This window comes from Duganella hordei (genome assembly GCF_040369125.1).
Lineage (GTDB): Bacteria > Pseudomonadota > Gammaproteobacteria > Burkholderiales > Burkholderiaceae_D > Rugamonas > Rugamonas hordei.
Genome location: NZ_BPWI01000003.1, coordinates 509,461 through 567,131 on the forward strand (window position 1 = coordinate 509,461; position 57,671 = coordinate 567,131).

General features: G+C 64.6%; 44 protein-coding genes (2 of these 44 only partly in view). 19 read left to right on the plus strand and 25 right to left on the minus strand.

Going from position 1 to position 57,671, the window contains the following annotated elements:
• Both ABWW33_RS10425 and ABWW33_RS10430 read left to right on the plus strand, forming a co-directional pair.
• Positions 1-2,698, plus strand: the 3' portion of a protein-coding gene (locus tag ABWW33_RS10425; protein WP_353401316.1) for a transglutaminase family protein. The gene continues 647 nt to the left of window position 1, outside the view; the window shows 2,698 of its 3,345 coding nt (coding positions 648-3,345); its start codon lies off the left edge, out of view; its stop codon occupies positions 2,696-2,698.
• A 49-nt stretch (positions 2,699-2,747) separates the two neighbouring features.
• Entirely contained in the window at positions 2,748-5,300 is a 2,553-nt protein-coding gene (locus ABWW33_RS10430) for a circularly permuted type 2 ATP-grasp protein (protein WP_353401318.1), read from the plus strand.
• Positions 5,301-5,327: 27 nt separating this feature from the next.
• On the opposite strand, the gene ABWW33_RS10435 is transcribed toward ABWW33_RS10430, so the two are convergent.
• The 5 genes from ABWW33_RS10435 to ABWW33_RS10455 form a co-directional block, all read right to left on the minus strand.
• The gene (locus ABWW33_RS10435; RefSeq protein ID WP_176652211.1) at positions 5,328-6,647 is read right to left on the minus strand and encodes a TolC family outer membrane protein; all 1,320 of its coding nucleotides are present in this window, start codon (positions 6,645-6,647) and stop codon (positions 5,328-5,330) included.
• 84 nt (positions 6,648-6,731) lie between these two features.
• Complete coding sequence (locus tag ABWW33_RS10440; protein WP_353401320.1) at positions 6,732-7,055, minus strand: rhodanese-like domain-containing protein; 324 nt, start codon at positions 7,053-7,055, stop codon at positions 6,732-6,734.
• An 11-nt stretch (positions 7,056-7,066) separates the two neighbouring features.
• A complete protein-coding gene (locus tag ABWW33_RS10445) occupies positions 7,067-7,720 on the minus strand; it encodes a protein-L-isoaspartate O-methyltransferase family protein (protein WP_176652209.1) in 654 nt (217 codons plus the stop codon).
• 169 nt (positions 7,721-7,889) lie between these two features.
• Entirely contained in the window at positions 7,890-8,534 is a 645-nt protein-coding gene (locus ABWW33_RS10450) for a TetR/AcrR family transcriptional regulator (RefSeq protein ID WP_176652208.1), read from the minus strand.
• An 88-nt stretch (positions 8,535-8,622) separates the two neighbouring features.
• Complete coding sequence (locus ABWW33_RS10455) at positions 8,623-9,411, minus strand: hypothetical protein (protein ID WP_176652207.1); 789 nt, start codon at positions 9,409-9,411, stop codon at positions 8,623-8,625.
• Between the two features lie 157 nt (positions 9,412-9,568).
• Between ABWW33_RS10455 and ABWW33_RS10460 the strand changes: the two genes are divergently transcribed.
• Positions 9,569-10,840 carry an SGNH/GDSL hydrolase family protein gene (locus tag ABWW33_RS10460; RefSeq protein WP_353401323.1) on the plus strand — a complete coding sequence of 424 codons (1,272 nt, stop codon included), beginning with the start codon at positions 9,569-9,571 and terminating at the stop codon, positions 10,838-10,840.
• Positions 10,841-10,846: 6 nt separating this feature from the next.
• Here ABWW33_RS10460 and ABWW33_RS10465 read toward each other — a convergent pair whose 3' ends face one another.
• The 11 genes from ABWW33_RS10465 to ABWW33_RS10520 all read right to left on the minus strand — a co-directional run bounded on the left by ABWW33_RS10465 (position 10,847) and on the right by ABWW33_RS10520 (position 26,083).
• Positions 10,847-11,542, minus strand: coding sequence for a substrate-binding periplasmic protein (locus ABWW33_RS10465; protein ID WP_353401325.1), 696 nt, complete (start codon positions 11,540-11,542; stop codon positions 10,847-10,849).
• Between the two features lie 226 nt (positions 11,543-11,768).
• Complete coding sequence (locus ABWW33_RS10470) at positions 11,769-14,597, minus strand: TonB-dependent receptor (RefSeq protein WP_353401327.1); 2,829 nt, start codon at positions 14,595-14,597, stop codon at positions 11,769-11,771.
• 88 nt (positions 14,598-14,685) lie between these two features.
• A complete protein-coding gene (locus ABWW33_RS10475; protein WP_353401329.1) occupies positions 14,686-15,624 on the minus strand; it encodes a carbohydrate kinase family protein in 939 nt (312 codons plus the stop codon).
• Positions 15,621-16,733: an ABC transporter ATP-binding protein gene (locus ABWW33_RS10480; RefSeq protein WP_353401331.1), complete on the minus strand. Its 1,113-nt coding sequence runs from the start codon at positions 16,731-16,733 to the stop codon at positions 15,621-15,623. The genes ABWW33_RS10475 and ABWW33_RS10480 overlap by 4 nt, the downstream gene beginning before the upstream one ends.
• Position 16,734: 1 nt before the next feature.
• Positions 16,735-19,050 (minus strand): GH32 C-terminal domain-containing protein, encoded by a 2,316-nt coding sequence (locus tag ABWW33_RS10485; RefSeq protein WP_353401333.1) that lies wholly within the window; start codon positions 19,048-19,050, stop codon positions 16,735-16,737.
• A 45-nt stretch (positions 19,051-19,095) separates the two neighbouring features.
• The gene (locus ABWW33_RS10490; RefSeq protein ID WP_353401335.1) at positions 19,096-20,073 is read right to left on the minus strand and encodes a family 43 glycosylhydrolase; all 978 of its coding nucleotides are present in this window, start codon (positions 20,071-20,073) and stop codon (positions 19,096-19,098) included.
• Positions 20,074-20,086: 13 nt separating this feature from the next.
• Entirely contained in the window at positions 20,087-20,986 is a 900-nt protein-coding gene (locus ABWW33_RS10495; RefSeq protein WP_353401337.1) for a carbohydrate ABC transporter permease, read from the minus strand.
• Positions 20,983-22,059 (minus strand): carbohydrate ABC transporter permease, encoded by a 1,077-nt coding sequence (locus ABWW33_RS10500; protein WP_353401339.1) that lies wholly within the window; start codon positions 22,057-22,059, stop codon positions 20,983-20,985. Before ABWW33_RS10500 ends, ABWW33_RS10495 begins: the two co-directional genes overlap by 4 nt.
• A complete protein-coding gene (locus tag ABWW33_RS10505) occupies positions 22,056-23,390 on the minus strand; it encodes a sugar ABC transporter substrate-binding protein (RefSeq protein WP_353401341.1) in 1,335 nt (444 codons plus the stop codon). Before ABWW33_RS10505 ends, ABWW33_RS10500 begins: the two co-directional genes overlap by 4 nt.
• Entirely contained in the window at positions 23,330-24,358 is a 1,029-nt protein-coding gene (locus ABWW33_RS10510) for a LacI family DNA-binding transcriptional regulator (RefSeq protein ID WP_353401343.1), read from the minus strand. The genes ABWW33_RS10505 and ABWW33_RS10510 overlap by 61 nt, the downstream gene beginning before the upstream one ends.
• A 771-nt stretch (positions 24,359-25,129) precedes the next feature.
• Entirely contained in the window at positions 25,130-26,083 is a 954-nt protein-coding gene (locus ABWW33_RS10520) for a LacI family DNA-binding transcriptional regulator (RefSeq protein ID WP_353401432.1), read from the minus strand.
• Positions 26,084-26,547: 464 nt separating this feature from the next.
• Between ABWW33_RS10520 and ABWW33_RS10525 the strand changes: the two genes are divergently transcribed.
• The 4 genes from ABWW33_RS10525 (at position 26,548) to ABWW33_RS10540 (ending at position 34,464) form a co-directional block, all read left to right on the plus strand.
• On the plus strand, positions 26,548-28,566 hold the full coding sequence (locus tag ABWW33_RS10525) for a kojibiose hydrolase (protein ID WP_353401345.1): 2,019 nt from the start codon (positions 26,548-26,550) through the stop codon (positions 28,564-28,566).
• A 17-nt stretch (positions 28,567-28,583) separates the two neighbouring features.
• Positions 28,584-30,038 carry a glycoside hydrolase family 30 protein gene (locus ABWW33_RS10530; protein ID WP_353401347.1) on the plus strand — a complete coding sequence of 485 codons (1,455 nt, stop codon included), beginning with the start codon at positions 28,584-28,586 and terminating at the stop codon, positions 30,036-30,038.
• 84 nt (positions 30,039-30,122) lie between these two features.
• On the plus strand, positions 30,123-32,879 hold the full coding sequence (locus ABWW33_RS10535; protein WP_353401349.1) for a TonB-dependent receptor: 2,757 nt from the start codon (positions 30,123-30,125) through the stop codon (positions 32,877-32,879).
• A gap of 76 nt (positions 32,880-32,955) precedes the next feature.
• Entirely contained in the window at positions 32,956-34,464 is a 1,509-nt protein-coding gene (locus tag ABWW33_RS10540) for a tryptophan halogenase family protein (protein ID WP_353401351.1), read from the plus strand.
• A 109-nt stretch (positions 34,465-34,573) separates the two neighbouring features.
• Here the strand turns inward: ABWW33_RS10540 and ABWW33_RS10545 are convergent, their stop codons facing one another.
• Positions 34,574-35,878: a sugar MFS transporter gene (locus tag ABWW33_RS10545; protein ID WP_444550989.1), complete on the minus strand. Its 1,305-nt coding sequence runs from the start codon at positions 35,876-35,878 to the stop codon at positions 34,574-34,576.
• A 286-nt stretch (positions 35,879-36,164) separates the two neighbouring features.
• On the opposite strand from ABWW33_RS10545, the gene ABWW33_RS10550 reads away from it, so the two are divergent.
• The 5 genes from ABWW33_RS10550 to ABWW33_RS10570 are packed head-to-tail and all read left to right on the plus strand — an operon-like array spanning position 36,165 to position 42,251.
• Positions 36,165-38,159 (plus strand): hypothetical protein, encoded by a 1,995-nt coding sequence (locus ABWW33_RS10550; protein ID WP_353401353.1) that lies wholly within the window; start codon positions 36,165-36,167, stop codon positions 38,157-38,159.
• A 1-nt stretch (position 38,160) separates the two neighbouring features.
• A complete protein-coding gene (locus tag ABWW33_RS10555; protein WP_353401355.1) occupies positions 38,161-39,390 on the plus strand; it encodes an extracellular solute-binding protein in 1,230 nt (409 codons plus the stop codon).
• Positions 39,387-40,286 (plus strand): carbohydrate ABC transporter permease, encoded by a 900-nt coding sequence (locus tag ABWW33_RS10560; RefSeq protein ID WP_353401356.1) that lies wholly within the window; start codon positions 39,387-39,389, stop codon positions 40,284-40,286. The genes ABWW33_RS10555 and ABWW33_RS10560 overlap by 4 nt, the downstream gene beginning before the upstream one ends.
• Positions 40,283-41,119, plus strand: a complete 837-nt coding sequence (locus tag ABWW33_RS10565) for a carbohydrate ABC transporter permease (RefSeq protein ID WP_353401358.1) — start codon at positions 40,283-40,285, stop codon at positions 41,117-41,119. Before ABWW33_RS10560 ends, ABWW33_RS10565 begins: the two co-directional genes overlap by 4 nt.
• 22 nt (positions 41,120-41,141) lie before the next feature.
• Positions 41,142-42,251, plus strand: coding sequence for an ABC transporter ATP-binding protein (locus tag ABWW33_RS10570; protein WP_353401360.1), 1,110 nt, complete (start codon positions 41,142-41,144; stop codon positions 42,249-42,251).
• A 197-nt stretch (positions 42,252-42,448) separates the two neighbouring features.
• Here the strand turns inward: ABWW33_RS10570 and ABWW33_RS10575 are convergent, their stop codons facing one another.
• A complete protein-coding gene (locus ABWW33_RS10575) occupies positions 42,449-43,678 on the minus strand; it encodes a glycosyltransferase family 4 protein (protein ID WP_353401362.1) in 1,230 nt (409 codons plus the stop codon).
• 101 nt (positions 43,679-43,779) lie between these two features.
• Positions 43,780-44,772 (minus strand): zinc-dependent alcohol dehydrogenase family protein, encoded by a 993-nt coding sequence (locus ABWW33_RS10580; protein WP_353401364.1) that lies wholly within the window; start codon positions 44,770-44,772, stop codon positions 43,780-43,782.
• Between the two features lie 102 nt (positions 44,773-44,874).
• Between ABWW33_RS10580 and ABWW33_RS10585 the strand changes: the two genes are divergently transcribed.
• On the plus strand, positions 44,875-45,789 hold the full coding sequence (locus ABWW33_RS10585; protein ID WP_353401366.1) for a LysR substrate-binding domain-containing protein: 915 nt from the start codon (positions 44,875-44,877) through the stop codon (positions 45,787-45,789).
• Positions 45,790-45,798: 9 nt separating this feature from the next.
• Here ABWW33_RS10585 and ABWW33_RS10590 read toward each other — a convergent pair whose 3' ends face one another.
• Positions 45,799-46,239, minus strand: a complete 441-nt coding sequence (locus tag ABWW33_RS10590; RefSeq protein WP_176652186.1) for an ester cyclase — start codon at positions 46,237-46,239, stop codon at positions 45,799-45,801.
• 96 nt (positions 46,240-46,335) lie between these two features.
• On the opposite strand from ABWW33_RS10590, the gene ABWW33_RS10595 reads away from it, so the two are divergent.
• The 6 genes from ABWW33_RS10595 (at position 46,336) to ABWW33_RS10620 (ending at position 51,319) form a co-directional block, all read left to right on the plus strand.
• The gene (locus ABWW33_RS10595) at positions 46,336-47,253 is read left to right on the plus strand and encodes a LysR family transcriptional regulator (RefSeq protein WP_353401368.1); all 918 of its coding nucleotides are present in this window, start codon (positions 46,336-46,338) and stop codon (positions 47,251-47,253) included.
• 44 nt (positions 47,254-47,297) lie between these two features.
• Positions 47,298-48,314 carry a M14 family zinc carboxypeptidase gene (locus ABWW33_RS10600; protein WP_353401369.1) on the plus strand — a complete coding sequence of 339 codons (1,017 nt, stop codon included), beginning with the start codon at positions 47,298-47,300 and terminating at the stop codon, positions 48,312-48,314.
• Positions 48,311-49,075, plus strand: a complete 765-nt coding sequence (locus ABWW33_RS10605; protein ID WP_353401371.1) for an alpha/beta fold hydrolase — start codon at positions 48,311-48,313, stop codon at positions 49,073-49,075. The genes ABWW33_RS10600 and ABWW33_RS10605 overlap by 4 nt, the downstream gene beginning before the upstream one ends.
• A gap of 12 nt (positions 49,076-49,087) precedes the next feature.
• Positions 49,088-49,363, plus strand: a complete 276-nt coding sequence (locus ABWW33_RS10610) for a YkgJ family cysteine cluster protein (protein WP_176652182.1) — start codon at positions 49,088-49,090, stop codon at positions 49,361-49,363.
• A gap of 274 nt (positions 49,364-49,637) precedes the next feature.
• Positions 49,638-50,534, plus strand: coding sequence for a LysR substrate-binding domain-containing protein (locus ABWW33_RS10615; RefSeq protein ID WP_176652181.1), 897 nt, complete (start codon positions 49,638-49,640; stop codon positions 50,532-50,534).
• A gap of 50 nt (positions 50,535-50,584) precedes the next feature.
• Positions 50,585-51,319, plus strand: coding sequence for a substrate-binding periplasmic protein (locus ABWW33_RS10620; protein WP_353401374.1), 735 nt, complete (start codon positions 50,585-50,587; stop codon positions 51,317-51,319).
• On the opposite strand, the gene gudD is transcribed toward ABWW33_RS10620, so the two are convergent.
• The 5 genes in view from gudD to ABWW33_RS10645 are tightly spaced (at most 23 nt apart) and all read right to left on the minus strand, a layout consistent with a single transcriptional unit that may run on beyond the window.
• The gene (gene gudD, locus ABWW33_RS10625; RefSeq protein WP_353401376.1) at positions 51,320-52,663 is read right to left on the minus strand and encodes a glucarate dehydratase; all 1,344 of its coding nucleotides are present in this window, start codon (positions 52,661-52,663) and stop codon (positions 51,320-51,322) included.
• Between the two features lie 23 nt (positions 52,664-52,686).
• Positions 52,687-54,906 carry a glycoside hydrolase family 3 N-terminal domain-containing protein gene (locus tag ABWW33_RS10630; RefSeq protein WP_353401377.1) on the minus strand — a complete coding sequence of 740 codons (2,220 nt, stop codon included), beginning with the start codon at positions 54,904-54,906 and terminating at the stop codon, positions 52,687-52,689.
• Between the two features lie 2 nt (positions 54,907-54,908).
• A complete protein-coding gene (locus tag ABWW33_RS10635) occupies positions 54,909-56,819 on the minus strand; it encodes a glycoside hydrolase family 2 protein (RefSeq protein WP_353401379.1) in 1,911 nt (636 codons plus the stop codon).
• A 17-nt stretch (positions 56,820-56,836) separates the two neighbouring features.
• Positions 56,837-57,217 carry a 5-carboxymethyl-2-hydroxymuconate isomerase gene (locus ABWW33_RS10640; protein WP_353401381.1) on the minus strand — a complete coding sequence of 127 codons (381 nt, stop codon included), beginning with the start codon at positions 57,215-57,217 and terminating at the stop codon, positions 56,837-56,839.
• Between the two features lie 7 nt (positions 57,218-57,224).
• Positions 57,225-57,671 carry the 3' end of a hypothetical protein gene (locus ABWW33_RS10645; RefSeq protein ID WP_353401383.1) on the minus strand. It continues 1,452 nt past the right edge of the window, so only the last 447 of its 1,899 coding nucleotides appear in the window; the start codon falls outside the window, past its right edge; the stop codon is at positions 57,225-57,227.

A 57,671-nucleotide genomic window follows, 5' to 3' on the forward strand; every position in this document is an offset into this window, starting at 1 on the left:
GCAGGCGCTCGACGGCCCCAGCGGCACCAGCGTCGACTTCACCGACCTGCACGCCTGGGCCGAGGTGTATGTGCCGGGCGCGGGCTGGATCGGGCTCGACCCGACCTCGGGCATGCTGGCCAGCGAAGGCCACATCCCGCTGGCCTGCACCGCGCAGCCATCGTCGGCGGCGCCGGTCACCGGCTTCACCGACAAGGCCGAGGTCACCTTCCATCACGAGATGACGATCACCCGCATCCACGAAGACCCGCGCGTGACCAAGCCGTATTCGGAGGACGACTGGCGCAAGATCGACCAGCTCGGCCAGCAGGTGGACGCCGACCTCAAGCAGCAGGACGTGCGCCTGACGCAGGGCGGCGAGCCGACCTTCGTGTCGATCGACGACATGGACGGCGCGCAGTGGAACACCGAGGCGCACGGCGCCGACAAGCGCAGGCTGGCCGGCGAGCTGATGCATCGTCTGAAGAACCATTTCGCGCCGGGCGGCATGCTGCACTACGGCCAGGGCAAATGGTATCCGGGCGAACCGCTGCCGCGCTGGGCGCTGAACATCTACTGGCGCGTCGACGGCCAGCCGATGTGGCTGGACGCCACCCTGTTCTCCGACGAAAACGTCGACGACGGCTACGGCCCCGACGAGGCCGAGCGCTTTTGCGCGGCGCTGGCGCGGGCGCTGCGCCTGCCGGCCGGCAGCGCGATTCCCGCCTACGAGGACGTGGCGCAGCAGGCGCAGCGCGAGCAGGGCATGCCGGTCAACCTGGATCCGCTGAAGGCCGACCTGGACTCGGCCGACGAGCGGCGCCGCCTGGCGCGCCTGCTGCAGACGGGACTGGGCGCGGTGGTCGGCTATGTGCTGCCGCTGAAGGCCGGGGAGCCGGCCGCCGGCGCGATCGGCATCGGCGGCACCGTCTGGCGCACCTCGCCCTGGCCGCTGCGGCGCGAACACCTGTACCTGATCGACGGCGATTCGCCGATGGGCTTGCGGCTGCCGCTGAACACGCTGCCGTGGGTGATGCCGGAAGACGAGGAGCCGCAGTTCGAGGTCGATCCCTTCGCCCCGCGCGAACCGCTGGCGGTGCCCAAGCGCGACCGCCGGCCGGTGCTGGGCCTCGGCACCGGGAACGGCAGCGGCAAAAACGCCGGCGCGGCGCCGGTCACGCCGGCGCCGCGCGACGTCATCCACACGGCGCTGTGCGTGCAGGTGCGCGCGGGCCGGCTGCATGTCTTCATGCCGCCGATGCAACGCATCGAGGACTACCTGGCGCTGGTGGCCGCCGTCGAGAACACCGCCGCGCTGCTCAAGCTCAAGCTGTGGATGGAAGGCTATCCGCCGCCGCGCGATCCGCGCATCAAGCTGCTCAGCGTGACGCCCGATCCCGGCGTCATCGAGGTCAACATCCATCCGGCCGCCAGCTGGAAGGAGCTGGTCTACAACATGTCGACCCTGTACGAGGAGGCGCGCCTGACCCGCCTCGGCACCGAGAAATTCATGGTCGACGGCCGCCACACCGGCACCGGCGGCGGCAACCACGCGACCCTGGGCGGCGCCACGGCGGAGGACAGCCCGATGCTGCGCCGCCCCGACCTGCTGAAAAGCCTGATCACCTACTGGCAAAACCACCCGTCGCTGTCGTATCTGTTTTCCGGCACCTTCATCGGCCCGACCAGCCAGGCGCCGCGCGTTGACGAGGCGCGCGACGACAACCTGTACGAGCTGGCGATCGCCTTCCAGCAGATGGACCAGCAACTGCCCACCATGCATCCGGGCGACCGGCCATGGATGGTCGACCGCCTGCTGCGCAACCTGCTGGTCGACCTGACCGGCAATACTCACCGCTCGGAATTTTCGATCGACAAGCTGTATTCACCGGACGGCCCCACCGGCCGCCTCGGCCTGGTCGAGTTCCGCGCCTTCGAGATGCCGCCGCACGAGCGTATGAGCCTGCTGCAGATGCTGTTGTTGCGGGCGCTGGTGGCGCGCTTCTGGCGCCAGCCCTACCAGGCCAAGCTGGTGCACTGGGGCACGGCGCTGCACGACCGCTGGATGCTGCCGCATTTCGTGGCCCAGGATATCCGCGGCGTCGCCCGCGATTTGCGCGACGCCGGCTATGCCTTCGAGGATCACTGGTTCGATCCCTTCATCGAATTCCGTTTCCCGCGTTTCGGCACCGTGGTGTACGAGGGCGTCGAAATGGAATTGCGCCAGGCCATAGAACCGTGGCACGTGCTGGGCGAGGAAATGAGCGGCGGCGGCACCGCGCGCTATGTCGATTCGTCGGTCGAGCGGATGCAGCTGCTGGTGCGCGGCCTGACCGACGGCCGCCATGTGGTGTCCTGCAACGGCCGCATGCTGCCGCTGCATCCGACCGGCGTGCCGGGCGAGTATGTGGCGGGCGTGCGCTTCCGCGCGTGGAGCCCGTGGTCGGCGCTGCATCCGACGATACGGGTGCAGGCGCCGCTGACGTTCGACCTGATCGACACCTGGAGCAACCGCGCCATCGGCGGCTGCACCTACCACGTGGTGCATCCGGGCGGCCGCGCCGAGAGCGGTTCGCCGGTCAACGCCAACGCCGCCGAGGCGCGCCGTTTCGCCCGCTTCTGGGCGCACGGCCATACGCCGGGGCCGATGACGGTGTACAAGGAGGCGCTGAACCCCAGCTTCCCGATGACCCTGGATTTGCGCTGGCAACCGACGTAGGCGTGCGCCCGCTATCGGACGCCGGAAGCCATATGGCAGAATGGGCACCATGTTAGATCAATTACTCGCGGGCTATCCCGCCGCCGCCGGCACCTACGACGAAATGCTCGACGCCAGCGGGCAGCCGCGCCCGCACTGGCGCGCGCTGCTCGGCGGGCTGAGGGGCGAAGCGCCGGCCGTGATGCGCGAGCGCATCGCGGCGGTGGCGCGCCAGGTGCGCGAGAACGGCGTCACCTACAACGTCTACACCGACGCCAAGGGCGTGCAGCGCCCGTGGGACTTGAACGTGCTGCCGCTGATCCTGCCGCACGAGGAATGGGCCGAGATCGAGGCCGCCGTGGCGCAGCGCGCCACCTTGCTCAACCGCATACTGCTCGACGTCTACGGCGAGCAGCGCCTGCTGGCCGAGGGCTTGCTGCCGCCGGCCCTGATCCACGGCCACGCCGGCTTCCTGCGGCCCTGCCAGGGCATACGCCACCAGGGCGACATCGCCCTGCACTTCTATGCGCTGGACCTGGCGCGCGCGCCCAACGGCCGCTGGTGGGTGGTCGGCGACCGCACGCAGGCGCCGTCGGGCGCCGGCTACGCGCTGGAAAACCGCTCGGTGATTTCGCGCATCTTTCCCGACCTGCAGCGCGACCTCAAGGTGCGCAGCCTGGGCGGCTTTTTCGACACCATGCGCGCCAGCCTGGCGACCTGGGGCCGCAACTGCGCCGCCAACGGCGGCGGCCCGCCGCTGCGCGCCGGCGAACCGCCGCTGATGGTGCTGCTCACGCCAGGCCCCTACAACGAAACCTATTACGAGCACGCCTACCTGGCGCGCTACCTGGGCTTGCCGCTGGTCGAGGGCGGCGACCTGACGGTGCGCAACAACATGGTGTGGATGAAGACCCTGTCCGGCATGCAGCGCGTGCACGTGATCGTGCGCCGCGTCGACGACGACTTTTGCGATCCGCTGGAATTGCGCTCCGACTCCGCGCTGGGCGTGGCCGGCCTGACCGAGGCGGTGCGCCGTGGCAATGTGCTGGTCACCAACAGCCTCGGTTCAAGCCTGCTGGAATCGGGCGCGCTGCTCGGCTTCCTGCCGTCGCTGTGCCAGCGCCTGCTGGGCACGCCGCTGAAGATGCCGTCGGTGGCGACCTGGTGGTGCGGCGAGCCCAGCGCGCTGGAACAGGTGGTCGCCAAGCTCGACACGCTGGTCGTCAAGCCCAGCTTCCCGCAGATGCGCCAGGCCTCGGTGTTCGGCGCCGACCTGGCGGGCGCCGCGCGCGAGGCGCTGATCGCGCAGCTGCGCGCCACTCCCAACCAGTACGTGGCCCAGGAACTGGTGCGCCTGTCGCAGGCTCCCGTGTGGAAGTCCGGCGCGCCCGACGGCCTCTACCCCTGCGCCACCGGCCTGCGGGTGTTTGCCTGCGCCACGCCCAAGGGCTATGTGGTGATGCCGGGCGGCCTGACGCGGGTGGCCACCGGCCCCGACGCCCGCGTCATCACCATGCAGCACGGCGGCGGCAGCAAGGACACCTGGGTGCAGGCGCGCGCGCAGACCGGCGCGCCCTTGCACCCGGAACGGGCCGCCGGCGTGCGCCGCGACCTGGTGCGCGACGACACCCACCTGTCGAGCCGGGTGGCGGAAAACCTGCACTGGTTCGGCCGCCACGCCGAGCGCTGCGACGATATCGCCCGCCTGCTGCGGGTCACGCTGACCTATCTGTTCGACGTGCCGCCGGACGACCGCGGCCGCGAGTGGCAGGCGATGACGGCCTTGTGCACGTGGTTCGGGCTGCTCCAACGGCCGGAGACGGAGCCGTTGCAACCGTCCACGGCACCGGCGCCGGCCGCAGCCGCGCCGCCGCCGAGCGACGCCGAGATCGAATCGGCCCTGCTGCGCGCGGTGGTCTCGGCCGACGTGCCCGGACTGGCGCGGCAACAGCAGCAGCTGTATCAGTCGGCCAGCCTGCTGCGCGAACGCATGTCGCTCGACAACTGGCGTGCGCTCAACAAGATGGCGCAGCGCGCCGACGAAGAGCGGCAGCCGACCCAGGCCGAAGCGATGAGCCTGCTCGACGACGCGGCGGAAAAATCGATGCTGATGAGCGGCTATGCGCTGGACGGCATGAACCGCGATCGCGGCTGGCGCTTCCTGTCGCTGGGACGCCGTCTCGAACGGCTGCAGTTCCAGTGCAAGGTGCTGCGGCACGGCCTGGAAATGGATGTGGACGCGGACGACGACAGCAAGCTGGAATGGCTGCTGGAGCTATCGGACAGCATCATCACCTACCGCTCTCGCTACCAGGCGCAGCCGGAATGGCTGCCGCTGCTCGACCTGCTGCTGCTCGACGAGAGCAATCCGCGCGCCATCGCGTTCCAGGTGCAGGGCGTCCTGAAAACACTGACCCAGCTGGGGGAGGCGAGCGGCGATTGCGGCGCGGACAAGCTGGCGCCGCTCAACGAGGAATTGCTGGCGCTCACGCCGGAGAGCGATCTGTACGGCGGCAACGCCTATCTGCTGGACTTGCTGCAACGCCTGGACCTGGCCAGCCAGGCCCTGTCGGAACAGATAGGCGTGCGCTTCTTCAGCCACACGGGCAAGCCGGCCGCCTGAACGGCGCCAGCCCGCGTGGACTGGTTCTTAATGGACCAGCAGCGCGTTGACCGGCGCCAGGTCGTCTTCCTTCAGCGAACCGGCCGCCGACTTCAGGCGCAGGCCGTTCATGATGGTGTCGTAGCGTGCCTTCGACAGGTCCTTCTGGGTCGAGTACAGCAGCTTCTGGGCATTCAGCACGTCGATGTTGATGCGCACGCCGACCTGGTAGCCCAGCTTATTCGAATCCAGCGACGACTTGCTCGACACTTCCGCCGCTTCCAGCGCCTTGACCTGCGCCAGGCCGCTGTTCATGCCCAGGTAGGCCGAACGGGCGTTTTGCGAGGCGGCGCGCTTGGTCGCTTCCAGATCGTTGCGGGCCTTGTCTTCCAGCGCGATGGTTTCGCGCACCTTGCTGGTGACGGCGAAGCCGCTGAAGATGGGCACGTTCCAGCTGACGCCGATGGCGTTGTTGTTGATCGCCTGGCCGGCGGTCTGGGCGTTGTGCGAGGAGCTGGCGACCAGGTTCAGCGTCGGCATGTGGTTGGCGCGGTTGCGCTCGATTTCGCGCTTGGCGATTTCCACGTTCAGCTTGGCGGCGACCACCGCGTAGTTCTGGTCTTCAGCCGAGCTGACCCATGGATCGACCGCCGCCGGCGACGGCGGGTTGATCGTCACGCCGGTGCGCAGCGGCGCCAGTTCGCCCGGCTCCTGGCCGATGATCACGCGTAGCGCGGTGCGCTTGTTGTCCAGGTCGTTGATGGCGGCAAACTCCTGCGCCACCACCAGGTCGTACGCCGCTTGCGCTTCGTGGGTGTCGGTGATGGTCTGGGTGCCCACTTCGAAGTTGCGCTTGGCCGAGGCCAGCTGTTCGGTGGTCGCCACTTTCTGCGCCTGGGTCGAGGTCAGGTTGTCCTGCGCCGTCAGCACGTCGAAATAGGCTTGCGCCACGCGGGTGATCAGGTCCTGCTGGGCCTGGGCAAAGGTGGCTTCGGCGGTGGCCTGCGCCAGCTTGCTCTGCTGGTAGGTCTGCCAGTTGGCCCAGTTGAACAGCGGCTGGGACAGCTGCACCGTGTAGGCGTTGGTGTGGTACCTGGTGTCGGATTTGGTGACGATGCCGAAGACCGGATCGGGGCCGGTGATGTCGCCGGAGTTGCGCAGATTGCTGCCGCTGGCCGAAATGCTCGGCAGCAGGCCGGAGCGCCCCTGGGTGATCCGTTCCTGGCCCGCGGTCAGCGACGAGCGGGCGCTGGCGTACGTAGCGTCATTGGCCAGCGCTTGCTGATAAACCTGGATCAGGTCGGCCGCCTGTGCGTTGAGCGTCAAGAAGGCGCTGGCGATCAGCACGGCGATAAGGGGTCTCTGCATTGCATTCTCCGTTGGAGTCATCAAAAAAGTTGATCAAATCAAAAACACTGCTACCTTTGCGCCGCGCCGTTTCAACGCGGCATCTCAATACTTGGCCATCGTGCCATCGACTTGCAGCGCCCAGGCGTGGATGCCGCCGGTCAGGTTGACCATCTGGCCGAAGCCGTTACGCTCCAGGAAGGCGGCCACCTGCATGCTGCGCGCACCGTGGTGGCAGATGCAGACGATCGCCGCATCCTCATCCAGGTCGTCGATGCGCGCCGGTATGGTATTCATCGGGATCTGCACCGAGCCGGCGATGCGGCAGGTCTCGAATTCCCAATTTTCCCGCACGTCCAGCAACATCGGGCTGGGCCGCGCATCGTCTGCCAGCCAGTCGGCCAGTTCCAGGGCGGTGATCTGCTGCATACGCCGCCCGCTTAAAACACGAAGGCCGGGGCCGCCGTCGCCAGCTGCAGCGGCTTGACGCTGGTTTCAAACAGCGTGCGCGTGTCGTAGCCGGCTTCGCCGGTACGGGTGATCAGCTGTGCCTTCATCGCCGGCGCCTGGCCGATGATGACCGCCAGCCGGCCGCCCACGTTCAGTTGCTGCAGCAGCGCTTCCGGCAGCACCGGCAGCGAGCCCGATACCACGATGACGTCGAACGGCGCGCCCTTGGACCAGCCCTGGGCGCCGTTGCCCAGTTCCACGGTCACGTTGGTGACGCCGTTGTCGGCCAAATTCTTTTCCGCCAGCGCCTTCAGCTCCGGCGAGATTTCCACGGTCGTCACATGACGGGCCTTGTACGCCAGCAGCGCGGCCATGTAACCGGAGCCGGCGCCGATTTCCAGCACGTTCTCATGCTTCTTCAGCTTGACGTCCTGCAGCAGGCGCGCCTCCACCTTCGGCATCAGCATGTTCTCGCCGCCCGGCAGCGGGATTTCCGCGTCGACAAACGCCAGCGCCTTGTGCGCGGCCGGCACGAAATTCTCGCGTTTCACTACCAGCAGCAACTCCAGAACCTCCGGATCCAGGACGTCCCAGGGACGGATTTGCTGTTCGATCATGTTGAAGCGGGCTTGTTCGATATTCATCTTAATACTCAGTCGGGATTAAATAATCCGTCATTTTATCGTTGAACTGGCATCGAGGCACATATTAACGATATGACGGTCTGGTTCGCGGGAAATTGCGACAGTCTGCAGTTTAAGGGGGTTGAACCTACCAAAATGGCAAGTTGGGCGGTGATGGCGGCGCGCTGGCTCACGCCGGAGCCACTTCCAGGCCGCGCAGGGTGACGTCGATCAGCGTCGCCATGAAGGCTTGCGGATCGATAGCCGGCATCGCGCAGGTCGGCATGAAGGAATGGGTCCACATCATCAGCATCAGCACCGGCGCCACCAGCACCGGCGTCATCACGGCCGGATCGACCGGGCGGAACTCGCCGCGGGAGATGCCGCGCACCAGCACGCTGGCGATCAGGCCGTTGCCGCGGGCGACCACGTCTTCGTTGTAGAACTGCGCCAGCTCGGGGAAGTTGTTGCCTTCGGCAAGCATCAGCTTGGTGATGCCGGCCAGATGGGTGGCGCAGATCTGGTTCCACCACTTCATCAGGATGGCGCGCAGCAGCTCGCCGCTGGGGCCTTCGAACACGGCCGCCGCCTGCTCGGCCTCGCCGATCGCGTGGACGATGTTCTCGCGCACCACGGCCTTGAACAATTCTTCCTTGTTGGCGAAATACAGGTACAGCGTGCCCTTGGACACGCCGGCGCGCTTGGCCACGTCTTCCAGCCGGGTGCCGGCATAGCCGCGCTCGACGAACTGCTCCAGCGCCGCCGCCAGCAATTCCTGCGGCCGCGCATCCTTGCGCCGCTCCCAGCGTGGCTTGGTATCTTGAGGGGCTTGCATGGGTGGTTTTAATTTTAACTTACTTATAAGTCATTAATATAAGCGCAAGGGGGGGCAGCGTCAAGGGAGGGTGTGGCGGCCAGCGGCTTTACATCGCCATGGGAACCGGGAAATGAGGCGTATTCCGGTTGGGCGTGTTACAGGCAGGGCACAGCGGGCGCAGGTTAATAATGTGATTCATGCACGCCATGTCGAGTTCGTGATTTCCGGTTAATAGGCCGCACCAATCCGCCACAGTCAGATAAATTTCCCCGATATTATTCAGCGTGTATTTGGCAGCGGTTGCCGCCCCCGCCGCCCCCACCACGCCACCGACATTGGCGCGATGAATTCCGGCGAAGTGCGCCCCTTTGGGACCGGCCGCCGCGCCCACGGTCAATCCGATGGAGCGGAAAACCTTGCATACCGCTTCGGTATTATTGCCTTCCACGGGACGCTGGTGATCGATTTGGATATTCCGGGTAGGCAGTACCAGCCCGCAGTCATAGCAGGCAACGGAAGGCTCGGCAGGATTTGCCACCGCTGCGTTGGCATGATTGGTATAGGCAAGGGCTCTGTTTGCCAAATGATAAAAACCTTGCCAGGCAGCGTTGTTAAGCACTCCTCTGTGATTTCCTGGCAAAAAGGAGTTCTGAGTGAGGAAATTAACAAAATGGGTCATCTGCGGCAGCGTCACCGAGGCCAGCGGGATGTCGGTCCAAGGCGTCCCGAGGGGTGCTCCCAAAGGCCGGCCCTGCAGCGTTACCGTGGTGGTACCGGCCCTGATTTTGATGCGTCTCCCGCTGGCCGCTTCGACGCCGGCGTTGATCGTTACAGCATCCCGGACGCGATCATTGTGATTTACAGCCAGCCGATTGACCATATCTATCAACGCCATCTTTCCTCCGCCCGTGTATAAGTTGCATACATCATAATCTTTTTCAGTCCCGGCCGCACCTTCGGGCGACCGCCATGCATATCCTCGATGTTTCCAGAAAACCATATCGGAAATACATTAAAATAGATTCACCTTTTTCACGCCCAGCGAGCGTCCCATGCCCAGTCCCATGTTGATGGAGAGTGTCATCGTATTCGGCGACAGCCTGTCGGACATCGGCCGCAAGTGGACCACCAAGGCGGGCAAGGCGGCCCTCGCCTTCAACGAGATGTACGTCAGCCCGAGCGGGCGCTACAGCGATTGCCGCAACTGGACCGACTTCATGATCGAGGAGGCGACCGGCGGGCAATCGCTGGTGGCGAACACGGCGGAGTCGACCATCGCCCTCAGCAAACGGCACATCAATCTGGGCATGAAAAGCATGCTGGACTGCGCCCATCCCTTCCAGTACGCGAACTACGCCGAAGGTGGCGCCTGCGGCGACACGCCCGCCTCCAAGGCCGCCTTCCTGGGCACGTTCAAGGAGCAGATCGACTGGTTCGAGGCGGACCTGCGCACCACCGAACTACAGCTGGGCAACACGCTGTTCTTCGTCTGGTTCGGCGCCAACGATTTGTACACCGCCGGACGCCCGCCCGCGCAGATGCACCAGGTGGCCGACGCGGTCGCCAACGTGCAGCGCAACCGGCTGGTGGAAATCGTCCGCGCGCGCCGCGGAAAATGCCGCTTCATGTTCGTCAACCTGGCGCGCGCCCTCACCTCGGTCCGCTACACCAAGCAGCTGGCCGAGGCCGAGACCGCCCTGACGACGGCGCTGAAGATCCAGCGGGCCGCGCCCGCCCACGGCCGCGCCAGCAACCTGTGGCACGCGCAGCAGGCGCTCAACACGGCCGCCGCCAGGAACGTGACGTCGGGCCGCTTCAGCGCCGGCGCCCGCGCGGTGAAGAACCTGCAGGAAAAAGTGACGCTCATCAAAGGCTTCGAGACGGGCGTGATGAACTACAACACTCACCTGTCGCTGATCGCGCGCGGCAACGGCGACTCGGTCGCCGAGGTCGGCAATATCATCAGCGAGGAAACGCTGAACCGCCTGTTCGAAGGCAACTATCACCTGATGGCCGGCGCCATGACCGGGCGGGCCGCGCAGGTGAGCGCGGCGCAGTACGACACGACGGCCGTGCGCCCGATCACCACCATCGACGAGGTGCATCCCACCGATCAGATGTACAAGATCATCTGGGCGGAAATCTACGAGGAACTCAAACGGTCGAACTCCTCGTTCGGCGAGCTGACGGGCGCGCAGGTCGCCTCGACGCTGGCGACGCTGGCCGGGCCGTCGGCGGCCGTGCGCGGCGACTACAACTCCGTCATGGAACAGATACGCGCCGGCGGCTTCAAGCTGAAGCCGCCGCCTCCCAAAGCCGTGTAGGCCAGGCTAGAACCATTTTTTCTGCAGCGCCGCGAACGTGCCGTTTGCCTTGACGGCTTCAAGGCCCTTGCGGAACCGCTCGACCAGAAGATCGTCGGTCTTCGGCCCGAACGCCATATAGCTGCCGCCGCTGCCCAGTTCGGTCAACTGCAGCGCCCGAATCAACACCTGGGACGGGTCGCTCCCCTCGCGCCGCACAATATCCGTGGCCACGATGTCGCTCATCGCCCACAGGTCGACACGCCCCAGCTTCAGTTTCTCGTAGTTGGTCTTGGGCTGGGCGTTGCCATGCAGCTGGCGGCCCTTGACGAAGCCCTTCGACTCCAGGTATTGCTCGCGCGCGTCGCCGTTGATGGTGGCGATGTTGTAGTTGAGCGCGTCGCCAAGATTGTCGAGCTTGAGTTTGCGTCCGCGCAGCGCGAACAGATAGGAGCTGTCGGGCGGCGAGACCACGCCGACCCACTTGAACAAGTGTTCGCGCTCGGGCGTGCGCATGATCGAGAAGATCAGCACGTTTTCCCCGTGCAGGGCGGTCGCGTAGGCGCGTGCCCAAGGCATCATCTGGATGTCGGCCCGCACATCGATTTCCTTGAGGACGGCCTCGACGACCTCGGCGCTGAAGCCGGTGACCTTGCCGTTTTCCCAAAAATTGACGGGCCGGTTTTCCTCCGTAACGCAGGTGACCGTGGGGGCCGCGTTCACGGTGGTCGCCAAGCATATCAACCCCACCCAAAGCAGCAAGCGAAGCTTCTTCATTCCCACGTAATCCTCTGGCATGGCGTCAAGAAATGTTCGCCTGCGGCCATTATACGCGTGTTTGCTTCGGTTTTTTAAGCCCGGGACGGCGCCGATCGCAGCAAGAGAAACTGGCTGTGAGGTTCACAACCAGCCCCCCCGTGGCGCCAAGCCCGGGCAACCGCCAGGCGGTTTAGAACATATAACTCAGGCTAAACCGTACTGTGCGGCCGAACAGTGGACGCGCGACACCACGGTTGCGCGTGCCGTCCGGCGACAGCAAGTCGCTGAACAGCGGGTCGCCCTCCGTAAACGACAGCTGGTTGGTCAGGTTGGCCACATGCAGATGCGCACTCAGCCGTTCCGTGATCTGGTATTGCGCACCGGCGTTGATGATGTGGTAAGCCGGATACAGCGTCACGTTGTTGTCGGTCGCTTCCGAAAAGCGTGAGCCGTAGTACTGGTACTGCGCATACAAGCTGAGCGGCACGTTGGTCAGCGGCTTCAGGTCGTACGAGGGCATGAGGTTGACCATCACCTTCGGCAGGCGGCGCGGACGGCGGCCGTCTTCGCTGATCTGCACGTAGTGGTAGCCGGAGATCACGCCCTGCGCATCCTTGTCTTCCTGCGTGATGGTGTAGTTGGCGCCATTCACCTTGGGGTTCTGCATCACCACGCTGCCCTTCAGTTCCAGGCCATCCAGCGCCGACGGGCGCCAGCTCAGTTCCACTTCGGTACCGATGTTCTGCACGCCGCGTTTATAGAGCTGGGCAACGTCCGGGCAGGAGTTAATCTGCGTCACGCCGCCTTGCGTCGCGCACGAGGCGGACTGGATATCCTTGTAGACATTGACCGCGCTGCGTGGCGAGAAATTGTTGTAGAACACGGCCACCGAGGCGCCGAAGCCGCGTGTCAGATAACGCAGCCCCATCTCGTACTGGCGGATATGTTCGACCGCGCTGACGTCGACCGGCTTGCCGTTGACTACCGTGGCCGAGGCCACGCTGAGATCATTCAAGTCCTGCAGGCTGGGCAGGCGGAACGAGTTTGACGCCAGGCCATACACGGCCAACGCCTTGCTGACGCTGTAGTTGCCGCCCAACGACCAGCCGACGCCATGGTAGGTCTTGTTCAGCGTGGCCGGATTGCCGGGGAAGCTGATCTCGTTGTCCGCCGCCGTATCCTGGGTGGAGCCGACCACCGTGCCGGCCGGAGTCAGGTCGACCGTGGTATTGCGGTCGCGCCGCACCGCGTCCGCCTTCAGATCCTGCCAGCGCACGCCGGCATCGATCTTCAGCTTGTTGCCCATGGTTTCCCAGTGGTCGAGCAGATAGGCCGCGTTGCCGTCGCCATGGATCTGGCTGACGAAGCCGAACCAGCCCGGCAGGATCGCGCTGCCGGTCGTCAGGCCGGGACCAACCTGCCGGCCCTGCGCATCGACCACGGTCAGCTCCACCGGGCGCGATTGCGCCGCCACGTCGGTGACCAGCAGGCCGGCCTGGAAGTTGGGCGCGTAGCTGTAACGGCTCTTGTAGACGCCGAAGGTCAGGTCGTGCGAGCCCTTCAGCTCGAACGACTTCTGCGCCTTGAGGTCGAGCGAGGTGCTGGTGGCATCGACGTCGGCGATGAACGGCACCGCGAAGTTCAGCGTGGCCGACGCCGGCACCAGCGAGCCGTCGTTCAGGTAGTGGCCCACCACGCCGGTGGCCTTGGCGTACTTGCGGATGAAGTCGTCGCGGCTGATGTTGGCGAAGGCCGCGCACGGATTGCTGGCGGGGACGTTGAAGTAGCCGATCAGCTTGGCATTGTTCAGATTGCAGCCCAGCGCCGCCCCATGGGCCGGCGAGATCACGTCGTTCTGGTAGCGCGCATTGAGGAAGTTGGCCGCCGTGGCCGTGTCGTTGCCGGTAAACACGGCATTGAAGCCGTTGCTGCCGCCGGTATGGCGCAGGCCCGAGGACAGCTTCCAGCCGTTGTCGAATTCATGCGATCCGCTCAGCGTGAACATCTTGAAATCCGGATGGATGCCGTCGGCCTGGTCGATGGTGCGGGTGCCATATTCGCCCAGCATGGTGAAGGTGCGGTTGTAGGGCGAGGCGGTGGTGCCGTGCGCGAAGTCGATGCCCAGCGGCTGGATGGTGCCCTGGCTGATGACGGTCGGGTTGGCCGGCGTGCCGCTGTTGGTGAAGCGCGGCACCGAGATCGGCAGGTTCTGGTAGAACGCGGTACGGTCGTTGAGCACGGTGGCGTCGACCCGCGCCGTGGTCTTGCGGTCGTTGCTGGTGTAGACCACGTTGCCGCGCACCTGGCCGCCGCGGTCGGCGGTGTAGCCGGTGTCGCGGATGCCGTCGCTGCGGCGGTAGAAGCCGCCCACCGCGCCGGTCAGGTTGGGGCCGAGCGGGCCGGAAATGAAGGCGTCCTGGCGCAGGAAGCCGTAATCGGCGTATTCGATCTTGTAGCCGCCCGCCAGATGGTCGCCGCCGGTGCGGGTGATGTGGTTGACCGTCGCGCCCAGGCCGTTCGAATACAGGATGCCGCCCGGGCCGCCCTTGACCACTTCCACGCTGTCGGTCATCAGGTCGTCGCGGATGAACACGTCGTTGTTCATGAATGGCGCTTCCGGTTCCTCGTAGGCGGGCAGGCCGTCCACCAGTTGCGGCGCGAAGCGGTAGCCGCCGGTGACCGGCAGGCCGCGTACCGTGATGTTGTTACTGGCCTCGCCTGCGGTGCTGCCCTCCGAATAGATGCCCGGGAAATTGGACAGCAGGTCGGCGGTGCTCATCGGCGCCAGGCGCTGGATCTCTTCGCCGCTCAGGGTGTTGATCGAGAAGGTGGCGTTCTTCTTGGTGGTGGTCTTGGTCACGCCGGTGACGATGACCACCGCAGCCGGGTCGGCGGCGCCCGCCTCCGCACTGGACGGGGCAGCCGCGGCGCCTTGCTGCTGGGCGTACACCAGCGCCGGCGCCAGGCAAATGGCCAGGGCTGCCGAGCGGGTGAGGTAACGCGTGATCGAATAAGTCATGGTGCATCTCCTTTTATGATTATCAGCGGCTTGCCGCCATTTGGGTAAATCTGATGATGTCCAACGTTGTCATGTCTGCTACAGCTACTCAATCGCTTGCGAGCACCTCCTCCAGCCGGGGTAGATCGGCGCCGCGCCGGGAACAGGTGATCGCTGCCGCCCTGGCCGCAAAACTCAGCGCGGCCAGCAGCGCCGGCCGGTCCAGCGCTTCCAGCGCGGTGCGCGTCAGCAGGGCGTGGCGGGCCAGGTAGGACAGCAGCGCGGCCTGGAAGGTGTCACCGGCGCCCACGGTGTCGACCACCGCCACCTGCAGCGCCGGCAGTTCCAGCGGCGCCAGCGCCGCGGTCGCGGCCAGTACGCCCGCGCCGCCGCGCGTGACCACCACCAGCGCCACGCCGCTGCGCAACGCCAGCGTCATGAAGGCCTGCGGCGTCATGTCCGGGTAGAGCTGGGCGATGTCCTCGTCGCTGATCTTGAGCAGATCCGTCGCCGGCAGCATCCAGGCGACGGCGTCGGTCCAGCGCTGCCGGTCCGGCTCGATGGTCAGGCGCACGTTGGGATCGAAGGCGATCAGGCTGCGCCCATGCTGGCGCGTGACCAGCGCCCGCAACGCCGACGCCACCGGTTCCACCACCATGCAATAGGAGCCGACATGGATGGCGGCGGCGTCGGACGGCAGCCCGGCCAGGTCGGCGACCGTCAACGCGCGCTCGGCGGTCGCCGCGCCGTACAGGGTATAAGCCGGCACGCCTTCGCGATCCAGTTCCACCATGACCAGCGCGGTCGGCGCGGCGGGACGGGGGGCGGCGCCGATGTCCACGCCTTCGCGCGTCAACGTGGCGGCCAGCTTGCGGCCGAACTGATCGGACGACAGGCCGCCGAAGAACAGCGGCCGCGCGTCCAGCCGCGCCAGGCCGACCGCCAGGTTGAACGGAGATCCGCCGATCCGGGCCGACAGCGCGAAACCGGTCGCGGTATCGCCGTCGGAAAACACATCAAACAAAGCCTCGCCACAAACGATGATCATGCTGCCTCCGATATGCCGGCCGTGCCGGCGTTGCTGATTCCTGCTTCGATGCGCAAGCCTTGTTGATCGAACACGTGCAGCCTGCCGGCCGCTGGGCTGACGCGCCAGCGGCTGTTGGCCGGTGGCGGCTCGCCTTGCACCACCACCATCAGCGGCTTGTCCAGCCCCGCCACGTCCAGGTGCACATAGGATTCCGCGCCCAGCCGTTCGACCAGCAGCACCTCGCCCTGGATCGCGCCATCGGGATCGGCCACCAGATGCTCCGGACGGATGCCGACCGTGACGGCCGCCGGCGCCATGCCGGTATCGGCCGCTTGCCATGGCAGGCAAGCGGCGCCGATGCGCAGCCGGCCCGGCGCTTCCAGCGTGCCGGCCACCAGGTTCATCCGGGGACTGCCGATGAAACCGGCCACGAAGACATTGGCGGGCCGGTCGTACAGGTGCATCGGCGCGCCGATCTGCTGCACGCCGGCCGGTCCCAGCACGACGATGCGGTCGGCCAGCGTCATCGCCTCGACCTGGTCGTGGGTGACGTAGACCATGGTGGCGCCCAGCTGCTTGTGCAGGCGGGCGATCTCCACGCGCATGTCGGCGCGCAGCGCGGCATCCAGGTTGGACAGGGGCTCGTCGAACAGGAAGGCGCGCGGCTTGCGCACGATGGCGCGGCCGATGGCGACCCGCTGGCGCTGGCCGCCGGACAGCTGCGGCGGGCGGCGCTGCAGCAGGTGCTCCATCTGCAGCATCCTGGCCACCTCCTGCACCGCCGCCTTGATCTCGGCCTTGGGCACGCGGGCCAGCTTCAGGCCGAAGGCGATGTTTTCGTACACGCTCATGTGCGCATACAAGGCATAGCTCTGGAACACCATCGACAGGCCGCGCCTGGCCGGCGGCACGTCGTTGACACGTTCGCCGGCGATGCTGATCTCGCCCGCGCTGATCTCTTCCAGCCCGGCGATCATGCGCAGCAGCGTCGACTTGCCGCAACCCGACGGCCCCACCAGGACCACGAATTCGCCGTCCGCGATGGTGAATTCGACGTCGCGCAAAATGTACTGCGCTTCCTTGCCGGGGTAGGTCTTGCCGACGCCCCGCAATGCGATAGATGCCATGTCAGTTCTCCTTTTCTGCCGCCGCCATCGCCCATACCTTCAGCGAGACGATGCGGTCGCCGGCAGCCGCCAGCAGCGCCAGTCCGTCGGCATCGGCACGGACCGGGTAGATCCGGCTGGTCAGGCTCTTGCGCTCGTTGACGTAGGCCTCGACCATCGAGCGGTCGAGGAATATCCGCATGCGCAGCGGCTCGCCCGACAGCGCGAAGGCGCCACCCTGCACGCCGTAAGCGTGGTCGGCCGAGGTCCGCGTGCGGTCGATCTCCAGCCGGCCGCGCGCGGCATCCACATACAGGTCGGTCAGCTCGGCCCGGCCCGGAGCGACGCGCACGCTCATGCCGCGCTTGCCCGCCACGGCGGAGGGCACCAGTTCCAGTTCGATTTCCAGCGCGTCGCCGTGAACGGCGGCCAGCGCTTCGACAGCATCGGCCACGCTGGCGTCGCGCAGCTCGACCAGCAGCTTGCGGCGCAGGCTGGCCACCTCGCCGATCGGCGCCAGGCGCAGGTCGCCGTCGGCGCCCAGCGACAGCGTGATCGGCAGGCCGCCGTTGTGCGCCCAGCCGGCATTCCATTCATCCTGCGGCGAGCGCTCGCCCTGGGCGATGGAAAATACGATGGTGCGGCCGGTCTTCGGATCGACAAAGCCGCTCGGTCCGGAGAAATGGCCCAGGCCGACGTCGAACACGCGCGGCGCCTCGACGTCCGGCGTGAAGCGCGCGGTGGCGGCGTCGAACACGCCGGTCCAGTAGTAGGCCTGGCCGCGCACGTCGTTGAGGAAGACGTGGCGTTCGCGCCCGTCCACGCCCTTACCCACCGGCAGCAGCACCGGCAACTCCCACGTCGCCTCGAAGCCGGCATAGCGGCTGGCGTCGATCGAGAACAGCGGTCCGCGCGGCGTCCAGTTTCGCAGGTCGGTCGATTCATATACCAGCGCGGTGCCGCTGCGTCCCGGCAGCGACGAACCCACCAGCTGGAACCAGCGCTGCCGCGCGCCGTCGCGGAACACGAAGGGATCGCGGAACTCGCCGTAGCTTCCCAGGCCTTCCGTCTGCAGCGTGACCGGCGTCGGATATTTAGTCCAGCGCACCAGGTCAGGATCGCGCAAGTCGGCCGGAGTGGCCATGCCGGTGCGCTGGTTCGGCTTCGCGGCATCGTTCCCGGCCGTGAAGAACAGCACCGGCGAGCCGTCCGCCGCGTATGTGGCGCTGCCGGACCAGACGCCGTCGGTCGCCAGCCCGTCGTCTTCCGGCGCCAGCGCGATCGGCAGTTCGCGCCAGTGCGTCATGTCCCGACTGGCCCAGTGGCCCCAGTGGATCTGATGCCAGAAAGGCCCGAATGGATTCTTCTGAAAGAACAGGTGGTACTGCCCTGCGTAGTAGAACGGCGCATGCGGTTCGTTCATCCAGCCGGAATCTGGTATCAGGTGATACTGCGGGCGGTGACGGTCGCCGTCGAAGGTCGATGGCGAAATGCGCATATCCGCCTGCGTCAATAGCGGCGCCTTGCCGCCGCGCTGCGCCAGATCGGCGGCGATGGTGCGTGCGACGGCTGCCGCATCCGATGGCCCGGCGCTGACGCGCACCTCGTCCATCAGGCCGAGGAAGGTGTTCAGCTTGAACGCATCATGGAACGGCTCCGGCTGCGAGTGACGGCCTATCGTCAGTGGCGTTGGCGGCATGGCGAACTTGCCGTCCACCGGCGCGGCGATGTTGACCAGCCGCTCGCCGTTGAGGAACAGCGCCACCCGACGCAGGACCGGATCGTAGCTGGCCGCCACATGCGACCACGCATCACGCGGCAGCTTGCGGTCCTTGACGCGCACGTCGACGATGGCGCTGCCGAAGCCAAGCTGCATGCCCCAGGTGCCGAAGCGGTAGACGCCGAACGAAAAGCCCTGCTTGGCGCCGGCGTCGAACTGGCTCAGGAAAGCGGAATAATGGCCGCCATCGCCCCATTCGAAGGCGTGCGGCGCGACCCAGGCGCTGAGCGTGAAGCCACGCGCCAGCTGGGCCGAAGTCAATCCCGGCGCCACGATGTCGGTCGAGTAGCCGTCGAACAGCAGGCAGCCGTGCTTGACGCAAGCGGCATCCGCGCGCCACAGCGGCGCCGAGGCGGGCTTGAAGCGCGCGCGGTTGAACACGTAGTTAACCTGGTCGCGGCGTCCGGATACGGACTCCACGGCCTGATTGCCGGCCTGTTCGTCCAGCCCCCAGCGCGCCAGCGCCGGTGCGCTGTCGCCCGCTGCCGCACCTGCCGCCGCCAGCCAGCCGGCCAGCAACAAGCCTGCGACAGTCCAGCCTGGATATTTATGACTCATCGTGTCTCCTCCATTTTTATGATTACGTGACGATGTCCACCGTTGTCATTTTTCAGCCAAAATATCGTCGATGAGATACAGGCCCTGTTCCATCCGCAGCGCTATCGGATTGCCGATGCGGCCGGCGAACTGGCCGTCGGCGCCGGTATCTTCAAACGCCATCAGGCTGTCCTTGCCGGTGACCGGATCGCGCAGTATCTTGCCGGCGTAGCGGCGGCATGGAAGGTCGCCGTCGAGGAAGCCGGGGGCTGGCTGCCATGGTCCCAGCGGATGGTCGGCCACCAGGTAATGTGTGCCGGAGACGCCGCCGTTATGCTTTGCACGCATCTCCTCCGACCAGTGCGCCGCGACATTACAGAACACGCAGTACCAGCGGCCATCGCGCTCGAACACCTGCGGCACCTCCAGCTGGCCATAGTGGCCGCCTGCGTACACCGGCGCGGTTGCCTCCCAGTGCACCAGGTCCGACGACACTGCGTGGCCGATCACGCCGCGCTCGTAGAGCGGGCCGTCGTTGCGGCGCGCGGTGTAGAACATGTGATACATGCCGTCGATCTTTTCGGGCAGCACCCACGGGTCGCGCAACGCGCGGTCGTGCCAGCGCCCTTCTTCGTATTCCTCGTAGTAACGCTGGTCGAGGTCCAGCGCCAGGCCGCTGCCGACGCGCTTCCACGGACCGTCGATGCTGTCCGACTCCGCATGGCCGATGCGCTGGCGCATGCCGTTCTCGGCGCGGCAGGTGCCGGTATAGAACAGGTGATAGCGGCCTTCCACCTTGATGACGGAGCCGGTCCAGGTGGTGTAGTCGTCCCACGCCGTGCCTGCGGACGGGCCGAAGGCGGTACCCAGCGGGGTCCAGTTGCGCAGGTCCGGCGATACCGCGTGGCCGATCGAGACGTTCCAGTGTCGAAGGTCGGGATTGCCGATGGCGCGGTCGGCCTGCAGGAAGAACAGGTGCTGGGCGCCGTCCTCTTCGAAATGCCAGAAGTCCCAGATGAATTTGTCGCTGATTTGAAGTGTCATGATGCTTCCAAAGTTAACCCTTGACGCCGGTGCCGGCCACCGAGGCGACAAACTGCCGCTGGAAAGCCAGGAACACCGCCAGCACGGGTAGAGTAATCACCGATGCGTAGGCCATGATCTGGCCCCACGAATTGGTGCGTCCGAAGAACTGCTGTATGCCCGGCTGCACCGGCCGGAACGCCTGGCCCTGGATCACCATGATCGGCCACAGGTACTGGTTCCAAGCGGAGATGAACAGGACGATGGCGGCGGTGGCGATCACCGGGCCGCTGTTGGGCATGATGATCCTGGCGTAGACGGTCCATGGGCCCGCGCCGTCCATCTTGGCCGCTTCGTCCAGCTCCGGTGGAATGTCGCGGAAGAACTGGTAGAACAGGAATACGCAGAAGGCGTTGGCCAGGAACGGGATCACCTGCACGTGCAGGCTGTTGAACCAGCCGGTGTGCATCACCAGCTGGCCGTGCTCGAAGCCCGGCCACGGCAGCCGCGCCACCAGCGACAGCAACGGGATCGCGATCACCTCGAACGGCACGATCACCATCGCCACCACCAAGGCCAGCACCACTTGCCGTCCGCGCCAGCGCATGCGGGCGATCGAGAAGGCCAGCATGCTGTTGACGAGGATGCCGCCAACCACGATCAGCGCGGCGATCAGCGTGGAGTTGAGCAGGAACGATGGCAGCTCGCTCTTCTCGAACACCGCGCTGTAATTGCGCATCGACCAGTCGGACGAGGGCAGGTAGGCGGACCAGCTATCGAGGTTGGCGAAGATCGCGGCATCGTTCTTGAACGACGAAATAAACATGAACAGCAGCGGCGCGATGAACACGATGCCGATCGCGCTCATGGCGAGGAACAGCGCTGCGTCGCGCAAGTTCCTGCGCCAGCCGGGGTGGCGTAATGCCGGATTCATTTGGACTCTCCTTTCGATACCAGCATCCGCTGCAGCATCGACAGCACCAGCACGATGACGAAGAACACCAGCGTAATAGTCGAGCCGTAGCCGACATCCTGCTCCTTGAAGCCGCTGCGCACCGCATGATAGACAACAGTCGACGTCGAATCCAACGGACCGCCAGAGGTCATCACGTCGACCTGCGTGAACAGGCCGAAGGCCAGCAAGGTTGTCGACACCAGCACGAAGATGATGGTGTTGCGCAGGCCCGGCAAGGTGACGTGCACGAAGCGCTGCCAGGCATTGGCGCCCATCAGCGTGGCCGCCTCGTACAACTCGGGCGAGATCGACTGCAGGCCGGCCAGGAACACCAGCATCTGGAAGCCCGCGCCCTGCCAGGCGGACATCAGCGCGATGGCCGGCAAGGCGTAGTGGCTGTCGCCCAGCCAGTCCGGGCCGGCATTGGGGTCATGCAGCAGACCGCGCAGGAGCTCGTTGAGCATGCCGCGGTCAGTATTGAGCATGAAAGCCCACACGATCGACGCCACCACCATGGAGGTGACGACCGGCGCGAAATACACGGTACGGAAGAAGATCCGGCCGCGCATCTTCTGATTGACCAGCAGCGCAAGACCAAGCGCGGCGCCGCATTGCAACGGCAGTACGAGAGCGGCGAACAGGAAGGTGTTGAGCAACGAACGGTAGAACAGCGGATCGCTGGCAGCCAGCACAATGCGGGAGCCACCGGCGTCGAGATGGAAAGCTTCGCGGTAGCCCTCTAGTTCCGGATGCTGCTTGCGCACTTGGCGCCAGGTCGGATAACGCGCCTCCGCTCCATCCTCTTCGCGCACCACCTCGCCACGCGCGTCGCGCACCGGTTCGACCACGACCAGGTCCAGCGCCAGCAGCCGCCGGTAGTTATCGAGGCCGATGTATTGCGTCGGCTCCGGCGACATCAGACGGTGGTTGGTCAGCGTTGCACCGGCGGCGAGCAGCATCGGCAGCGCCACGAACAGCAGGAACAGCAGCAGCGCCGGGGACGCAAACAGCGCCACCGAGAACGGGCCGTCCTGGCCAAGTGTGCGTTTCATAAGCCGCCTCCGATTTTGGGCGCGGTAAAACCGTAGCCGTTGTTGCGCGAGATATTGTGTTCCATCGCCTCGACCGCCTCGTCCAGCGCCTCGGCGGCGTCCTTGCCGCTGCGGATGTCGGCCATGGCTTTCTCGAAGACCGACGACAGCGCCGGGTAGGCCGGGCTGGCAGGCCGCGCCACCGCGTAGCGCTTGGCGAATTCAAAATAGACGCGCCAGTCGCCGTCGGGCCGGTAGTGCTCCGTCAGCGCCGCACCCTCGACGCTGACCGGCACCAGGCCGGTGGCGCGCGAAGCGGCCGCGATTTCCTGGGGGGAGATCAGATGCGCGAGAAAAGCCGCCGCCCCCTCCGGCTGCGGGCAACTGCGCGTGATACCCCATTGCCAGGAGGCGGCGCCGATCTTCGGCCCTTGACCGAAATCGGGCGGCGGCATCGCCACCAGGTCGTCGCCGAAACGCTCGCTGTACTCGCGCGCCTTCCACGAACCGGTGTAGTGGAACAGCGAGCGACCCTGCTCGAACGCCTTGTCGTCGGCGGGATGGCGTTCAACCAGCTTGTCCTTGAACAGGCGGCCGTAGTAGCGGCCGACGCTGACAGCCGCCTCGCTATTGAGCACGCCGTCGACGCGCACATAGCTGGCGCGGTCGATCAGGTCCGTTCCCGCGCTCTGCAGCCACGGCGAGAACGCATAGCTGTACCATTCGCCCTTGAAGCCGCCGTTCAGGTCCAGCGGAAAACGGAAACGGCCGCTGCGCTTTGCCTGCGCCAGGATGTCATGGAATTCAGCCGCCGTGTAGGGCTGCGCCATCGTCGCCACGCGCACGCCGAGCGCGGCCAGCTGCGAGCGGCGCGCAAACAGCGCCAGCACCACGTCCAGCTGGCCGACACTGTACAGCTGTCCCTTGTAGGTGCCGCGCCCGCCTTCCAGCAGCCGGGCCACGGCATCGGCCGGCAGCAGCGCGTCCAGCGGGCGCACATGGCCGGTCCAGGCGAAGTTGGGCACGGTCGGCTGGTCCATCGCGATGATGCACGGCAGCTGGCCGACCATCGACGCGGCGGTGATGGACTCGGTGTAAGAGCCCTGGGGAATCGCCTCGACCGTGACCTTCCAGCGCGACTGCGAACGGTTGAAGCGCTCGACCGCCGCCCTGCCCGCCGTCATTTCCAGGTCGCCGGTGTCGTGGCGCCACAGCCGGATCTCTACCGGCGCCGCCAGCACCGGCGCGGCCAGCATCGCCAGCAAGGCCGGCATGATGATCGATGCGCGCTTCATCGCATGGCCTTCGTGGCGGAAGGCGCCGCAACCGTGCCGCGCATCACCGGCAGGCACGGCACCCGGATGGTGCCGGCGGGTGCGTCGCCCGGCTCCAGCACATAGCGCCCGGACAGCTCGCCGATCTCGCGGTATGGCAGCGCCACCGTGGTCAGGCCGGGATCGAGCGCTTCGGAAATCAGCCGGAAATCGTCGAAGCCGACGACGGAAACATCGGCCGGCACCCGCAAGCCACGCCGCTGCAGGATGAAGATCACGCGCATCGCCATCTTGTCGTTGCCGCACAGGATGGCGGTCGGGCGCTTGGCGCCGGAGAACAGCCGCTCGACCGCCCCGGACAAGTGCGAGAACTCATCGGCCTCGCCCGCCTCGGCACCATGGATCACCCATTCCGCTTGCGGGGTCACGCCGTGTTCGCGCATCGCCCGGTGAAAACCGCGCAGGCGCAGATCGGTCGCCACCATGCCGGGGATCAGCTGCAGGAAAGCGATCTTGCGGTGGCCTTCCTGCAGCACGATCTGCGCCGCCGCGTAGCCGCCGCCTTCGTCGTCGGGGACCACCTGCATGTAGCGGCCGGGCGTTTCGAAGCAGTTGGCCAGCGCGGTGGGCGTGCTGCCCAGCAGCGGCTCCACCGCCACCTCGCGGTGGAACGGCGTTGCGAACAGGATGGCCTCGACGCGCCGTTCGCGCATGTCCGCCACCAGGCGGCTGGCGACGTCGGCATGGCCGCCGGTCTCGCCGATCAGCAGCACCTTGCCCATCTGCTCGCACACCTGCTGGATGCCCTTGATGATCTCGGAGGAATCAGGCGTCGTGGTCAGCTTCTCGGCGATGACCGCCACCAGCCCGGTCGGCCTGCCGCGCAGCATGCGCGCCGCCGCCGACGGCGTGAATTCAAGCGTGCGCATCGCCTGCTCGATACGTTTGCGGGTCTTTTCGGACACCTCGGTGCCGCCGTTGAGCACGCGCGACACTGTCTTGATCGACACGCCAGCCTTCTCGGCCACATCATGAATCGTTGCCACACTGTCTCCTCACACTGTTTTCTTATGTTGGCAAGCGCGGAGCACCAGAAATGTCCAACGTTGTCATTTTTTGAAATGATAGGCAGTATGGATGGTTCCGTCAACCAAAAAATACAACGGGCTGTTCGTTTGCTGGCAGGATTGTCCCGGTCAGATTGACCCGCCCTACATACCCTCGCGAACGCCGCGCCCCTATCGTAAGACCCCTCGCCCCCCGTTCCTTTAGGTCCTCATGAATCTGTTTTAGCGTGCGCCGTTGCTGGCGTGTCCGCGCTGCTTCAGTCTTTAGTAGTGCGGAAAGCTGAAACGCGTATTTGTGGATGGCGCGAGTGGAACGCCGTTCGGCGTATGCCGGCTCTATGGCTTCTGAGCGCGGATAGCGTCGGACGGTGTTTCTGGAGATGCCCAAACGCCTGGCAATCTCTCTCAATGGAACCTTGTCACGAATGTGCCAGCGTCGAATAGTGCCTAGTAGTGCCACGTCGATCACTCCAATTCCCCACTCAATGTCGTGAGTAGGATTGTGTCTTATACGTGGGTCAGTTCGGTTTGCAAATTATGCGATGAAATGGCTCAGATTTCGCTGCAAATCGACATCATGCTGGCGTATTCCGGTTTTGACATTGCTAAACGGATATACCGTGCGCCGAATGTCAACGGCTTTACAGGCAGTATTGCAACCTGAAACATCAGCGGTCTGGGAGAAGACATCCGGCTACACCTCCCAGTCTGTCGAACGGACCTCAGTCCTTAGCCGTTTTCGCGGCTACGCTACAGGCGGCGCGGCGGGGCCGTGGTGCTGCCTTCACGTAAGGCCACTGGCACCACGATGCCGCGCTTGTGCCCGCCATCGATGAGTATCTCGGCAAGGTCGATCGCCTCCATCGCAACGCGCTCGATGTCCTGGACCACCGTGCTCAGGTCGTAGGGCATGCCTGGCAAACCGTCGAAACCGACCACTGACACGTCGGCCGGCACTCGCAGGCCCAGGTCATGCAGCGCGCCGATGGCGCCCACAGCCATATCGTCACTGGCGCAGAACAGTGCCGTGAAGCGCAGCCCCCCCTCCCATGCACGGCGTACGCAACGGTAACCGTCTAGTACCTCGAAGCGGCCCTCTAGCTCGAACTGCGGACGCGGGCGGATGCCGGCTGCGGCCATGGCCTCGCGATAGCCCGCGCGCCGGTCCAGGTCCGACTGCTGACCGCCTGGCCCGCCAACATAGGCGATCTCGCGGTGACCCAACGCCAGCAGGTGGGCGGTGGCCACGCGTCCGCCATAGACGTCGTCGGGAACCACGAAAGCGGTGTCAGGCTGGTGGCCCAACACGACGGCAGGCACGCCCCGCCGCGCCAACAATGCCAGGCGCTCGTGCACCTCGATGGTGCTATGCAATAGCACCGCATCCGGCAGACGGGCGTAACTGTCGAGCGGTTCGTTCATTTCGATGAAGCGGGTGCCGCGCTCGCTGGTCACTTGCACCAGGGCGCGCCAGAATAGCGCGAAATATGGCCGGATGGCTCCCGCGCTGAGCGAGATGCCGATGCTGTGACGGGAACGCTTGCTCAACTCTTGCGCCGTCGGGTCGGGCGTGTAGCCCGCCTCGTCCATTGCCGCCAGAATACGCTTGCGCGTTTCCTCGGCCATGCGGCCCTTGCCGTTCATGGCGCGACTGACCGTCCCCTTGGACAGTCCCAGATTCAGCGCCAGCTGATCCAATGTCATCTTCAATTGACTCTTCTCCCCTGCGGCGCCGCCAAAGCGGTCCGCCTTGTTAATACCGCATCATACCGTCAATCGCGCGGCACGCGCCGGCCACATGGCAACGACGCGATACGGCTTTGCATGCCGCCCCTTTTCATGCAAAACGCAACATGGTGCGGCGCAGCGACAAGAATGGTTGCTTTTAGCCGCAATCACGGTTCATAATTCAGTCATTGCGCAACCGGTTGCTCACAAATGAGCAACCGGTTTATCATATACCACTAGTCATAAATGGAGCGTTCATGAAACATCTCAGGATCCTTGGTCGTGCTTTCCTCGGCCGCAATACGCAGGCCAGTTCGCTTGCGTCGATCTAAATGCCTCCTCCTTTGCCGGCAGACATGGACGCCAGCCGGTTTTTTTACATGCAGTTCTGGATCGTCAACAAGCGATCGTCGGCCGTGATGCGGCCAGGGAAAATCACAATGAAGAAATACCTTGCCATCGCCCTGCTCATGCTCTGTTCGGCCGTCCGGGCCAATGGGCAGGACGAATGGACCATTGTCGCGCCCACCGTCGATCCGGCCCACTATCATGGCGTCACCGTGGCCAACGGCATGATCGGCCTTGTGTCCTCGCCCGAGCCGATGAAGATCAAGGATGTGGTCTTGAACGGCGCGTTCGACACCTATGGCCGCGGCCGGGTTGACAATATCCTGAAGGGCTTCAACTTCATGAACCTTGCTCTGGAGGTCGATGGCCAACGCGCCGACGCCGCCAGCGTGAAGGGCTTACGTCAAACGCTCGACATGAAACGGGCCTTGCTGATCACCGAATTCGACCTCAAGGCGGTCCACGTCAAGCACACCATCGCCGCCCTGCGCCAACTGCCCTACACGGCACTGGCCGTGGTGGAGCTCACGGCGCGGCGCGACAGCACCGTTACCCCGTCAGCCGCGATCGAGTCGCCCGACCTGCTGCGCGACGTCAAGAATCTGTACGCGCAAATCGACCGCCCTCACACGCGCATTCCCCTCATGAGTTCGGTGGGCAAGAGTCCCTCTGGCAAGCTCACTGTCGCCGCTGCCGTCAGCTTCATCTTCGAGGGCGGCGAGCCGCCTGTCCTGGTGCATGAAGACCTGGACTACAACAACCATGTGACCAAGTTCACCCAAGCCCTCAAGGCCGGCGCCACGCTGCGCTTCTCGGTTGTCGGTTCGACGCTCACATCGGCCCATCTGGCCGATCCGCATAACGAAACCGAGCGGCTGACCGTGTACGCCGCGCTCGAGGGCCGCGAACGGCTGATGGCAGCCCACCTTAAGGCATGGGAAGCCCTGTGGAGCAGCGACATCGTCATCGACGGCGACCCGGCCGCCCAGCGCGACATGCGCTTTGCGCTCTATCATCTGTATTCGTTCGCGCGCGAAGGCACGGCGTTCAGCCTGTCGCCGATGGGGCTCTCGGGCTTGGGCTACAACGGCCACGTATTCTGGGATGCCGAGCTGTGGATGCTGCCGCCGCTGCTGGCCCTCAAGCCAGAGCTGGCCAGGTCGATGCTCGAATATCGCTTCGAACGCCTTGGCGCGGCACGTCAGAATGCACGCAGCCACGGCTTCAAGGGGGTCATGTTTCCGTGGGAATCGGCCAGCGAAGGCCAGGAGGCGACGCCGGTATGGGCGCTGACCGGGCCGTTCCAGCAACACATCACCGCCTGCGTCGGCTGGGCCTTCTGGAAATACTACCAGGTCACCCAGGACCCGCAATGGCTGCGCGAGCGCGCCTATCCGGTACTGAAGGAGGTGGCCGATTTCTGGGTCAGCCGGGTCGAGCGCAAGGGGCCGGGCCACTACGAGATCAACAACGTCATCGGCGCCAACGAATGGCAGGAAAACGTCGACAACAACGCCTTCACCAACGGCATGGCGATCACCGTGCTGCGCAACGCCGCCCAGGCCGCGCGCACGCTCGGCATCGCGCCCAACCCCGACTGGGAGCTGGTGGCCGCCAACATCCCGATCCTGCAGTTCGCCGACGGCACCACGCGTGAAAACGCCAGCTACGACGGGGTGCAGATCAAGCAGGCCGACGTCAATCTGCTGGCCTATCCGCTCGACATAGTCAACGACAAGGCGCGCATCGCGCAAGACCTGGCCTACTACGCGCCACGCCTGGCGCCCAGCGGACCGGCGATGGGCCAATCGATCGTCGCCACCTTGTACGCCCGCCTCGGCAAAGCCGAGCTGGCATACACCACGTTCCAGAACAGTTACCAGCCGCTGCGCGCCGCGCCGTTCGGCGTGCTGGAAGAGTACGCGGGGGCCAACAATCCGTATTTCGCCACGGGCGCAGGCGGCACCCTGCAGACCGTGCTGTTCGGGTTCGGCGGCTTGCATATCGGCGACCAGGGCATCGAACAGCGCAAGACCGCCCTGCCCAAGCGCTGGAAGAAACTGGAAATACGCGGTGTTGGCGTCAATCAAGCCACCTTTACATCGCCCTGATCAATCTGGAGAGCCGAATGAAGAATAATGTCCTTGTCGCCGCGGTATTGCTCTCGCTGTCTTATGTCGGCGTGCAGCCGGTCCTTGCCGGTACGCAACCCTTGTCAGTCCGTACGAAGACTGTCAGCGTCTACACTACCGCGCCGGACACCGGCAAGCGCCTGTCGCGAACCGACGTCCTGACCTTGGGCTCCGCGCGGCAACCGATCGAATCCGAAGTATCCATCTATGTGAATCCGGCTAAGCGCTTTCAGACACTGCTCGGCATCGGCGGGGCCATCACCGACGCCAGCGCGGAGGTGTTTGGCGCATTGAGCCCGGCCGTGCAGGAGGAGTTGGTGCGGGCCTATTTCGACAAGGAGCAAGGGATCGGCTACAGCCTGGTACGTACGACCATCCACAGCTCCGACTTCAGCAGCGCCAGCTACACCTATATCGACGAAGGCGACAAGTCCCTGTCGAGCTTCACGCTGGCGCATGACCGTCAGTTCCGCATCCCGCTCATCAAGAAGGCGCTCGCCAGCGCCGGCAAGTTGACCGTGTTCGCCAGCCCGTGGAGCGCGCCCGCGTTCATGAAGAGCAATCGGGACATGCTGCAGGGAGGCAAGCTGTTGCCGGAGTACCGCGACGCCTGGGCGCGCTATTTCGTCCAATTCATCAAGGCCTACCAGGCCGAAGGCATCCCCATCTGGGGGATCACGGTCCAGAACGAGCCGATGGCGACACAGCGCTGGGAATCGATGATTTTCACGGCCGAGGAAGAGCGCGACTTCCTGAAAGAGCACCTGGGCCCCGTCATGCACAAGGCCGGACTGGCCGACAAGAAAATTGTGGTGTGGGACCACAACCGCGACTTGATGGCGCACCGCGCCAGCATCATCTTTGATGATCCGCAGGCGGCCAAGTATGCCTGGGGCATGGGCTTTCACTGGTATGAAGCGATGGGCGGCAAGGAGGCGATGTACAAGAACGTGCAAGGCGTACATGAGGCGTATCCGGACAAGCAGCTCTTGCTGACCGAGGCGACGGTGGAAGAATTCAAGCCGGAGCGGCTGCAATACTGGCCCAACGCCGAGCGCTATGGCAAATCCATGATCAACGATTTCAACAGCGGCGCGGCCGGCTGGACCGACTGGAACATCCTGCTCGATGATCGCGGTGGCCCAAACCATGTCGACAATTTCTGTTTCGCGCCGATCCACGCCGATTCCAAGAGCGGTGCGTTGATCTATACGCCCTCGTACTTCTACATCGGCCATTTTGCGAAATTCATCCGTCCGCAGGCACGCCGGGTCAGCGCCACGAGCAGCCAGGGCGTGCTGCTGACCACGGCCTTCCTCAATCCGGACAAGACCCTGGCGACCGTCGTCATGAACCAGGGGGACAAGGACATTGACTACACCTTCCTGGTGGACTCGGTGTCAACCAAGGTAACGATACCTGCGCACGCGATTCAGACCTTGGTGTATTGAGGCGACAAGCAGTTCGACATTTCTTTAGTAGCAAGCAACAAGAGCACCACCCTAGTTCTTTACACCAGCCGGAGACATATAACAATGAAAAATCCTAACAAGCCAAGCCGCGACCAATCCCTTCAGCCCCGCAGCACATTCATGCTCACACCCATTGCCGCGGCTTGTTCTGCGTTGCTTTTGACCAGCGCCGCCTATGCGCAGCAGGCCGAGCCAGCGCAGATCGTGGTCGTGAGCGGCATTCGCGGGAGTATTGAAAGTTCCATATCCGCCAAGAAAAACTCCGATTCCATCACGGAAGTCATTACTGCGGAAGATATCGGCAAGCTGCCCGACGTCAGCATTGCCGAGTCACTTGCGCGCTTGCCTGGCTTGGCGGGCCAGCGCGTGGGAGGTCGCGCGCAGGTGATCTCAATCCGCGGCATGTCGCCCGACTTTGCCGGTACCCTGCTCAACGGTCGCGAACAAGTGAGCAGCGGCGACAACCGCGGCGTTGAGTTCGACCAGTTTCCTTCCGAGCTGATCAACCGCGCGACCGTTTACAAGACGCCTGACGCTGCCCTGGTCGGTCAGGGGCTATCCGGAACGATCGATATGGGCACGATACGCCCGCTCGATCTGCGCGAACGCACGGTGGTTCTGAATGCACGCGCAGAAGATAACTCGCAGGGCAAGCTCAATGCCAATACCAGTAACAAGGGCGTTCGCCTCAGTGCGTCGTATGTGGACCAGTTTGCCGACCGTCACGTGGGTGTGGCGGTGGGCTTTGCGCACCTCGACTCTCCCGGCCAGGAAAAGCACTTCCAGGCGTGGGGATTCAGTCAAAACGATTCGTATTGCAAAGATCACATGGCGGATGGATGCAGCCCGCTCAAGGGTCTGCCAGCCGACGCCACCTACCTTTCCGGCTTCGAAGTCGAGGCGATATCGAGAAACCAAGTGCGCGATGGCTTGATGGGTGTATTGGAGTACAGGCCAAGCAGGGATTTCCACAGCACGCTCGACATGTACTACTCGAAGTTCAAGCAGGAACAATCGATGCGCGGCCTGATGGGGGGGAGTTTCGGCAATGGCTGGGGTGGCAACGCGGGGTCGACGTACAGCAATGTCGGGTTGACGCCGATGGGAACTGGTCAACTGGTCACTTCGTCGACGTTCAATACCTTCGCGCCTATGGTTGGTCGGAATGATTGGAACACGCGCGACGACGTGTTGAAGTCGATCGGCTGGAATACCAAGGCCAAGCTCGCCGACAAATGGACCGGCGTCGCCGATCTCAGCTATTCAAGCGCTACCCGCCAGGAAAATGTCATCGAGACTTACGGTTCACCCATTCCAGGGCTGGGCACGTTCCAGACCACGATTCCCGCGGGCGCCGGATTTCCCTCCTTAGTACCTAGTTTGAATTACGCCGATGCGACGCAATACAAGCTGAGCGATCCGGGTGGCTGGGGGCAAGATGGTTCGTGGAGGAAGCCAAAGATGAAAGACGAATTGAAATCGCTGCGCCTGGAAGCCAAGCGGACCATGGAGGGCATGTTCAGCAGCGTCGACTTCGGTGTCAACTACTCGACTCGCGAGAAAGATCGCGAAATGAATTCGTTTAAAACCAACCTCAAGAACGGGCGTACGCCCGTGTTGGTGCCGACCGGACTGCTGCAGTCGCCCACCTCGCTGGGGTTTGCCGGGATCCCGGGTGTGGTCGCCTATGATGTGATGGGGGCGCTGAACGCCGCTTACGACGTCGTGCCTACCGATCAGAACCAGATCGTCGATCGCAACTACGAGATCAAGGAGAAGGTCACTACCACCTATGCGAAGTTGGGGATCGATACCGAGCTCGGATCAGTGCCGGTGCGCGGCAACGTTGGGGTGCAACTGGTACACACCGATCAAAGCTCGCACGGTTTCTCCAGTCTCGGCGGCGTGATCTCGGACACCACCCGTGGCGCCACCTACAACAATGCACTGCCGAGTTTGAACCTGAACTTTGAACTCCCGAGCGATGCCTTTATTCGCGCGGGCGCGGCCAAGACGATGGCCCGTGCGCGCATGGATGACCTGCGTGCCGGCAACACCGTCACCATCGACCCGACCTCGGCACTGCACGCGTGGAGCGGTAGTGGTGGCAACCCTGACTTGAAGCCATGGCTGGCGAATTCCTTCGATCTGTCGTTCGAAAAGTATTTCGGCAAGCGTAGCTATATTGCTACGGCGGTCTTCTACAAGAAGCTGCTTAACTACATCTACAACAAATCGGTCGCGTACGACTTCAGCGGTATCCCAAATCCGACAACCTTGGCGCCGGTCTCCAACATTGGCCTCTTCAACACGCCGGTGAATGGTCAAGGCGGCACGGTCAAGGGGCTCGAATTGAGTGGCGCGCTGGACGCCGGCCTGCTAACGACCGCGCTTGATGGTTTCGGCATACAGGCGAGTGCCACATTCAACGAGTCCAACATCCATCCCGATGGCCCAGATGCGCCGACCAAGCTGCCCGGATTGTCCGGCACAGTCGCGAACGTCACCGCTTACTACGAAAAGGCCGGCTTCTCGGCGCGGATTAGCGAGCGCTACCGCTCGGCCTTCCGTGGAGAAATCAACGGCCTGTTCAACACGCGCGCATTTTCGGAGATCGCGGCAGAGAAGCAAACAGACCTTCAAATTGGCTATGAGTTCAATGACGGCACGCTCAAGGGCCTGTCGATCCTGTTACAGGTCAACAATGTAACGAACTCGCCGTATGCCACGCTGAACGGGAAGCTGAACGGGGTCCTCGCTCCACTGGAATACAGCACGTACGGCCGTCAGTACTTGCTTGGCGCGAACTACAAGTTCTAACACGGCACACGCCGTTCGCACCGCCTGTCGGCTCCTGGCCGACAGGCGGTGATTTCAATTTCGCCTGAGGCAGGACATGGAATCAACACACATCCGCAATATCGTGATCGTCGGCGGCGGGACTGCAGGTTGGATGGCCGCCTCTACCCTGTCCAAATTATTGCAAAAAAAGTACACGATTCGCTTGATCGAATCGGACGACATTTCAACGGTCGGCGTGGGTGAATCGACGATACCGATGATCAAACTATTCAATCATGTACTCGGCATCGATGAGGACGAGTTCATGCGCGAAACCATGGCCACCTTCAAGCTCGGCATCGAGTTTGTCGACTGGGGCCAGATCGGCGACCGCTACATGCACAGCTTCGGCAAGTTCGGCCAGGATTTGTGGCCAGTCGATTTCTCACAGTACTGGCTGAAAATGCACCAGGCGGGCCGGGCCCCGGATATCGGCCGTTATTCGATTAACCAGATGGCGGCGCGCGGCTCCAAATTCATGCGCGCCACTAACGAACAACCCAACTCGCCGTTGGCTGACATCGCATACGCCTTTCACATCGACGCCGGCCTCTATGCCAGGTATTTGCGCCGCTATAGTGAGGCGCATGGCGTGATCCGTACCGAAGGCAAGGTCGTCGACGTGATTGTTCGCGATGGCGATGGTCACGTCGATACGCTAGTGATGGAAAGCGGCGAACGCATCGGCGGCGACTTGTTTATCGACTGCTCGGGCTTCCGTGGCCTATTGATCGAACAGGCACTGAAAACCGGATTTGAAGATTGGAGTCACTGGCTGCCTTGCGATCGCGCCTATGCCGTGCCATGCGAACCGGCCAAGGACTTGCTGCCGTACACGCGAGCAAGCGCACGCCCGGCCGGGTGGCAATGGCGCATCGGTTTGCAGCACCGCACAGGCAATGGGCACGTGTTCTGCGGAAAATTCATGAGTGATGACGAAGCGGCAGCGATCCTGCTCGCGAACCTCGACGGCAAACCACTGACGGATCCGAAGTTGCTGCGCTTCACCACCGGCAAACGTAAGCGCACCTGGAACAAGAACGTCATAGCCTTGGGGCTGTCGAGCGGTTTCATGGAACCGCTTGAGTCGACCAGTATTCACTTGATCCAATCAACGCTCGCGCGCCTGATCACGTTTTTCCCGGACGGTGGCCTGCACCCTGCCGATATCGATGAATTCAATCGCCAGTGCGATTTCGAGACAGAGCGCATCCGCGACTTCCTGATCCTGCACTACAAGGCGACCGAACGCACCGATACGCCGTTCTGGGACTATTGCCGCACGATGGATATCCCGGACACACTGCGCCACAAGATCGACTTGTTCCGTACGCACGGCCGCATCGTCCGCGACAATATGGAGCTATTCGCCGAAGTGGGCTGGCTCCAGGTCTTGCATGGGCAGCGCATCCGTCCCGAATCCTATCACCCGCTGGTGGACTTGCTCAGCGAGGAAAAAATCCAGCGCCACCTTGACCACGTGGGGGCGGTGATCAGCGCCTGCGTGAAGATAATGCCTTCGCATGCCAGCTTCATCGCCGGCCATTGCGCCGTCCCCCGCTGATGCCCGCCAAGTCCAGTCGTCGACGTTCAGGAACCTTACGACATCGATTCGCGCGCCCATCGCGGCGCTAGCGGCGGGCGAGCACACTTATCCCTTCGCCCTGCCCGTCTCAGACGCGTGCTTGCTCGTCGGTGTACATGGCGGCATACTTCACGCCGAAGAACAGAATGAAGATATAGCATGCGGCCGGCACGAAGAACGACCATTGCAGGCCGATCGTGTCGGCCAGCAGGCCTTGGGCGAAAGGCACGATGGCGCCGCCGACAATCGCCATGCACAGCACGCCCGAGCCGGGGCCGGTGAGCTTCCCCAGCTTGTTGAGCGCCATGCTGAAGATGGTGGGGAACATGATCGAATTGCACAGGCCCACGGCGATGAGTGACCACATCGCCAGCGAACCGTGGCTGAAGATGGCGCACAGTATCAGCGCGATCGCGCAAAGAGCGTTGAAGGCGAGCGTCTTGCCGGGGCTGACGAAACGCATCACCGCGAAACCGATGAAGCGTCCGACCATCGCGCCTCCCCAATAGAAGCTGACATAGCGCGCGGCGTCGGCCGGTGCCAATCTGGCCACATGGCTGTCACCGAGAAAACTGATCAGAAAACTGCCGATACTGACCTCGCCGCCAACGTACAGGAAAATCGCGATCGCGCCTAGCACCAGGTGGCGATGCGCCAGCACCGAGCCTTGGGCGACCGCCGGGCCGGCCGCATCGTCCTTGTAATCGATGTTGGGCAAACGCGCGACGGCGAACAGCACCGCCAGCGTCAACAACGCCAGCGCCAGCGCCAGATACGGCCCCTGGACGGTGGCCGCCTCGGCGGCGCGGTAGCTCGACTGTGCGCCCGCTGGCAGCGCGGCCAGTTCGGCGGCCGTCATCACTGTGGCCGACAGGATCAGCATGCCGCCCAGCGCCGGCGCCACCGTGGTGCCGAGTGAATTGAAGGCCTGCGTCAGCGTCAGCCGGCTCGACGCGGTCTTCGCCGCACCCAGCACCGTGACATAGGGATTGGCCGCCACCTGCAAGATCGTGATGCCGCCGGCCAGCACGAAAAAGGCCATCAGGAACATGGCGTATCCGCTGGTGGCGGCGGGGAAAAACATGGCGCAGCCGCCGGCGGCGATGAGCAGCCCGACGACGGCGCCCTTCTGGTAGCCGATCCGCTTGATCAGCATGCCGGCCGGCAGCGAGACCATGAAATAGGCGCCGAAGAAGCAGAACTGCACCAGCATCGCCTGCACGTAACTGAGCGAATAGACCGCCTTCAGGTGCGGGATCAACACGTCATTGAGCGAGGTTAGCAAGCCCCACATGAAAAACAGGATCGTGACAATGATCAGCGGTCCGGTATTTGATACGCCGGTGCCGGGAATGCCAGATGCCATCGGGCGTGACGATGCTAGGGGTTCCATGGTGTCTCCTTGAATAATTGGTGTTAGTAACGCGCGCGGCACGGCCACCCAAATGATTGGACTGAAAATCATCTTAACCTATAATTGCCGATAAGAGCAACCGGTTGCTCATGGTTGAGCAACCGGTTATTTTATGAAAAATACCTGCTTTAATATGCCAAATGCGGCTCAGCAACGAACTCTGCCGTATATAATCGATCCACAATCCGTTATTGCCTTGGCGTGGTACCCATGCTGTGCCGGTCACGCCAGCGGGCCTTGCCATTTATCGTCCTGGAATAGATCAATGGAACAGATTTCACCGCTGCAAGAAGACGCGAACACCCCCCTGCTGCGCTTCTCCATCACCGAAGATCAGGTCAACAACGAATTCTTGCGCCAAGGCCCGGTGGCCGCGCATCTGCTGCAAACCTCAGGCGCCGCGCCACGCCTGCTGGTCGCATTTCCTGCGGGCAATAGCGCCGTCGGCCTCTGGTGCGTCCCCGGCACGCCGCTGCAGTGGAGCAGTCCGCAGCTGATGCGCGCCGTGCGCGGCGTCGACGCCAAGGGTCGGGCGCTGTTCGGCATCGAGACCGAGTTCGACGTCGACGGCGCCGAGCTGACCATCGAGGCGGCTGTGCTGAGCAGCGCGCGCGTGCTGCGCGTCTACCAGTTTAACGCCCGCCTGCCGGCCGGCGTGAACAATCAGGTCGCCTTCGGTGCCGACCACGTCGACTGGTCGCGCCAGCGGCTGGACGGCCAGCCTGGCTACGCCCTCACCCTGCAGGCGCTCGGCGGCCGCGTCGACACCGACCGCTGCGGCCGCATCAGCTTCCACGCCGCGCCCGGCGAGCGCCTGCGCCTGCGCCTGGTGGCACTGTGCGGCGAGCCGCCGCTCAGGCCGATGAGCCTGCAACGCCTGCTGCGGCAACCCGAAGCCCTCCCGCTGCGCGCGCTGCAGAGCCTGGCCTTCCTGAGCTACGAGGACAAGTTGCTGGCCGGCTCCTGGCGCTTCAACACCTATTTTGGCCGCGACACCCTGATGGCGCTGTTGCTGCTGATGCCGGCCCTCACCGCCGAGGCCGTTGAAAGCGGCCTGGCCGCCGTGCTGGCGCGGCTGAGCGAACACGGCGATGTGGCTCACGAGGAAGATATCGGCGAATGGGCCATTCTGCACGGCGGCGCCGGCGCGGTGTACGATTACAAGATGGTTGACGACGACTTCATGCTGGCCCCCGTCATGGCCGCCTACCTGCTGGGCCAGCCGGAAGGACACGCGCGCGCCGCCGCCTTCCTGGCGCACGCGCCGCATGCCGGACCTAGCCACGGCACCGCGCTGGCGCGCAATCTCCACCATGTGCTGCGTGGCGCCGCCGCCTTCGCCCGCCGCCCCGCTATCGACACCCTGATCCACCTGAAGCCTGGCCAGCAGACCGGCGACTGGCGCGATAGCGCCGACGGCTTGGGTGGTGGGACGATTTCCTACAACGTCAATGCGGTGCTGGTGCCAGCGGCGCTGCGCGCCATCGACGCGCTGTTCAAGAGCGGCTTGCTGGCGCCATACATGGCAGGAGCCGGCGGTGCCGCCGAGCTGGCCCAGGTGTGGGAAGAGCGCGTGCCCGCCCTCTTCCATGTCAGCCGCAGCGCCGAGCAGGCGCGCCAGGCGGTGCGCGGCCACGCCGCCGAGACGGCGATCGCCCCGGCCGCCGCCCTGGCCAGCCTGCCCGACGCGGCGCTGGCCTTTCACGCCATCGCGCTCGACGACGCCGGCCAGCCGATCGCCGTGATGCACTCGGACCTGGGCTTCGCGCTGATGCTGCAGGAACCGCCGGCAGCCATGATCGAGCGCGAACTGAGCGCCATCATGCGCCCCTTCCCCGCCGGCCTGATGACCAGTGTCGGCATGCTGGTGGCCAACGCCGCCTACGCCGACGCTGTGCTGCGCCCACTGTTCGGGCCCGACCGGTACCACGGCGCCGTCGTCTGGTCGTGGCAGCAAGCCCTGCTGGCGGCCGGCCTGGCGCGCCAGCGCCGGCGGCACGACCTGCCGGCCAGCACTCACGCGGTGCTGGCCGGCGCCGAGGCCATCCTGTGGCCAACCATCCACGCCACCCAAGCGCTGGGCAGCACGGAACTGTGGGCCTGGGGCTGGCGCGACGGCGCCTGCCACATGAAAGCCTTCCGTTCCGATTCCGCCGGCGCCGACGAATCGAATGCCGCCCAACTCTGGAGCACGGTCTACCTGGCCGTCAAGCCGCCCGGCGCCGACGCGTCCGCCGTTCACGCCAGCGCCGGTGATTGAGATGCGCCAGCGCGCGGGTCCGGCCCGTTCCCTGCTGCTGGCCGCCTTGCTTTTGCTGCCGTTCTGCGCCCGGGCCGCCGCCTCGGTCACGGTGGCCATCTGGGCCAGCTCTCCGGGCGAGGTGGCCGCCTTCGACCAAGCCAGCGCCGCGTTCACCCGCCAGACCGGCATCGTCGTCCACAAGCAGGTGATCGAAGACAGGTACATGGACGTGCTCAAGTCGCGCTTCGCCGCCGACAATCCGCCCGACGTGTTCTACCTCGACGCGCTCGACGCGCCCGTCCTGATCGAGAGCGGCGTGCTTGAATCGTTCGACGGCAAGGTCGACGCCCCGGCCGACTTCTACCCGCGCTTTCTCGACGCCTTCCGCGGCACCGACGGCAAGCTGTATGGCCTGCCCAAGGACTATTCGACGCTGGCGCTCTACCTCAATCCGGCGCTGTTGAAACAGGCCGGATTCGCGGTGGCCGACGTGCCGCGCGACTTCGATGCCCTGATGCGTTTCGCGCGCACACTGCAACCACGCCTGCCCAAGGGCACCGCCGCCATGCTGATCGAGAAGGACCTGGCGCGCCACTTGGCGGCACTGGAGACGGCCGGCACGCCCATCATCGACGCCAATGGCGACGCTCGCTTGGTCAGCAATCCCAAGGTCTACGATTATCTCAACGCCCTGGTCGCCGGCCACGCCCAGCACTACCTGGCCTCATCCAAGGACGATCTGGGTGCCGACTGGGGCGGCGCCGCCTTCGGCGCGCAGAAGGCCGCCATGATGGTAGAAGGAAATTGGGTCCTCGCAACCCTCAAGAAAGACTACGCCAACGTCCAGTTCCTGGCGCGCGAGATGCCAACGGTGAACCAGCGCAGGCAGACCATGGCCTTCGTGGTCAGCTACGCCGTGCCACGCAAAGCCAAGCACCGCGAGGCCGGCTTCCAGTTCGCCCGCTTCATGACGGGCACCGGGATGCGGCTGTGGGCCAGCGAGTCCGGCACCCTGCCCAGCCGCAGGAGCGTGGAGGAGGCCATGCAGGTCAGCAAGCTGCCAGAGCTGCGTGCCCACGTGCTGGGCGCGGCCTACGCCACCGTGTGGTCGCGCGGCACCAGCCTGCCCATAGTCGACACCAACTTCAGCAACCAGTTCGGCGCCGCATTTAACGGCAGCAAATCGCTGGCGCAGGCCCTGCAAACGGCCGAAACCGTGTCCAACCGCGAAATCGCGCGCCAGAAATGAGCTGGCCCACGCCCCGCCTGCCACGCTGCGCCAGCATCGGCGCCTACGCCTTCCTGCTGCCCACGCTGTTGCTGGTGGGCCTGTTCACCCTGCTGCCGATCGCCTACGCCCTCTTCGTTTCGCAGCAAAAGATGGACATCGTCTCCGGCCGCCACAGCTTCATCGGCCGGCGCAACCTTGGCTACCTGGTCGAGGACGACAAGTTCTGGGCCGCCTGCAGCAATACCTTCCACTACGTGATCGTGGTGGTTCCGCTGCAAACGGGCATCGCGCTGTGCCTTGCCTGTATGTTGAACGGCCGGCTCAAATTCAAGCGCGCCTTCCTGACCCTTCTGTTCTTGCCGACCCTGACTTCGTCGGCGGCGATGACGATGATCTTCATGTGGCTGTTCAACAACAACGGCCTGGTGGTGCGCACGCTGGAGGACAACTTTGGCCTGAGCATCCATTTCCTCGCCGACCCCGACTGGGCACTCGGCGTCATCATGCTGATGAACGTGTTCTCCACCATCCCCGGCTTCGTGGTGGTGTTCCTGGCCGGCCTGCAGGAAGTTGCGCCGTCATTGTACGAGGCGGCCATCCTGGACGGCGCCGGCCCGATTCGCAAGCACTGGGAGATCAGTGTGCCGCAATTGACACCGATCACCTGCTACGTGCTGACGATCGGCCTGATCACCTGCTTCCAGGTGTTCGACCAGGCCTTCATCCTGTCCGGCGGCGAGGGGGGACCGGACAACGCTACCCTCACCTTCACCCTGCTGATCTACCATTTCGCCTTCAAGAACTACAACACCATGGGCCTGGCCTGCGCACTGGCGGCGGTGCTGACCCTGATCATCTTTTGCGCCACCTTGATCTTGAATCGCATCGTCAAACTGGACGGAGTAAACGCATGACATCAATCAAGCCGGGCTCCCGACTGGCCGGCGCCGGCCTGTACGGCTTCCTCGGCGCCTATTGCCTGCTGACGCTGGCGCCCTTTGCCTGGGCCGTCCTGACCTCGCTCAAGAGCAATCGCGAGATCGCAGAGGCCGAGCGCCTGCTGCCGCTGTACCCCAGTTGGGCCGCCTACGAGCAGATCCTGCAGGGGCCGTTCGCCGGCTGGCTGTGGAATTCGTTCTCGGTGGCGCTGGCCGTCACTCTGCTCAACGTTATCTTCAACACCATGGCCGGCTACGCCCTGGCGCGCTTTCGCTTCAAGGGCCGCGCACTGATCTTCCAGCTGCTGCTGCTGCTGGTCATGGTCCCGGGCCAGGTGACGATGATCCCGGCGTATATGATCGTGGCCAAGATGGGCCTGGTCGACACCCACCTGTCGATCGTGCTGACCTCGGCCGTGTCGATCGGCTACGTGTTCATGATGCGCCAGTTCTTCATTAACTTCCCTGCCGAGATCGAAGAGGCCGCCATGCTCGACGGCGTAGGCCCCTTCGGCCGCTTCTTTCGCATCGTGCTGCCGATGACCAGGCCGGCCCTGGCCACCCAGGCCGTGTTTGTCTTCATGGGCATCTGGAACGAGTTCATGAAGCCGCTGCTGTTCATCTCCAGCGTCGATCAGTACCTGCTCACCCAGGGCCTGAACTCGGTGGCCAAGCAATATGCCAAGGCCACTTCGTGGAACCTGATCATGGCCGGCTCGATCATCTCGGTGCTTCCCATCCTGCTGCTGTATATCGTGCTCAACAAATATTTCGTCACGCTCAACGACCAGACCAGCGGCGCCAAGTAGTCCCCCTTTTTCGGAGTCTGTCATGACCCAAGTGGTTCTTCGCCACATCGACCTGTCGTACCAAGGCGTTCCCGTGCTGCGCGACGTCAACCTGACCGTCGGGGCCGGCCAATTCTGCGTCTTCATCGGCCCCTCGGGCTGTGGCAAGTCCAGCCTCCTGCGCCTGATCGCCGGCCTGGAAAACCCGACCGGCGGCAGCATCGCCCTCGATGGCGCGATCATCAACCACGTCGCGCCGGCCGAGCGCAACCTCGCCATGGTGTTCCAGAACTACGCCCTGTATCCGCATATGAGCGTGTACGACAATATGGCTTTCGGCCTGCAGCGCAAGGGCTTGCCGCGCGTCGACATCGAGCGCCGCGTGGCCGAGGCCTCGCGCATCCTGCAACTCGACGCCCTGCTCGCGCGCAAGCCCGGCGCCCTGTCGGGCGGGCAGCGCCAGCGCGTGGCGATCGGCCGCGCCATCGTCAAACAGCCCAAGGTGTTTCTGTTCGACGAACCGCTGTCGAACCTGGACGCCTCGTTGCGCGCCCAGACCCGGCTCGAGATCGCCAGGCTGCACCGTGACCTCGACTCGGCCAGCATGATCTATGTCACCCACGACCAGGTTGAGGCCATGACCTTGGCCGACCAGGTGGTGCTTTTGCGCCCGGCCGCCGAGGCCGACGGCGGCTCGAGCGTGGCGCAGGCCGGTTCGCCGCTCGATCTGTACCACCACCCGGCCAATCTGTTCGCCGCGCGCTTCATGGGCTCACCCACCATGAACCTGCTGCCGGCCACTGTGCTCGCGCCAGACGCCGGCGCCGTGACCCTGCTGGTGCTGGGTCAACGCTGCGCGGCCGGGGTCGAGCCGCACGGCCTGGTGGCCGGCCAGCCGGTCACCATCGGCATCCGCCCGGAGCATATCGAACTGGGTAGCGGACCATGGCTCGGCAACGTCGCGCACGTCGAAGCGCTCGGCGAACACTGCCACGTCCACGTGTGCCACGACGACAGGTCGCCACCGCTGATCGCCAAGACCATGGACGAGACGGTGCGCGTGGGCGACACGCTGCCTTTCGACCTCCCAACCCAAACGATCCATCTGTTCGACGCCTCGGGCAAAGCCCAACGCCGCCTGCGCACGCGCTGAACGAACGCCGTCGACGAAGGAAGAAATTACTGTTTTGCCCAAGAATTGGAGCGAGTTCGACGCTCTTGTCACGGAAGGCCTTTTAAACGAAAAAATGAGTCCAGACCTGCTTGAACAATCGCGTTTTACCACCGCGTCCTGCGATGATACGCGTGTTTGTTTCGGTTTTTTAAGACTGGGACGGCGGGGAAAGAACGTCAGAACATGTCTTCCACCCACTTCAGCTGTCTTGGCAGGCAAACTGTTTGAAGGTCATAATGGGCTTTTACAAACGTCCTGGCATTCGTTCCCAAGCTTGCCCTGGCCGCCGCGTCGTCCAGCAGCGAACAGACTTCATCGCATAGTCCTGCTGCATCGAAGAAGTCCACCAATCGTCCCGTTTCGCCGTGGCGGATGGCATCGCGCAATGGCTGCGTGTCGCTTGCGACAATAGCGCAGCCAGCGCTCATGGCCTCCAGCAGGCTCCAGGAAAGGACAAAAGGATAGGTCAGATAAACATGCACCGTCGAAATCTGCAAAAACGGGACGAAGTGTTCATATGGAATATTGCCGAGGAAGTGTACGCGGCTCCAGTCCTGATCGCTTACCAGCGGGCGGACCTCCTCGGCAAAAATATTCTTCCATTGGCGGCCGTCGGCAGGCGGGGGACCATAGCCGGCGCCGTCCCCTCCCACTATCAATACCTTGGCGTTTGGCCTGCGCCTTAAAATTTCCGGCAACGCCCGCATGAAGATGTGATACCCCCTGTACGGCTCAAGGTTGCGATTGACAAAGGTGATGATCTCGTCGCCTTTGGTAAGCGCGACGTCGCCATTCAAGGTCAGCTTGACGCCTGGATTTGGCTTTACAAACTCCGTATCAATGCCGTCATGGATGACAGCGATTTTGCCGCGGAAGGGTTCAGGAAAAGTGTTGGCCTGCCAATGCGTCGGCGCGATCCCCGCATCGGCAATATCGAAGTGCAGCTGATTGTTTAGGTTCTTCAACTTCACCTGGCAACCTGCGCTGTCGTCGGCCGCTGGAAACTCAGGATCAAACCCTATGTCGGCGCCTTGGACCCGCCAATAGAACTCGCAATAGATGCCCAGCTTCGCATCGGGCCAGACCTCTTTCAGGAACATGCTTTCCCCCCATCCGGGGTGCGCAACAATCACGTCGGGCGTGTAGCCCTCGGCCTTCAGCTTTAGCGCGGCGCGAAAACAAGCCTCGCCACGTATGGTCATGGACTCGAAACTGTTTAACCAGGGATGAATGTTCGGTGTGCTGATCCGGCTCAGGCCATACGGGACGACATCCACACCATCCGCTCGAGAACCCTCGAGCTTTTGCAGGGTTAGCGCCACCACCTTGTGACCTCGCCGAGCCAATGCGGGCGCCAGGAATGCAAATTGAGTCGGGAACCGCTGGTGGACGAACAGAATATTCATTAAGAAATCCAGCCTTGTTTAGCGATACCGCCCACCACAGGCGGGCCCGAGGCATTATAGCCGTAGCGAGCCGACGGCCAAGCCCGGCGACTACAACTACGTCATGGAACGGATACGACAACCTTGCCCACGTGCCGGTTCGCCTCCAGGTAACGATGGGCGTCGGCGATCCGCTCGAACGGGAATACGCGGGCGATGACGGGCGCCAGCGCGCCGCCGGCCAGGCCGTCGAGTATGCAGCGCTGGGCGGCACGCAGGCGCCGTTCGTCGCGCAGGATTTCGTGCACCAGGTAGCCGCGCAGCGTCAGGCTCTTGCCCAGCACGCTGCCCAGCGGGAACGGCGTCGGCTGCGCGCTCAAGCCTCCGTATTCGATCAGGATGCCTCCCACCGCCATCGCTTCGGTCAGCGGCTCGAACAGCGGTCCGGCCACCGCATCGAACACCACCCTGACCCCGGCCGCGCCGGCGATCCCGCGCAGCCGGGCGGCCAGGTCCTCCTCCTCCGATGCAATGACATGGTGTGCGCCGGCCTGCCGCAGCGCCTCGGCCTTGTCCGAATGGCGCGTCACGGCGATCGGCATGGCGCCCGCCAGATTGGCGATCTGGATCGCGGCCAGGCCGACGCTGCTCGACGCCGCGGTGATCACCACCGGCTCCCCCGCCGCCAGGCCGGCGATGTCGATCAGGCCGCCGTACGCGGTCAGGTATTGCATCCACGTCGCGGCCGCGGCTTCCCAGCTCAACGACGGCGGATGGCGCACCACCAGTTCGGCCGGATAGTTGAGGACTTCCGCGTAGGTCGGCCATTGCGCCATCGAGACCGGCGGGATCAGGCTGACGGCATCGCCGGCGTTGAAGCCGGTCACGCCGGCGCCGGCCTGCTCGACCATGCCGGCCGCCTCCAGCCCCAGTCCGGACGGCAGCACGGGTGTTTCGATATACGTCCCCGAGCGCATCAGAATCTCGGCGCGGTTCAGTCCCAGCGCCTTCACGCGGATGCGGACCTGGCCGGGAACGGGCGCCGGCAGATCCACCTGCTCCATGCGAAGCACGTCGGCCGTGCCGAATTCATGGAATCTCACTATGCGTGTCATGGTCGTCATTCCTATATAATTTTGATGGAATCGATTATCACGCCGCTCATTTTGCGGATAAATCCCCTTCTCGGCACGACAGAAAAAACCAGGAGTTTTTAATTGGACAGGCTGACCAGCATGGCGGTATTTGTCCGCGCGGTGGATCTGGGCTCGTTTTCCGCAGCAGCAGCGGCGCTCGACCTGTCCGCCCCGATGGTCGGCAAGCACATCCAGTTTCTCGAGCAGCGCCTGGGCGTGCGCCTGCTCCACCGCACCACTCGGCGCCAGAGCCTGACCGATTTCGGCCGCGCCTACTACGACCGCTGCCGCGCCATCCTGGCCGACGTGGCCTCGGCCGACGCCATGGCCGACGACCAGCGCGCCGAGCCGGCAGGCCGGCTGCGCGTCAGCATGCCCGCGTTATTCGGCCGGGTCTGCGTGCTGCCGGTGCTGATGGAATTGGCAGGGCGGCATCCCGGCCTGGAACTGGACCTGTCCTTCGCCGACGGCTTTGCCGACCTGGCCGGCGACGGTGTCGACCTGGCGATCCGCAGCCTGTCGCGGCATGGCGCCGGCGTCGGCGATCCGGCCGGCATCGTCGCCCGCCGGCTCTGCAGCGACGACATGGTGCTGTGCGCGGCGCCGGCGTATCTGGCGGCGCACGGCGTACCGCCCACGCTGGACGCGCTGACGGCGCACCAGGCCATCATGTTCGCCCGCCTCGGCCACGTCCAGCCGTGGCGTTTCCCGCAGCCCGACGGCGGCTACGCCGAGATCGTGCCGCGCCACCGCTGCCGCTTCGACGATTTGGCGGCGATGATCGACGCGGCGGCCGCCGGCGCCGGGCTGGCCTGGCTGCCCGGCTGGCTGGCGCGCGGCCGGCTGGCCGACGGCAGCCTGGTGCGCGTGCTGCCGGACCAGGCGGCACTGGTCTACGACCATTACGCGATGTGGCTGCAGACGCCGCAGCTTCCGCTCAAGACGCGTGCCGCCATCGATGCGCTGGCCGCGGGCCTGCCGGCGCTGATGGCCTGAACAACCCGGTCAGGCAGCGGCCGGCGGCCAGGCGCCGACCTGGTTCAACATGCCGAACCAGTCCTCCAGGTGCCAGGTGTGGGTGATGCGATCCTCGCCCAGCGTATGGAACTCGTGGATGGCGATGGCGATCGGCTTGCCGGTCGGCGCGATGCCGAAGAACTCTCCCCGGTGCGTGCCGGTGATCCGCGCCCGCACCGCCGCTCGGCCGTCGCGGCCGAACATGTCCAGCACTTCGATATGCACGTCGGGGAAGGCGGCGGCGAACATCTCGACGATGGGCTTCATGCCGGCCAGGCCGGGCTGCTGGCCGGGGCCGAGGGGGATGTCCTGCCAGTCCGGCATCAGCGCCAGCTCGAGCAGCTCGGGGTTCTTGTGGTTGAAGGCGCCGTAGAGATTTTCCATGGCTTGTTGCTGGGCCTTGGTCAGGCCGTTTTCCTGCATGGTCATGATGCTGCTTCCTGTGTGAGTGAACGACCCGCTCACTGTAGCAAGCGACACCAACGCAAGTCCAATCGATAATGGATATGCGGTATTATCCATGGCATGGATTTACATGGAATCGACCTCAACCTCCTCGTCGCCTTCGACGCCCTCATCTGCGAACGCAACGTCACCCGCGCCGGCGTGCGCATCGGCCGCACGCAGCCGGCGATGAGCGCCGCGCTGGCGCGCCTGCGCCTGCTGCTGAAGGACGAGCTGTTCGTGCGCAGCGCCGCCGGCCTGCAGCCGACGCCGCGCGCGCTGGAACTGGCGGCGCCGCTGGGCGAAGCGCTGGCCAGCATTCAGCGCACGCTGGATTTCACCCAGGATTTCGATCCATCCCGTTCCACCGTGCGCTTTACGCTGGGGCTGTCCGATCATCCGGCCTTCGTCATGCTGCCGGCGCTGCAGAAGCGCCTGGCGCAACTGGCGCCCGGTATCACGCTGCGCATCAAGTCCTTTAGCGCGCGCGAGGACGCGGTGTCGCTGCTCGACGCCGGCGAGGTGGACGCGGCGGTCGGCGTACCCGGCGGCGCCACGCCGCGCATCCCGACCATGCCGCTGTTCGAGGAACGCTTTGTCTGCGTCATGCGCAAGGGCCATCCGCTGGCGAAGAAACGCATGTCGCTGAAGGGCTTCCTGGCCTGCCAGCACCTGCTGGTATCGCCCGAGGGCGACGGCGTCGGCCACGTCGACGTGCGACTGGCGCAGCTGGGCCACAAGCGCGACATCGCCATCACGCTGCCGCAGATGTACGCGGCGCCGGCCATCGTCGCCCACAGCGATCTGCTGGCGACGCTGATGGAAGGCGTGGTGCAAGCCAGCGGCCTGCGCGGCAAGCTGGCGGTGCTGCCGCTGCCGCAGCTGGACCTGGCGCCGGTGCCCTTCGTGCTGCACTGGCACCGCCGCAACGACGCCCACCCCGCCCAGCGCTGGCTGCGCGGCCAGGTGGCGCTGGCATGCGGCCAACTGTACGGCTGAAAATATCGGCTACACTGTCGGTCATATCTCTCCGCGCCACGTCCATGCCTGAAAAGAACCTGCCCGAACTGATCACCCTGAAACGTCTGATCGACGAAGGCGGGCCGCATCTGGAAGTGAGCACCTCCTGCACGGTGGCGATGGACGGCCGCCAGTTCCCGGTGTATGCGATCGCGCTCGGCAATCCGAGCCCGGACGTGCCGGCGCTGGGCTTCTTCGGCGGCATCCACGGCCTGGAGCGCATCGGCACGCAAGTCATCCTGTCGTTCATGGAAAGCCTGCTGGCGCGGCTGCGCTGGGACAGCACGCTGCACCAGCAGCTCGAATCGATGCGGCTGGTGTTCATGCCGCTGGTGAACCCGGGTGGCATGTGGCAGGCCACGCGCTGCAATCCGCAAGGCGTGGACCTGATGCGCAACGCCCCTCTGAGCGCGGTCGACAAGGTGCCGTTCATGCTGGGCGGCCAGCGCTTCAGCCATCACCTGCCGTGGTATCGCGGCAAGGCCGGCGCGCCGATGGAGCCGGAAAGCCGTGCCGTATGCGAGTTCGTCGAGCGCGAGCTGCTGTCGCGCCAGTTCAGCATGGCGCTCGATTGCCACTCGGGCTTCGGCCTGCGCGACCGCATCTGGTTCCCGCACGCGCACACGGCCGCGCCGATTCCGCACCTGGCCGACATCGGCGCGCTGGAGCAGCTGTTCAGCCAGAGCTACCCCAACCACAACTACGTGTTCGAACCGCAGAGCCGCCAGTACCGCACCCACGGCGACCTGTGGGACTACCTGTATTTGAACGGCACCAGCTACAACGAGCGCGTGTTCCTGCCGCTGACCTTGGAGATGGGCTCGTGGCTGTGGGTAAAGAAGAATCCCCGGCAGATCTTCGACCGCATCGCCATGTTCAATCCGACCGCCAAGCACCGCCTGCAGCGCGTACTGCGGCGCCACCTGATCTGGTTCGATTTCCTGATGCGCGCGGCCAACAGCCACGGACGCTGGCGGCCGGAAGGCATGGCGCGCAAGGTGCAGCAGCGCCGCGCGCTGACGCAGTGGTACGACGCATGAGCAACTGGGTCCTGCTGCGCGGCCTGATGCGCGAGCAGCGCCACTGGGGACGCTTCCCCGGCCAGCTTGGCGCCGCGCTGCCGGAGGCGGCCATCGTCACGCCGGACTTGCCAGGCAACGGCGAGCGGCATGCGCTGCGCAGTCCGACCACGGTGGCGCGGATGGTGGAGTCCTGCCGCCAGGACCTGCGCGCGCGCGGATTGCAGCCGCCCTACTCGCTGCTGGCGCTGTCGCTGGGCGGCATGGTCGCGGTGGAATGGGCCAGCCGCTATCCGGCGGAAGTGCAGCGCTGCGTATTGATCAACACCAGCATGCGGCCGTTCAGCCGCTTCCACCAGCGGCTGCGCTGGCAAAACTATCCCGGCATCCTGGGGCTGATGCTGCGCGGCGGTGTCGAGCGCCAGGAACGCCTGATCCTGCGCCTGACCAGCAGCAAGGGCGACGCCGCCGAACGCGAAGGCCTGGTGCAGCGCTGGCTCGGCTATCAGCGCGAGTTCCCGGTCAGCCGCCGGAACGCCTTGCGGCAGCTGTGGTCCGCCGCGCGCTTCCGCGCGCCGGCCGCGCGGCCCGCCGTGCCGCTGCTGGTACTGGCCAGCGCCGGCGACCGGCTGGTCGACCATCGCTGCTCGCTGCGGCTGGCGCAGCATTGGAACGCGGCGCTGGAAGTACACCCCGGCGCGGGCCACGACCTGCCGCTGGACGATGGCGCCTGGGTCGCCGCGGCGGTGGCGAAATGGCTGGCCGGAGAAAAAGGGGCGTAAAATAACGCCCCTATGAACACCACCCCAGCCCTGGACTGCCGTCCGAACTGCGGCGCCTGCTGCACGGCGCCCTCCATCACCAGCCCCATCCCCGGTATGCCGAACGGCAAACCGGCCGGCGTGCGCTGCATCCAGCTGGCCGACGACAACCGCTGCAAGATCTTCGGCCGGCCCGAACGCCCGGCCTTTTGCGGTGGCCTGCAGCCGTCCGCCGACATGTGCGGCGCCAGCCGCGAGGCGGCCATGATCTGGCTGGCCGATCTCGAACGGGCCACCGCGCCGCATTAAAAGCCCCTCAGCGCAGCGTCACCAGCTGCGCCAGCATCTTCATCAATTCCGCGGAAAATTTAGGCAAGATCTCCTTGCTCTCGCAGACTTTGGCTGCTGGCGTCGTGGGTATCGTGGTCTGGATCATGGCTGCCTCCTGCTTGGCTGGTTGGCACCGACAAGCAATAATTTCTTGCTCATGGAGTTTTATCGGCGCATGAGTTATATTCTCCTCCGGCCTTCCAGCGTTATCAAACTAGTTATTTTCGAGATAAGCGTAAGAAAAACTTAGCCTATGGACAAACCGCTGCGCTCACTTTCCGGCTTGATCGACTTCGATTGCGCGGCCCGCTGGGGCAGTTTCAAGCTGGCCGCGCAGGAGCTGCACAAGACCCCGGCGGCGGTCAGCCTGCAGGTCAAGCAGCTGGAGGAGGCCGTCGGTTTCGAGCTGTTTGTGCGCCACCCGCGCCACATCACGCTGACCGACAAGGGCCAGGAACTGGCGGTGGCGGTCGGCCGCACGCTGGGCGAACTGCGCGCCAAGGTCGCCGCGCTGCGGGACGGCGACGATGAAAAAATCCTGCGCATCTCCACCACGCATTCGCTGGCGATCAAATGGCTGGTGCCGCGCATCAGCCGCTTCACCAAGCTGTATCCCGACCTCGATATCCGCATCGATTCCACCGACCGCCTGGTGGACATGGACGACGGCAGCACCGACGTGGCATTGCGCATCTCGGCGGTCGACAGCTCCGATCCCAATTTCCTGTTCCGGGTACGGCTGGTGGCGGTGTACAGCCCGTCGCTGCTGGCGCCTGGCCAGGACGGGCTGAAACTGGCCGATCTGGAGCGCTTCCCGCTGCTGTACGAGGATTCGACCGACAACTGGATCCGCATGCTGCGCGAGAACCATATCCTCAATGGCAAATACGACTTCTCGCGCTCCTACACCAACGCCGCCGTGCTGGTGCAGGCGGCGCTGGCCGGCCACGGCATCGGGCTGACGCACTACGCCATCGCCTACGAAGATATCCTGAGCGGCGCGCTGAAGGTGCTGCCCTGCTTCACCGCCACCTATGGCCGCGGCTATCGCTTCCTGGTCAACCCGAACAAGGAAGGCATGAGCAAGGTCACCCGCTTCCGCGCCTGGGTGAAGGATGAAATCGAAGAGATGCAACGCTCGCTGGATTGACGGCGGCGCGCGATTGCTCTACCTTGGATGGACATCAACCGGTGCGCCATATGAGTTCACTCCTCCGCTTCCTCACTGCATCCCTGCTTGTATCCCTGCTCGCGACGCTGGCGCCGGCCGCCCATGCCGCCGACGCCGCCAAGGCGGAGCTGCGCTACGTGCAGAAAAGCGAGGAACGGCCGTCGCCGGACAAGCGCGAATTAAGCCGCTTCCAGGAGGCGCTGGGCATCGCGCTGGCACGGCGGATGGGCCGGCCGATACGCTTCCTGTCGCTGCCGCGCAAGCGCATGGTGGGCGCGCTGGAAAGCGGCGACACCGATATCCTGTGCGCCTACGTGCCGGCCTGGGTGCAGGGCGATGTCTACTGGAGCCGCCCTTTCATCCCCACCTCGGAAGTGCTGGTCTCATCGAGCCGCGTGCCGGCCCCGCGCACGCTGGAGGAACTCAAGGGCAAGCGCATCGGCACGGTGCTGGGCTTCCGCTACCCGGAGGTCGAGCAGCGCCTGGGGGCGGATTTCGTCCGCGACGATGCGCCGTCGGCCGACCTGGCGCTGCTGAAGTGGCAGACCGGCCGCTATGACTACTTTCTCGCCGCACGCACCATGATCGACAAGCAGGCGCAAAAAGGCGCCCTGCCTGCGGGCTACCACCTGCTAGTGGTCAACGAATATCAATCCATGTGCGCGGTGGCGCGCCACGGCAACGTCAGCCTCGACGAAGTCAACGCCGCCATCAACGCCATTGAAAAGAGCGGCGAACTGGCGCGCATCATGCGCCTGCGCTGATCAGCGCACCAGGCAAGGACGCTTGGCGTCGAAACTCCAGCCGGGGATCAGGAACTGCATCGCCACCGCGTCGTTGCGCGCGCCCAGGCCCATATTGAGGTAGCGCTGGTGCGCCGCTTCCACTTCCACCATGTCCAGTTCCACGCCCAGGCCGGCCCTGGCCGGAACGTCGACCATGCCGCCCTTGATCCGCAGCGGCTCCTTCGTCAGGCGCTGGCCGTCCTGCCAGATCCAGTGCGTGTCGATGGCGGTGATCTTGCCCGGCGCGGCGGCGGCCACGTGGGTGAACATCGCCAGCGAAACATCGAAGTGGTTGTTCGAATGCGAACCCCAGGTCATGCCCCATTCATGGCACAGCTGCGCCACGCGCACCGATCCCTGCATGGTCCAGAAATGCGGATCGGCCAGCGGAATATCGACCGACTGCAACTGGATCGCATGACCGAGTTCGCGCCAGTCGGTGGCGATCATGTTGGTGGCGGTCGGCAGGCCGGTCTCGCGGCGGAACTCGGCCATCACCTCGCGGCCGGAGTAACCATCCTCCGCGCCGCACGGGTCTTCCGCATAGGCCAGCACGTCGCCCTTGTCGCGACACAGGCGGACCGCGTCCTTCAGCAGCCAGCCGCCGTTCGGATCGAGCGTCACGCGCGCCTGCGGAAAGCGTTCGGCCAGCGCGGTGACGGCTTCGATCTCATCCTCGCCGCGCAGCACGCCGCCCTTCAGCTTGAAGTCCTTGAAGCCGTAGCGTTCGTAGGCCGCTTCGGCCAGCGCCACCACCGACGAAGCATCCATCGCCGGTTCGTGGCGCAGCCGCGACCACGCATCGGCCGCGCCCATGTCGCTGGCGTAACGCAGCGTGGTGCGGGTGCGGTCGCCGATGAAGAACAGGTAGCCCAGCATCGGCACCTGGTCGCGTTGCTGGCCGTCACCCAACAGCGCCGCCAGCGGTACATCGAGGTGCTGACCCAGCAGATCCAGCATCGCGCACTCGATAGCGGTAACAGCATGGATTGCGATGCGCAGGTCGAAAGTCTGCAAGCCCCGGCCGCCGCTGTCGCGGTCGGCGAACGTGGTGCGCACCTTGTTGAGCACCGCGTTGTAGTGGCCGACCGGCTGGCCGACGATCAGCGCCTGCGCATCCTCCAGCGTGGTGCGGATCGCTTCGCCGCCAGGCACTTCGCCCACGCCCCGGTTGCCGGCGCTGTCGGTCAGGATCAGCAGGTTGCGGGTGAAGTACGGCCCGTGCGCGCCGCTCAGGTTGAGCAGCATGCTGTCCTGCCCCGCCACCGGAATGACGCGCATGGCAGTAACAACGGGAGTGGCGCTTTGACGAGAGGAGTTCATTAGTCTGGGTCCGGTTTTTACGACTATTTGGATTGCAGTTTCAACTCGCCTTCAAGACGGATATCGTCGGAGGCGCTGCCGACCATCAGCTTGAAGTCGCCGGCTTCGGCGCCCCACGCCAGTTGGCTGTTATAGAACGACAGCAGGTTGCGATCGATGGTGAAGCTCACGCGGCGTTGCTCACCCGGCTTCAGGTGGATCTTCTGGAAGCCCTTCAGCTCCTTCAGCGGCCGCACCACCGACGAGACCATGTCGCGCAAATACAGCTGCACGATTTCCGTGCCTTCGGCCTTGCCGGTATTGGCCAGGTCGAACGACAGCGTGACCTTCTGGTCCGGTGACATGGCTGCGCTGCTGAGCGCCAGGCCGGAGTATTTGAAGTCGGTATAGCTCAGGCCATGGCCGAAGGCGTAGCGCGGTGTGTTGACCGAGTCGATATAGGCCGACTTGTAGACCACGTTCTTCTCGTCGGTGACGGGACGGCCGGTGTTGTACTGCGCGTACGACAACGGTATCTGGCCGACGCTGCGCGGGAAGGTGATCGGCAGCTTGCCGGAGGGGTTGTAGTCGCCGAACAGCACGTTGGCGACGGCGTTGCCGCCCTCCGTGCCGGGGAACCAGGCGTAGACGATGGCGTCGGCCTGGTCGGCGATGGTGTTGAACACCAGCGGACGACCGGCCAGCATCACCACCACGACCGGCTTGCCGGTGGCCTTCAGGGCGCTGAACAGCTTTTCCTGCTGGCCCGGCAGCGTGATGTCGGTGCGCGACTTGGCTTCGCCGCTCAGGTCCCAGGTTTCGCCGACGGCCAGCACGATGACGTCAGCCTTGGCTGCCGTGGCGACGGCGTCGGCAAAGCCCTCGCTGCCGGCGCAGCCGCTGGCGCAAGCCTGCGCATAGCTGACTTCCGCCTTGCCGGCGTGGCTGCGGATGCCTTCGAGGATGCTGACCACCTTGGCACGTTCGCCCTGCACCACCCAACCGCCTTCCAGGTCGCGCTGGGAATCGGCCAGGGGGCCGATGACGGCGATGCGTTGCGGCTCGCGCGACAGCGGCAGCGTCTTGCGCTCGTTCTTCAGCAGCACGATCGATTTCTGCGCCACGTCCAGCGCGGCGGCGCGGTGCGAAGGATCGCTCAGCACGGCCTTCTCGCGTGCGGCATCCGAGTAGCGGTAAGGATCGTCGAACAGCCCCAACTCGAATTTCTTGACCAGGATGCGGTGGACCGCATCGTCCAGCGTCTTCATCTTGACCTTGCCGGACTTGACGGCGTCCTCCAGGTGCTGGCTGTAGGCGTAGCCTTCCATGTCCATGTCGCTGCCGGCGTTGATGGCCTTGACGGCGGCATCGGCCAGGTCGCTGGCATAACCGTGCGGCACCATCTCGCGCACCGAGCCCCAGTCGCTGACGACGAAACCCTTGAAGTTCCAGCTGCCCTTGAGGATGTCGCGCTGCAGGAAGGCGTTGCCGGTGGCCGGTATGCCGTTGAGCGTGTTGAAGGAGTTCATGAAGGTGGCCGCGCCGGCGTCCAGCGCCGCCTTGAACGGCGGCAGGTACACTTCGAACAGCTGCTGGTTGCTCATGTCGACCGCGTTGTAGTCGCGGCCCGCCGTGGCCGCGCCGTAGGCGGCGAAGTGCTTGGCGGTGGCCATCACGGAATCGGTGGCGCCCAGCTGCTTGCCCTGGAAGCCCTCCACGCGGGCACGGGCGATGGCCGAGCCGAGGAAGCTGTCTTCGCCGGCGCCTTCCATCACGCGGCCCCAGCGCGGATCGCGCGCGATGTCGACCATCGGCGCGAAGGTCCAGTGGATGCCTGAAGCGGCGGCCTCGCGCGCGGCGATGCGGGCCGACAGCGCGATCGCGTCCATGTCCCACGAGGCGGATTCGCCCAGCGGGACCGGGAACACCGTCTGGTAGCCGTGGATCACGTCAAGGCTGAACAGCAGCGGAATATGCAGGCGGGACTTGAGCGCCAGCGCCTGGATCTCGCGCGTGTCGGCGACGCCTTTGACGTTCAGCATCGAGCCGACCTTGCCGTTGCGGATGTCGGCCAGCTTGTCGGCGTAGTCGCTGCTGGCCGGCCCGGTGAACTGGCGGCCGGAAAGCTGGTGCAACTGGCCGACCTTCTCGGCCACCGTCATCTGCTTCATCAGCGCCGCAACCTTGGCTTCGATGCGGGCATCCTGTGCTTGGGAGAGCAGCGGCAGCAGGGCCGCGGCCAGGGCAAGAGTAGTCTTCTTCATGGTCATTTATATTGCTGCTGTTTTTGGTCGTAGTATGCCTTCATCGTGTAGAAGGCCTGTTTCTTCTTGCCGGTCTCCGAGATCAAGCCCTTGCGGTTCCAGAAGTCCTGGTAGTACGGGTGCGGACGGCGCGGCGAGCGGAAGTCGGTCAACACCCACGGCGTCATGCCGCGCAGGCCGGGAATCGCGTCCAGCATCTTGAACTGGTTCTTGTACAGCTGGTCCTGGTATTCCTCGCTCCAGCGGGTATCGCTGTCCGCGTGCAGGCCGCCCAGCGCGTCCGCGCCGAATTCGGTGATGATGACCGGCTTGTTGTAATTGACCTTGAACGAGAAGTTCAGCATCTCCTTGTTGTTGGACCAGTACCAGCCGGCGTATTCGTTGAAGCTGGCTAGGTCGATTTTTTCGGCCAGCGGATCTTCCACCGTCACCTCGTTGCCCTTGCGGTGCACTTCCAGCGCGGCGCCGACCAGGCGGGTGCGGTCCAGCGAACGCACGGTGTCGGCCAGCCTGCCCATGAAGTCGTTGCGCGGCGCGCTCACCGGCGTTTCGTTCCCGATCGACCAGATGATGACGCTGGCGCGGTTCTTGTCGCGCGTGACCAGGTCCGTCAACTGCTGGTGCGCGTTGGCGTAGACTTCCGGCTTCTCCCACGAGATGGTCCAGTACACCGGCACCTCGGCCCAGACCAGGATGCCCATCTCGTCGGCCAGCCTGATCATCTCTTCGCTGTGCGGATAATGCGCCAGGCGGACGTAGTTGCAGTTCATCTCCTTGGCCCACTGCAGCATCATGCGCATGTCGCCCTCGCCGCGCAGGCGGCCCGGTATCAAGGGGTTCTCGTCATGCAGCGAGATCCCGCGCAGGAACACCGACTTGCCGTTCAACAGCAGGTCCTGGCCGCGCGTTTCGATGGTGCGGAAGCCGATACGGTCGTTCAGCTTGTCGGTGACGCCGGCGATGGTGACGGTGTACAGCTTGGGATCTTCCGGCGACCAGTAGCGCATCTTGTTCTTCGCCAGCGGGATGCTGACTGCGGCGCGGCCGTCGGCGCCGGTGTGCACGGTGGCCTTGACGCCCGCCTCGGGGATGGTGATCGTCACGTCCTGCGAACGCTGCGCGCCGCTCATCTGCACGAAGCCTTCGATGCGGCCCATGTCGCCCTTGGCCAGCTGGATCTGGTAGTCGGCGATGTAGGTGTCCGGCGTTTCGGCCAGCAGCACGTCGCGGGTGATGCCGCCGTAGTTCCACCAGTCGGTGTTCAGCGTCGGGATGTCGTCCTGGTGGCGGGTGTTGTCGGCCTTGACGATGACGGTGTTCTGGCCTTTCAGCAGCCGGCCCGTGACTTCGAACTGGAACGGCGTGAAGCCGCCTTTGTGGCTGCCCAGCTTGCGGCCGTTCAGATAGACGTGCGCTTCGTAGTTGACGGCGCCGAAGTAGAGGAAGTACTTCTTGCCTTCCTTGGGATCGGACTGGAACTGCTGGCGCATCCAGACCGTGCCTTCGTAGTTCTCCAGCTTGACGTTCTGCGAATTCCAGTCGCCGGGAATGGCCAGCGTCGGCGAGCCGTCGAAGCTGTATTCCACCGATTCGCCTTTGTCCTTGGGCTTGCGGTCGTCGTAGAAACCGCCGGAACCGGTGGCGGATTGGTCGAACGGCTGGTGGCGGTAGTTGTAGTAGCCGGCCTCGTAGGGATCGATGATGTAGTTCCAGCGGCCGTCGAGCAGCAGGTGGCTGCGGCCGTAGATGTTATGCAGCGTCGGCGGATGCGCCGACTGCACTGCCGGGACCATGCCCGCGCGGGCGGCCGGTACCACCAACGCCTGGCCCGGCGCCTGGTCGTCCTGCGCCCATGCGGCGGCCATCGCCGACAGGCATCCCGATACCAACAACAGCTTCAACATACTGCGCATCGTGTCTCCAATTTTTATTAGCTACTGAATTTACCTTCGTATGCCGGCGGCGTGGCGTCGATATGCAACGTCAGGCGCAGCGGCAGCTTGCCCAGCACCGGTGCCAGATACTCGTTGGCGGCGGCCAGCACGGCGTCGCCGACCGCCGTCACCAGTTCATTGCTGCGGCCGGGCGTGATACGCATGTTCATGTAGACGAACGCGCGTCCCTGTTCGCCGTCTGCCACCGCGTATTGCGCCGCCGGATAAGCCAGCACCCGGGTGCCGTACAGCGGGAACACCAGTGCGCCATTGGCATCCTTCAGCGTGACCAATGTGTGCGACAGCGTCTTGCACAGAGCGCCGATGTCGGCGTGCTGGTCCACGTTGGCGGTGTATTCGATTTTCAGGTGCGGCATGATGTCCTTACTGGTACTTGATGGTCCACTTGATCGTCAACGGTTCCTTCATCGTCAGCTTGCCGGTGCTGCAGGTGACGAGCGACTTCATCGCACCGTACGGCGCCATGAAATCCTTGGATCCATTGGTCGGCGCCACTTCGCACTTCTGCAGGCCGGCCACGCTGTACTCGCCGACGTCGCCCTTGGCGAAAGTGACTGTGCCGCCCTTGATGGTCGGCTGCTCCGAGAACGAAGCGAATTCCAGCACCACCTTGTCTACTTCCTGCGTTCCCACCGGCGTGTAGACGTCGTTGCGGGTCAGTTGGCCGTGCTCCAGCGTGTAAGTGGTCTGCAGCTTGATGCGGTTGTCCTTGACCGGCCCTTTCTTGCCCAGGCGGTCCAGCTCATCCTGGCGATAGCTGACAGTGTAACGCTGACCGTCCTGGCGGGTCTTGATGTCTTTGATCCAGGC

Excerpts from the sequence above, each read along its gene's own strand:
- ABWW33_RS10430 (WP_353401318.1), top strand. The coding sequence starts at position 2,748 with ATGTTAGATCAATTACTCGCGGGCTATCCCGCCGCCGCCGGCACCTAC.
- ABWW33_RS10435 (WP_176652211.1), bottom strand. The coding sequence starts at position 6,647 with ATGCAGAGACCCCTTATCGCCGTGCTGATCGCCAGCGCCTTCTTGACG.
- ABWW33_RS10440 (WP_353401320.1), bottom strand. The coding sequence starts at position 7,055 with ATGCAGCAGATCACCGCCCTGGAACTGGCCGACTGGCTGGCAGACGAT.
- ABWW33_RS10445 (WP_176652209.1), bottom strand. The coding sequence starts at position 7,720 with ATGAATATCGAACAAGCCCGCTTCAACATGATCGAACAGCAAATCCGT.
- ABWW33_RS10450 (WP_176652208.1), bottom strand. The coding sequence starts at position 8,534 with ATGCAAGCCCCTCAAGATACCAAGCCACGCTGGGAGCGGCGCAAGGAT.
- ABWW33_RS10455 (WP_176652207.1), bottom strand. The coding sequence starts at position 9,411 with ATGGCGTTGATAGATATGGTCAATCGGCTGGCTGTAAATCACAATGAT.
- ABWW33_RS10460 (WP_353401323.1), top strand. The coding sequence starts at position 9,569 with ATGCCCAGTCCCATGTTGATGGAGAGTGTCATCGTATTCGGCGACAGC.
- ABWW33_RS10470 (WP_353401327.1), bottom strand. The coding sequence starts at position 14,597 with ATGACTTATTCGATCACGCGTTACCTCACCCGCTCGGCAGCCCTGGCC.
- ABWW33_RS10475 (WP_353401329.1), bottom strand. The coding sequence starts at position 15,624 with ATGATCATCGTTTGTGGCGAGGCTTTGTTTGATGTGTTTTCCGACGGC.
- ABWW33_RS10480 (WP_353401331.1), bottom strand. The coding sequence starts at position 16,733 with ATGGCATCTATCGCATTGCGGGGCGTCGGCAAGACCTACCCCGGCAAG.
- ABWW33_RS10485 (WP_353401333.1), bottom strand. The coding sequence starts at position 19,050 with ATGAGTCATAAATATCCAGGCTGGACTGTCGCAGGCTTGTTGCTGGCC.
- ABWW33_RS10490 (WP_353401335.1), bottom strand. The coding sequence starts at position 20,073 with ATGACACTTCAAATCAGCGACAAATTCATCTGGGACTTCTGGCATTTC.
- ABWW33_RS10495 (WP_353401337.1), bottom strand. The coding sequence starts at position 20,986 with ATGAATCCGGCATTACGCCACCCCGGCTGGCGCAGGAACTTGCGCGAC.
- ABWW33_RS10500 (WP_353401339.1), bottom strand. The coding sequence starts at position 22,059 with ATGAAACGCACACTTGGCCAGGACGGCCCGTTCTCGGTGGCGCTGTTT.
- ABWW33_RS10520 (WP_353401432.1), bottom strand. The coding sequence starts at position 26,083 with ATGACATTGGATCAGCTGGCGCTGAATCTGGGACTGTCCAAGGGGACG.
- ABWW33_RS10525 (WP_353401345.1), top strand. The coding sequence starts at position 26,548 with ATGAAGAAATACCTTGCCATCGCCCTGCTCATGCTCTGTTCGGCCGTC.
- ABWW33_RS10530 (WP_353401347.1), top strand. The coding sequence starts at position 28,584 with ATGAAGAATAATGTCCTTGTCGCCGCGGTATTGCTCTCGCTGTCTTAT.
- ABWW33_RS10535 (WP_353401349.1), top strand. The coding sequence starts at position 30,123 with ATGAAAAATCCTAACAAGCCAAGCCGCGACCAATCCCTTCAGCCCCGC.
- ABWW33_RS10540 (WP_353401351.1), top strand. The coding sequence starts at position 32,956 with ATGGAATCAACACACATCCGCAATATCGTGATCGTCGGCGGCGGGACT.
- ABWW33_RS10545 (WP_444550989.1), bottom strand. The coding sequence starts at position 35,878 with ATGGAACCCCTAGCATCGTCACGCCCGATGGCATCTGGCATTCCCGGC.
- ABWW33_RS10550 (WP_353401353.1), top strand. The coding sequence starts at position 36,165 with ATGGAACAGATTTCACCGCTGCAAGAAGACGCGAACACCCCCCTGCTG.
- ABWW33_RS10555 (WP_353401355.1), top strand. The coding sequence starts at position 38,161 with ATGCGCCAGCGCGCGGGTCCGGCCCGTTCCCTGCTGCTGGCCGCCTTG.
- ABWW33_RS10560 (WP_353401356.1), top strand. The coding sequence starts at position 39,387 with ATGAGCTGGCCCACGCCCCGCCTGCCACGCTGCGCCAGCATCGGCGCC.
- ABWW33_RS10565 (WP_353401358.1), top strand. The coding sequence starts at position 40,283 with ATGACATCAATCAAGCCGGGCTCCCGACTGGCCGGCGCCGGCCTGTAC.
- ABWW33_RS10570 (WP_353401360.1), top strand. The coding sequence starts at position 41,142 with ATGACCCAAGTGGTTCTTCGCCACATCGACCTGTCGTACCAAGGCGTT.
- ABWW33_RS10575 (WP_353401362.1), bottom strand. The coding sequence starts at position 43,678 with ATGAATATTCTGTTCGTCCACCAGCGGTTCCCGACTCAATTTGCATTC.
- ABWW33_RS10580 (WP_353401364.1), bottom strand. The coding sequence starts at position 44,772 with ATGACACGCATAGTGAGATTCCATGAATTCGGCACGGCCGACGTGCTT.
- ABWW33_RS10590 (WP_176652186.1), bottom strand. The coding sequence starts at position 46,239 with ATGACCATGCAGGAAAACGGCCTGACCAAGGCCCAGCAACAAGCCATG.
- ABWW33_RS10595 (WP_353401368.1), top strand. The coding sequence starts at position 46,336 with ATGGATTTACATGGAATCGACCTCAACCTCCTCGTCGCCTTCGACGCC.
- ABWW33_RS10600 (WP_353401369.1), top strand. The coding sequence starts at position 47,298 with ATGCCTGAAAAGAACCTGCCCGAACTGATCACCCTGAAACGTCTGATC.
- ABWW33_RS10605 (WP_353401371.1), top strand. The coding sequence starts at position 48,311 with ATGAGCAACTGGGTCCTGCTGCGCGGCCTGATGCGCGAGCAGCGCCAC.
- ABWW33_RS10610 (WP_176652182.1), top strand. The coding sequence starts at position 49,088 with ATGAACACCACCCCAGCCCTGGACTGCCGTCCGAACTGCGGCGCCTGC.
- ABWW33_RS10615 (WP_176652181.1), top strand. The coding sequence starts at position 49,638 with ATGGACAAACCGCTGCGCTCACTTTCCGGCTTGATCGACTTCGATTGC.
- ABWW33_RS10620 (WP_353401374.1), top strand. The coding sequence starts at position 50,585 with ATGAGTTCACTCCTCCGCTTCCTCACTGCATCCCTGCTTGTATCCCTG.
- gudD (WP_353401376.1), bottom strand. The coding sequence starts at position 52,663 with ATGAACTCCTCTCGTCAAAGCGCCACTCCCGTTGTTACTGCCATGCGC.
- ABWW33_RS10630 (WP_353401377.1), bottom strand. The coding sequence starts at position 54,906 with ATGAAGAAGACTACTCTTGCCCTGGCCGCGGCCCTGCTGCCGCTGCTC.
- ABWW33_RS10635 (WP_353401379.1), bottom strand. The coding sequence starts at position 56,819 with ATGCGCAGTATGTTGAAGCTGTTGTTGGTATCGGGATGCCTGTCGGCG.
- ABWW33_RS10640 (WP_353401381.1), bottom strand. The coding sequence starts at position 57,217 with ATGCCGCACCTGAAAATCGAATACACCGCCAACGTGGACCAGCACGCC.